This window comes from Deinococcus metallilatus, assembly GCF_004758605.1.
Taxonomy (GTDB): domain Bacteria; phylum Deinococcota; class Deinococci; order Deinococcales; family Deinococcaceae; genus Deinococcus; species Deinococcus metallilatus.
The window spans coordinates 1951502-2005886 of record NZ_CP038512.1; the positions used below are offsets into that span (position 1 = coordinate 1951502).

General features: G+C 68.8%; 57 protein-coding genes and 2 tRNA genes (2 of these 59 cut by a window edge). 32 read left to right on the plus strand and 27 right to left on the minus strand.

What is annotated here, in order from left to right; translation table 11 throughout:
- From E5F05_RS15455 to E5F05_RS15485, 7 genes are all read left to right on the plus strand, one after another.
- Positions 1-181: the 3' portion of a peptidase M23 gene (locus tag E5F05_RS15455; RefSeq protein WP_244944495.1), read on the plus strand. Its footprint begins 1244 nt before the window's first position; only the last 181 of its 1425 coding nucleotides appear in the window; the start codon falls outside the window, past its left edge; its stop codon occupies positions 179-181.
- On the plus strand, positions 178-414 hold the full coding sequence (locus E5F05_RS21705; protein ID WP_244944496.1) for a peptidoglycan DD-metalloendopeptidase family protein: 237 nt from the start codon (positions 178-180) through the stop codon (positions 412-414). Before E5F05_RS15455 ends, E5F05_RS21705 begins: the two co-directional genes overlap by 4 nt.
- Positions 415-641: 227 nt before the next feature.
- Positions 642-890 (plus strand): 30S ribosomal protein S16, encoded by a 249-nt coding sequence (gene rpsP, locus E5F05_RS15460; RefSeq protein WP_129119538.1) that lies wholly within the window; start codon positions 642-644, stop codon positions 888-890.
- Positions 891-1050: 160 nt separating this feature from the next.
- Positions 1051-1290, plus strand: coding sequence for a KH domain-containing protein (locus E5F05_RS15465; protein ID WP_164973505.1), 240 nt, complete (start codon positions 1051-1053; stop codon positions 1288-1290).
- 10 nt (positions 1291-1300) lie between these two features.
- Entirely contained in the window at positions 1301-1834 is a 534-nt protein-coding gene (gene rimM, locus E5F05_RS15470; protein WP_129119540.1) for a ribosome maturation factor RimM, read from the plus strand.
- A gap of 159 nt (positions 1835-1993) precedes the next feature.
- Positions 1994-2797: a tRNA (guanosine(37)-N1)-methyltransferase TrmD gene (gene trmD / locus E5F05_RS15480; RefSeq protein WP_129119541.1), complete on the plus strand. Its 804-nt coding sequence runs from the start codon at positions 1994-1996 to the stop codon at positions 2795-2797.
- Positions 2798-2925: 128 nt separating this feature from the next.
- Positions 2926-3525, plus strand: coding sequence for an LON peptidase substrate-binding domain-containing protein (locus E5F05_RS15485; protein ID WP_129119542.1), 600 nt, complete (start codon positions 2926-2928; stop codon positions 3523-3525).
- A gap of 63 nt (positions 3526-3588) precedes the next feature.
- On the opposite strand, the gene purU is transcribed toward E5F05_RS15485, so the two are convergent.
- On the minus strand, positions 3589-4473 hold the full coding sequence (gene purU, locus E5F05_RS15490; protein WP_129119543.1) for a formyltetrahydrofolate deformylase: 885 nt from the start codon (positions 4471-4473) through the stop codon (positions 3589-3591).
- Between the two features lie 45 nt (positions 4474-4518).
- On the opposite strand from purU, the gene E5F05_RS15495 reads away from it, so the two are divergent.
- Positions 4519-5637, plus strand: coding sequence for an aminopeptidase (locus E5F05_RS15495; RefSeq protein ID WP_164973506.1), 1119 nt, complete (start codon positions 4519-4521; stop codon positions 5635-5637).
- A gap of 78 nt (positions 5638-5715) precedes the next feature.
- On the opposite strand, the gene E5F05_RS15500 is transcribed toward E5F05_RS15495, so the two are convergent.
- The 6 genes from E5F05_RS15500 to E5F05_RS15520 form a co-directional block, all read right to left on the minus strand.
- Positions 5716-6279, minus strand: a complete 564-nt coding sequence (locus E5F05_RS15500; protein ID WP_129119544.1) for a C39 family peptidase — start codon at positions 6277-6279, stop codon at positions 5716-5718.
- 35 nt (positions 6280-6314) lie between these two features.
- Complete coding sequence (locus E5F05_RS15505) at positions 6315-6779, minus strand: hypothetical protein (RefSeq protein WP_129119545.1); 465 nt, start codon at positions 6777-6779, stop codon at positions 6315-6317.
- A gap of 29 nt (positions 6780-6808) precedes the next feature.
- On the minus strand, positions 6809-9127 hold the full coding sequence (locus E5F05_RS15510) for a DEAD/DEAH box helicase (protein ID WP_244944497.1): 2319 nt from the start codon (positions 9125-9127) through the stop codon (positions 6809-6811).
- Complete coding sequence (locus E5F05_RS21710) at positions 9085-10155, minus strand: hypothetical protein (protein ID WP_244944498.1); 1071 nt, start codon at positions 10153-10155, stop codon at positions 9085-9087. The genes E5F05_RS15510 and E5F05_RS21710 overlap by 43 nt, the downstream gene beginning before the upstream one ends.
- Before the next feature lie 37 nt (positions 10156-10192).
- A complete protein-coding gene (locus E5F05_RS15515) occupies positions 10193-11782 on the minus strand; it encodes a peptide chain release factor 3 (protein ID WP_129119547.1) in 1590 nt (529 codons plus the stop codon).
- A 154-nt stretch (positions 11783-11936) separates the two neighbouring features.
- Complete coding sequence (locus tag E5F05_RS15520) at positions 11937-12848, minus strand: histone deacetylase family protein (protein ID WP_129119548.1); 912 nt, start codon at positions 12846-12848, stop codon at positions 11937-11939.
- A gap of 305 nt (positions 12849-13153) precedes the next feature.
- Between E5F05_RS15520 and E5F05_RS15525 the strand changes: the two genes are divergently transcribed.
- The 7 genes from E5F05_RS15525 (at position 13154) to E5F05_RS15555 (ending at position 18475) form a co-directional block, all read left to right on the plus strand.
- On the plus strand, positions 13154-14170 hold the full coding sequence (locus E5F05_RS15525) for an NAD(P)H-dependent flavin oxidoreductase (RefSeq protein WP_129119549.1): 1017 nt from the start codon (positions 13154-13156) through the stop codon (positions 14168-14170).
- Positions 14158-14679: a GNAT family N-acetyltransferase gene (locus tag E5F05_RS15530; protein WP_129119550.1), complete on the plus strand. Its 522-nt coding sequence runs from the start codon at positions 14158-14160 to the stop codon at positions 14677-14679. Before E5F05_RS15525 ends, E5F05_RS15530 begins: the two co-directional genes overlap by 13 nt.
- A 59-nt stretch (positions 14680-14738) precedes the next feature.
- Entirely contained in the window at positions 14739-15107 is a 369-nt protein-coding gene (locus E5F05_RS15535; protein WP_129119551.1) for a helix-turn-helix domain-containing protein, read from the plus strand.
- Positions 15108-15254: 147 nt separating this feature from the next.
- Positions 15255-16256, plus strand: coding sequence for a S1C family serine protease (locus E5F05_RS15540; RefSeq protein ID WP_129119552.1), 1002 nt, complete (start codon positions 15255-15257; stop codon positions 16254-16256).
- 41 nt (positions 16257-16297) lie between these two features.
- Positions 16298-16891 carry a helix-turn-helix transcriptional regulator gene (locus E5F05_RS21950; protein WP_129119553.1) on the plus strand — a complete coding sequence of 198 codons (594 nt, stop codon included), beginning with the start codon at positions 16298-16300 and terminating at the stop codon, positions 16889-16891.
- Positions 16892-16956: 65 nt separating this feature from the next.
- On the plus strand, positions 16957-17733 hold the full coding sequence (locus tag E5F05_RS15550; protein ID WP_129119554.1) for a class I SAM-dependent methyltransferase: 777 nt from the start codon (positions 16957-16959) through the stop codon (positions 17731-17733).
- A 16-nt stretch (positions 17734-17749) separates the two neighbouring features.
- On the plus strand, positions 17750-18475 hold the full coding sequence (locus tag E5F05_RS15555; protein WP_129119555.1) for a metallophosphoesterase family protein: 726 nt from the start codon (positions 17750-17752) through the stop codon (positions 18473-18475).
- A 16-nt stretch (positions 18476-18491) separates the two neighbouring features.
- Here E5F05_RS15555 and E5F05_RS15560 read toward each other — a convergent pair whose 3' ends face one another.
- A complete protein-coding gene (locus E5F05_RS15560) occupies positions 18492-18953 on the minus strand; it encodes a DUF6194 family protein (protein WP_129119556.1) in 462 nt (153 codons plus the stop codon).
- A 130-nt stretch (positions 18954-19083) separates the two neighbouring features.
- On the opposite strand from E5F05_RS15560, the gene deoD reads away from it, so the two are divergent.
- Positions 19084-19791 carry a purine-nucleoside phosphorylase gene (gene deoD, locus E5F05_RS15565; protein ID WP_129119557.1) on the plus strand — a complete coding sequence of 236 codons (708 nt, stop codon included), beginning with the start codon at positions 19084-19086 and terminating at the stop codon, positions 19789-19791.
- A 106-nt stretch (positions 19792-19897) separates the two neighbouring features.
- On the opposite strand, the gene E5F05_RS15570 is transcribed toward deoD, so the two are convergent.
- Positions 19898-21163 carry an RsmB/NOP family class I SAM-dependent RNA methyltransferase gene (locus E5F05_RS15570; RefSeq protein WP_129119558.1) on the minus strand — a complete coding sequence of 422 codons (1266 nt, stop codon included), beginning with the start codon at positions 21161-21163 and terminating at the stop codon, positions 19898-19900.
- 288 nt (positions 21164-21451) lie between these two features.
- On the minus strand, positions 21452-22702 hold the full coding sequence (locus tag E5F05_RS15575; protein ID WP_129119559.1) for an MFS transporter: 1251 nt from the start codon (positions 22700-22702) through the stop codon (positions 21452-21454).
- A 321-nt stretch (positions 22703-23023) separates the two neighbouring features.
- Here E5F05_RS15575 and E5F05_RS15580 point away from each other — a divergent pair, with 321 nt between their 5' ends.
- The 3 genes from E5F05_RS15580 to E5F05_RS15590 all read left to right on the plus strand — a co-directional run bounded on the left by E5F05_RS15580 (position 23024) and on the right by E5F05_RS15590 (position 27141).
- Complete coding sequence (locus E5F05_RS15580; protein WP_129119560.1) at positions 23024-24205, plus strand: sugar ABC transporter substrate-binding protein; 1182 nt, start codon at positions 23024-23026, stop codon at positions 24203-24205.
- Between the two features lie 141 nt (positions 24206-24346).
- Positions 24347-25771 carry an ABC transporter permease subunit gene (locus E5F05_RS15585; RefSeq protein ID WP_129119561.1) on the plus strand — a complete coding sequence of 475 codons (1425 nt, stop codon included), beginning with the start codon at positions 24347-24349 and terminating at the stop codon, positions 25769-25771.
- Positions 25768-27141 (plus strand): sugar ABC transporter permease, encoded by a 1374-nt coding sequence (locus tag E5F05_RS15590; RefSeq protein WP_129119562.1) that lies wholly within the window; start codon positions 25768-25770, stop codon positions 27139-27141. Before E5F05_RS15585 ends, E5F05_RS15590 begins: the two co-directional genes overlap by 4 nt.
- A 72-nt stretch (positions 27142-27213) precedes the next feature.
- Here the strand turns inward: E5F05_RS15590 and E5F05_RS15595 are convergent, their stop codons facing one another.
- Positions 27214-27900, minus strand: coding sequence for a TetR/AcrR family transcriptional regulator (locus E5F05_RS15595; protein WP_129119563.1), 687 nt, complete (start codon positions 27898-27900; stop codon positions 27214-27216).
- A gap of 260 nt (positions 27901-28160) precedes the next feature.
- On the opposite strand from E5F05_RS15595, the gene E5F05_RS15600 reads away from it, so the two are divergent.
- Positions 28161-28724 carry a DUF2231 domain-containing protein gene (locus tag E5F05_RS15600; RefSeq protein WP_129119564.1) on the plus strand — a complete coding sequence of 188 codons (564 nt, stop codon included), beginning with the start codon at positions 28161-28163 and terminating at the stop codon, positions 28722-28724.
- 88 nt (positions 28725-28812) lie between these two features.
- On the opposite strand, the gene E5F05_RS15605 is transcribed toward E5F05_RS15600, so the two are convergent.
- Positions 28813-28887, minus strand: a tRNA-Val gene (locus tag E5F05_RS15605).
- 14 nt (positions 28888-28901) lie between these two features.
- Positions 28902-28975: transfer RNA gene (locus E5F05_RS15610), tRNA-Cys, on the minus strand.
- A 123-nt stretch (positions 28976-29098) separates the two neighbouring features.
- Between E5F05_RS15610 and E5F05_RS15615 the strand changes: the two genes are divergently transcribed.
- On the plus strand, positions 29099-29968 hold the full coding sequence (locus tag E5F05_RS15615) for a glycerophosphodiester phosphodiesterase family protein (protein WP_129119565.1): 870 nt from the start codon (positions 29099-29101) through the stop codon (positions 29966-29968).
- 49 nt (positions 29969-30017) lie between these two features.
- On the opposite strand, the gene thrS is transcribed toward E5F05_RS15615, so the two are convergent.
- The 3 genes from thrS to E5F05_RS15630 form a co-directional block, all read right to left on the minus strand.
- The gene (gene thrS / locus E5F05_RS15620) at positions 30018-31967 is read right to left on the minus strand and encodes a threonine--tRNA ligase (RefSeq protein WP_129119566.1); all 1950 of its coding nucleotides are present in this window, start codon (positions 31965-31967) and stop codon (positions 30018-30020) included.
- Positions 31968-32206: 239 nt separating this feature from the next.
- Entirely contained in the window at positions 32207-32704 is a 498-nt protein-coding gene (locus E5F05_RS15625) for a GNAT family N-acetyltransferase (protein ID WP_129119567.1), read from the minus strand.
- A gap of 100 nt (positions 32705-32804) precedes the next feature.
- Positions 32805-33227, minus strand: a complete 423-nt coding sequence (locus E5F05_RS15630; RefSeq protein ID WP_129119568.1) for a DUF805 domain-containing protein — start codon at positions 33225-33227, stop codon at positions 32805-32807.
- Between the two features lie 117 nt (positions 33228-33344).
- On the opposite strand from E5F05_RS15630, the gene E5F05_RS15635 reads away from it, so the two are divergent.
- The gene (locus E5F05_RS15635; protein ID WP_241687184.1) at positions 33345-34379 is read left to right on the plus strand and encodes a metallophosphoesterase; all 1035 of its coding nucleotides are present in this window, start codon (positions 33345-33347) and stop codon (positions 34377-34379) included.
- 44 nt (positions 34380-34423) lie between these two features.
- Here the strand turns inward: E5F05_RS15635 and E5F05_RS15640 are convergent, their stop codons facing one another.
- Both E5F05_RS15640 and infC read right to left on the minus strand, forming a co-directional pair.
- Positions 34424-34669: a glutaredoxin family protein gene (locus E5F05_RS15640; protein ID WP_129119569.1), complete on the minus strand. Its 246-nt coding sequence runs from the start codon at positions 34667-34669 to the stop codon at positions 34424-34426.
- 140 nt (positions 34670-34809) lie between these two features.
- Complete coding sequence (gene infC, locus E5F05_RS15645; protein WP_129119570.1) at positions 34810-35427, minus strand: translation initiation factor IF-3; 618 nt, start codon at positions 35425-35427, stop codon at positions 34810-34812.
- A 229-nt stretch (positions 35428-35656) separates the two neighbouring features.
- Here infC and E5F05_RS15650 point away from each other — a divergent pair, with 229 nt between their 5' ends.
- The 6 genes from E5F05_RS15650 to E5F05_RS15675 all read left to right on the plus strand — a co-directional run bounded on the left by E5F05_RS15650 (position 35657) and on the right by E5F05_RS15675 (position 39322).
- A complete protein-coding gene (locus E5F05_RS15650) occupies positions 35657-36334 on the plus strand; it encodes an NUDIX hydrolase (RefSeq protein ID WP_129119571.1) in 678 nt (225 codons plus the stop codon).
- A 99-nt stretch (positions 36335-36433) separates the two neighbouring features.
- Positions 36434-36724, plus strand: coding sequence for a YbaB/EbfC family nucleoid-associated protein (locus E5F05_RS15655; protein WP_041221221.1), 291 nt, complete (start codon positions 36434-36436; stop codon positions 36722-36724).
- 46 nt (positions 36725-36770) lie between these two features.
- Positions 36771-37433, plus strand: coding sequence for a recombination mediator RecR (recR, locus tag E5F05_RS15660; RefSeq protein ID WP_129119572.1), 663 nt, complete (start codon positions 36771-36773; stop codon positions 37431-37433).
- 76 nt (positions 37434-37509) lie between these two features.
- Positions 37510-38130 (plus strand): GNAT family N-acetyltransferase, encoded by a 621-nt coding sequence (locus E5F05_RS15665; protein WP_241687185.1) that lies wholly within the window; start codon positions 37510-37512, stop codon positions 38128-38130.
- Positions 38131-38187: 57 nt separating this feature from the next.
- Positions 38188-38664, plus strand: coding sequence for a hypothetical protein (locus E5F05_RS15670; protein WP_129119573.1), 477 nt, complete (start codon positions 38188-38190; stop codon positions 38662-38664).
- A 61-nt stretch (positions 38665-38725) separates the two neighbouring features.
- Positions 38726-39322, plus strand: a complete 597-nt coding sequence (locus E5F05_RS15675) for a TetR family transcriptional regulator C-terminal domain-containing protein (RefSeq protein WP_129119574.1) — start codon at positions 38726-38728, stop codon at positions 39320-39322.
- Here E5F05_RS15675 and E5F05_RS15680 read toward each other — a convergent pair.
- Positions 39309-40046, minus strand: a complete 738-nt coding sequence (locus tag E5F05_RS15680) for a helical backbone metal receptor (RefSeq protein ID WP_129119575.1) — start codon at positions 40044-40046, stop codon at positions 39309-39311. The two genes, E5F05_RS15675 and E5F05_RS15680, sit on opposite strands and share 14 nt — an antisense overlap.
- A 118-nt stretch (positions 40047-40164) precedes the next feature.
- Here E5F05_RS15680 and E5F05_RS15685 point away from each other — a divergent pair, with 118 nt between their 5' ends.
- The 4 genes from E5F05_RS15685 to E5F05_RS15700 are packed head-to-tail and all read left to right on the plus strand — an operon-like array spanning position 40165 to position 43979.
- The gene (locus tag E5F05_RS15685) at positions 40165-41004 is read left to right on the plus strand and encodes a c-type cytochrome (RefSeq protein WP_129119576.1); all 840 of its coding nucleotides are present in this window, start codon (positions 40165-40167) and stop codon (positions 41002-41004) included.
- Positions 41005-41062: 58 nt separating this feature from the next.
- Positions 41063-41869, plus strand: coding sequence for a group III truncated hemoglobin (locus tag E5F05_RS15690; RefSeq protein WP_129119577.1), 807 nt, complete (start codon positions 41063-41065; stop codon positions 41867-41869).
- A gap of 52 nt (positions 41870-41921) precedes the next feature.
- Entirely contained in the window at positions 41922-43532 is a 1611-nt protein-coding gene (locus E5F05_RS15695; protein ID WP_129119578.1) for a S49 family peptidase, read from the plus strand.
- Between the two features lie 30 nt (positions 43533-43562).
- Entirely contained in the window at positions 43563-43979 is a 417-nt protein-coding gene (locus E5F05_RS15700; protein ID WP_129119579.1) for an OsmC family protein, read from the plus strand.
- Between the two features lie 108 nt (positions 43980-44087).
- Here E5F05_RS15700 and E5F05_RS15705 read toward each other — a convergent pair whose 3' ends face one another.
- The 8 genes from E5F05_RS15705 to E5F05_RS15740 form a co-directional block, all read right to left on the minus strand.
- The gene (locus tag E5F05_RS15705) at positions 44088-45875 is read right to left on the minus strand and encodes a M3 family oligoendopeptidase (RefSeq protein ID WP_164973507.1); all 1788 of its coding nucleotides are present in this window, start codon (positions 45873-45875) and stop codon (positions 44088-44090) included.
- A gap of 51 nt (positions 45876-45926) precedes the next feature.
- On the minus strand, positions 45927-46580 hold the full coding sequence (locus E5F05_RS15710) for a phosphate signaling complex PhoU family protein (protein WP_129119580.1): 654 nt from the start codon (positions 46578-46580) through the stop codon (positions 45927-45929).
- Positions 46581-46692: 112 nt separating this feature from the next.
- A complete protein-coding gene (pstB, locus tag E5F05_RS15715; protein WP_129119581.1) occupies positions 46693-47451 on the minus strand; it encodes a phosphate ABC transporter ATP-binding protein PstB in 759 nt (252 codons plus the stop codon).
- Positions 47452-47563: 112 nt separating this feature from the next.
- Positions 47564-48430 carry a phosphate ABC transporter permease PstA gene (gene pstA / locus E5F05_RS15720; RefSeq protein ID WP_164973508.1) on the minus strand — a complete coding sequence of 289 codons (867 nt, stop codon included), beginning with the start codon at positions 48428-48430 and terminating at the stop codon, positions 47564-47566.
- Positions 48427-49431, minus strand: coding sequence for a phosphate ABC transporter permease subunit PstC (gene pstC, locus E5F05_RS15725; RefSeq protein WP_129119582.1), 1005 nt, complete (start codon positions 49429-49431; stop codon positions 48427-48429). Before pstC ends, pstA begins: the two co-directional genes overlap by 4 nt.
- 353 nt (positions 49432-49784) lie before the next feature.
- Positions 49785-50807, minus strand: coding sequence for a phosphate ABC transporter substrate-binding protein PstS (gene pstS / locus E5F05_RS15730; RefSeq protein WP_129119583.1), 1023 nt, complete (start codon positions 50805-50807; stop codon positions 49785-49787).
- A 108-nt stretch (positions 50808-50915) separates the two neighbouring features.
- Positions 50916-52787: an ABC transporter ATP-binding protein gene (locus E5F05_RS15735; protein WP_129119584.1), complete on the minus strand. Its 1872-nt coding sequence runs from the start codon at positions 52785-52787 to the stop codon at positions 50916-50918.
- A protein-coding gene (locus tag E5F05_RS15740) for an ABC transporter ATP-binding protein (protein WP_129119585.1) crosses the window boundary here: on the minus strand, positions 52784-54385 show its 3' portion. 324 nt of this gene lie beyond the right edge of the window; the window shows 1602 of its 1926 coding nt (coding positions 325-1926); the start codon falls outside the window, past its right edge; the stop codon is at positions 52784-52786. The genes E5F05_RS15735 and E5F05_RS15740 overlap by 4 nt, the downstream gene beginning before the upstream one ends.

Consider the following 54385-nt stretch of genomic DNA (forward strand, 5'->3'; position numbering starts at 1 on the left):
CCAGCAGGCGACGGTGCGTGTCGAGCAGGCGCTTGCCCCCCTCCCCCCGTCAGCGGCCCGGTCGGGTTCCCGCTCCCCGGCGGCAGCGTCAGCCAGCCCTACGGCCAGGGCGGCGCGCAGTGGAGCGTCCTGCAAGGCGCGGGGGACGGCCAGGCGGTCGCCGCGCTCGATGGCAACGTGATCGCCACCACCTACTACGCCAGCCTGGGCTGGGTGGTCCTGCTCGACCACGGCCCCACCGTCACCGCCTACTTCGGGCTGCAAGACGCGCGGGTGCAGGTCGGGGAGCGGGTCGCGCGCGGCACCCCGCTGGGCACCATCGGCGGCAGCCCGATCTTCGGGCCGGGCCGCATGGCCTTTCAGGTGAACAGCGTGAGCGGCGGGTCGCGCCAGCCGGTGCCGCCGCCGTTCTGAGGGGAGGCGTGTGGCCTGTGGCTTGTCGCTTGTGGAGGCTGAGGCTTCAAGCTGGCGCGTTCGCTCGTCGACAAGCCACAGGCTCCGTTCCACAAGCCCTTGCCCCTCCCCCCCTCCTCTGCTACTCTTCTTCGGTGCGCTTCCGGTTGGCTGCTGCGGGCGCATCATTCCCGTGACCTAAGCGGGGAAGCCCACCCTCAACATCCCAACCCGAGGTTTTTCAGATCATGGTCAAGATTCGCCTGTCCCGTTTCGGCTCTGCCCACAACCCCCACTACCGCATCGTGGTCACCGATTCCCGCCGTCCCCGCGACGGTGGCTACATCGAGAACCTGGGGCACTACGACCCCCGCAAGACCACCGAGAACTACCTGAAGGTCAACGCCGAGCGCGCGGCCTACTGGCTCTCCGTGGGCGCCCAGCCCACCCAGACCGCCCGCCGCCTGCTGAAGTCCCAGGGCGTCAAGGTCGCCTGAGCAAAGGCAACGAAGAGAGAGGCTCCTGCGGGGGCCTCTTTTTTTGACTTGTGGCGCGTGGCTTGTCGCTTGTAGAAAAAGAAGGTGGGCCGCATCGTCCAGCGCCTCTCACCTTCCTCTTTTCTCCACAAGCCACACGCCCTCCTCTACAATGCCCCGCATGAAGACCGACCCTGTAGACCTGACGCTGTTTCTGGCGCAGAGCGTGGTGGACCAGCCTTCGCTGGTGCGCGCTTCCCGGCGTGGACCAACCGTGATTGTGCGGGTCGGGCCGGGCGAGGAAGGCCGCCTGATCGGACGGCAGGGGCGCGTGATTCAGGCGATCCGCACGCTGGTGCGCGCGGCCAGTGACCCCCACGAGCGCGTGAACGTGGACCTCGACGCGCCGCGCAAGCCGTGAGGGGCCAGCCTTGACCGCCCCGGCCGACACGACCCGGCTGGGTCATTTCCTCGGGCCGCACGGTGTCCAGGGCGGCGTGAAGGTGTACGTGCTGGGCGACCCGCAGCAATTGCTCGCGCTGGAGCGCGTGTGGGTGGAGGGCCGGGGCTGGCTGCGGGTGCGCCGCGCCGAGGCCCTCGCGCCGGGCGTGGCCCTCCAGCTCGCGGGCATCACCAGCCGCGAGGGGGCCGAGGAACTGCGGGGCGCGAACGTGTACGCCGCCGACGCCGACCTCCCCCCGCTGGAAGCGGGCCGCTACTACTACCACGAGTTGCGCGGCCTGCCGGTCCAGGGCGCGGGCGGCGAACAGGTGGGCGAGGTCCGGGACGTCGTGGACGCGGGGCATCAGGATTTGCTGGTCGTCACGCACGCGGGCGGTGAGGGCTTCCTGCCCCTGCAAGCGCCTTACGTGGTCGTCCGCACAGGCGAAACAGGACGCCCCGCCGCCATTGCCCTGACGGAAGACGCCCCGGCGGGGCTGCTGGGCGAAGGGGTGGAGGAGTGATACCGACTTGCTCTGATTCCAGAACATCCGGGAGAGCGCCGGACGTTCTTCCATCGCCGCCAGCCGGTACTTTTTGCTGCTCGCTCCGCTCGGTTGATTCTCCCGAATCAACACAATTTGGTATGAGGCGCTGCGCGACGCAGAGGGCCGAGGCCCCCCATGCTGACCTTCTCCTTCCTCACCCTCTTTCCCGAACTGCTCGCGCCGTTCGCGTCGGAGGCCATCGTGGGGAAGGCGCGGGCGCGGGGGCTGGTGGACGTGAAGCTCGTGAACATGCGGGACTTTGCGGAGAACAAGCATCTCAAGGTGGACGACACGCCCTACGGCGGCGGCGCGGGCATGGTGATCCGGGTGGACGTGGCCGAGCGGGCACTCGCCAGCCTGCCCCCCGCCGACGAGATGATCCTGTTCACGCCCGCCGGGGAGCGGTTCACGCAGCGGACGGCGGAGGAGCTGTCCACGCGGTCGCACCTCGCCTTCCTGTGCGGGCGCTATGAGGGCTTCGACGCGCGGGTGGAAAGGCTGGCGACGCGCGAACTCAGCCTCGGGGACTTCGTGATGATGGGGGGCGAGGCGGCGGCGGCCTGCGTGCTGGAAGCGGTCGCGCGCCTGGTCCCGGGCGTTCTGGGCGACGAGGACTCGCACCGGGCGGACAGCTTTTCCAGTGGTCTGCTGGACTATCCGGAATACACCCGCCCCCCGGAGTGGCGCGGCGAGAGCGTGCCCGAAGTGCTGAAGGGCGGCAACCACGGCGCCGTCGCCCGGTGGCGGCGGGAACACGCGCTCGCGCGGACGCTGGCGCGGCGGCCCGATCTGCTCGCCAGCGCGGACCTGACGCCCCAGGACAGCGCGCACCTGCTCACGCTGGGGGTGACGCCCGAGCAACTGGCGGCGTGGGGCGCGCCTCCTCCCCCCGCGCCCAAACGTCGCCGCAAGGTCCGGGCCGACGCCGAGGGGACCTGAACCGCTAAGCCGCACGCAGGCCGAACCACACAGGCGAACAGGCACAGGGCAAAAACCACGTCCAGCCGCGTCTTCTGTATGCCTTGCTCACTTGTCGGCCGCCGAAACGGCGCACCATGACGGGAGAGATGCGTGTACCGCTGTTCCCCCTCCCGAACGTCGTGCTGTTTCCCGGACAGGTGCTTCCCCTGTACGTGTTCGAGCCGCGTTACCGGGAACTGCTGACGCGCGTGCAGACGAGCGGGGAGCCGTTCGGGATCGTGCGGATCGTGCAGCCCCGCGAGGTTTCGCCGCTGCCCTTCCACGAGCGGGTCACCCGGGTCGGCACGCTGGCGCACCTGCGGCGGTCCGAAACCCACGAGGACGGCACCAGCAGCATCCTGGTGGTGGGTGGCGAGCGGTTCAGGGTGCAGGATTTCGATCTGACGCACACGTACCTGGGGGCGGACGTGACCGTCTGGCCGCTCGCCCCCGCCCCCCTGGACCGCCCCGCCGAGGAAGCCGTCGCCCGGCGCCTCGTGTCCGATCTGATGCGCCTGCGCCCGGCCGACGCCGACGCCATCCGCGAGAGTGCCCCGCAAGACCCCCTGCTGATCGCCAGTTTCGCCGCCGCACTGCTCCCCCTCGACGCCGGGCAGCGGGAGAGGGCGCTCGAAGCCCCGACCCTCCTCGGCCGCCTGGAGACGCTCCTGGGCTTCCTGCCTGGGGATGTGCGGGTGCTGCACTGAAGGGGTCAGGAGTGAGGGGTTAGGCATCAGGAAAAGCCCTAATTCCTGACACCTGATCCCTCCCTAGAACACCACCGTCTTGTTCCCGTACACCAGCACCCGGTCTTCCACATGGGCTTTGACGGCGCGGGCGAGCACCTGGCGTTCCACGTCGCGGCCCAGGCGCATCAGGGTGTCGGGCGTCTCGCGGTGGGTCACCGGCACCACGTCCTGCGCGATGATCGGCCCGGCGTCGAGTTCTTCCGTCACGTAGTGGCTGGTCGCGCCGATCAGCTTCACGCCGCGCTGGAAGGCCGCGCGGTAGGGGTTGGCGCCGACGAAGGCGGGCAGGAAGGAGTGGTGGATGTTGATGACCGGGCGCCCGAAGTCGCGCAGGAAGTCGCCGCTGAGAATCTGCATGTAGCGGGCGAGGACGGCGAACTCTGCCCCGGCCTCCTTCAGCAGCCGCACCTGCTCAGCCTCGGCCTCGGCCTTGTTCTCCCTGGTGACGGGGACCACGTGGAAGGGAATCCCGAACATCTCCGCGTCACGGCGCAGGTCCTCGTGGTTGCTGATCACCAGGGGAATCTCCACGTTCAGTTCGCCCCGGCGCTTGCGCCACAGCAGGTCCAGAAAGCAATGGTCGTACCGGCTGACCAGAATCGCCATGCGTTTGGGTTCCGCCGTGTAGCTCAACCGCCAGTCCATCCCAAAGGGCGCGGCGACGACCGACGCGAAGGCGCGCTCGAACGGCTCGCGGGCCAGGTCCAGGCCCTCCAGATAGAACTCCATCCGCATGAAGAAGGTGCCGCCCGCCGGGTCGGTGCTGTGCTGGTCGGAGTGGATGATGTTGGCGCCGTGGTTGTGCAGGAACTGTGACACCGCCGCCACGATGCCGCCCCGGTCGGGGCAGGAGATGGTCAGGACCGCGGTATTCAGGGGGTCGAGCCGGGAGGAGGGGGCCGTCATGTCCCGGCAGGATAGCCGGTGCCCGTGGGTGCTAGGCTCGGGCGCGTGCAGACGAATCGTGAGGCGGCCTCCCCCCTGAACTACGACCCAGCGCGGCACGCGGCCCTGCTGGCCGACTACTGCCTCAGCGCGCAGCCGGGCGAGCGCCTGCTGGTCGCGGGCGGTACGGCGGCCCTGCCCCTGGTGCGCGAGGTGACGCGGGCCTTCCTGAAGCGGGGCGCACGTCCGGTGGTGCGTCTCGATTACCCCGGTCAGGACGACGACTTCGCCGCCCTCGCCGCCGACGCCGTACTGGACACCATCCACCCCGCCGACCTCGCGGACGTGGAGGCGCTGGACGGCAGCCTGCGGATTCTGACGCCGGAGCCGGGCAGCGACGGGGACGCCTCGCGCCGTGCCCGCCTGACCGCCGCCCGCGCACCTATCGCTGCCGCCCGCGCCCGGAAGAAGTGGAGCCTGACCCTCTACCCCACCCCGTATGCCGCCATGCAGGCCGGGATGACCGAGGCCGAGTTCGGCGCCTTCGTGATGCGCGCGATGTTCCTCGACCGCCCCGACCCGGTGGCCGCCTGGGGCGAGGTCCGCGAGAGGCAGGCGAGGTTGATCGAGCGCCTGAGCCGCGCCGACACCGTGCGGATCGAGGCCCCGGGCACCGACCTGACGCTGCGCGTGGGTAGGCGCACCTGGGCCAACAGCGACGGCAAGCGCAACATGCCCAGCGGCGAGGTCTTCACCGGGCCGTTGGAGGACAGCGCCGAGGGTGTCATCACCTTCACCATTCCCGCGAGCTACGGCGGGCAGATGGTACGCGGCGCCCGCCTGGTCTTCCGCGCGGGCGAGGTCGTGGAGGCCAGCGCCGAGGAAGGCGAGGATGTGTTGCGGGCGGCCCTCGCCACCGACCCCGGCGCGCGGCGGCTGGGCGAACTGGGGATCGGCACGAACGAGGGCATTCAGATACCCACCGGGAACATCCTCTTCGACGAGAAGATCGGCGGCACCGTCCACCTCGCGCTGGGCCGCTCCTATCCCGAGACGGGCGGCATGAACGCGAGCGCGATTCACTGGGACCTGATCACCGATCTGCGGCAGGGCGGACGCCTGAGCCTGGACGGGGAAGTGGTGCAGGAGGGGGGGCGGTTTGTAGGGGCAGGCTATGGGCTATGAGCAAGCCCACTGGCCTCGGCTGTCGCTTCAGCCTTCTTGCTCAAAGCTCACGGCTTATAGCTCATGGCCCGTCAATACCTATCCGATCACCTTCCGCACCGTCTCCCGCCACCCCGGCGGGTACATCACCGCGAACTGCCCCTGGTGGTCCGCCCAGACGCGCGTGAAGTCGGCGTAGCCCATCCGGACGTACCCGAGCAGCGGGTCCATCAGGTACACCTGCTGTCGGGCGTCGTCATATCCAGTCACGACGCGCCAGTGTGGGATGACCTGCGTGGCCGTGATGTGGGATTGCAGGGCGATCAGCGGCAGGCGGGCGCGGATGGCCGAGCGGACCGTCTCCAGGGAACCGCCCCGGTACAGCCGGGCCTCCATGCCGACCTGCGGCGCGAAGTCCACGATGGCCTGTGCGGTCATATACGCCCGCTCGTCGGGCCGGGTCAGGCGGCTCACGTCGGCCAGGCTGACCTTGATGCCGAAGTAGGCAAGCACCTGCGTGATGCTCGCCGGGCCGCAGGCGTTATACGTCTGGTGGACGAGCGGCATGCCGGACAGCACATACCCGGCGGGGGGCGCGGAGGCTGGGGCCGCCCGCACGCTGCCGAGCAGTGCGGCGAGGAGGAGGGGAAGCAGGAGACGCACTCAAGCAGCATGCCTCACCCCCTCTGACGGAACGTTTACCGCTGCCGCACGCCGCAACTGCCCAGCGGCACTTCCTTCCCCTGGTCCACCCGCACGAAATCGCCGGAAATGTAGGTGATCCCGGCGTCACGTGCCAGCACCCGGCAGCGGTAGATCGCCCCGGCCATGCCCGCATTCCACAGGAAGTCCGTCTCGCCCGTGCTGAGAGTCTGCACGATCATGGGCGTTCCGCCGGGGAACAGCAGACGCAGGGTCATAACCGGGTTGAGGTTGCTGCGGACCTTCACGCTGGCCTTTTCACTGCCCGCAGGAACGTCGCTGCGGTCCATGTCGTAGGTGCTGAAGCGTCCGGTCGCCACCTCGGCGCTGGTGAGCTGTCCATTGTCGTAACCCTGCGCCAGCCAGTTCTGCCCGGCGGCAAAGGGAGTCGAGCGGGACGGGCTGAGGGTACAGGCACTCAGGGTCAGCAGGAACAGGCAGGCAAGGGGGAAGCGGGCCATGCGCCCAATTTAGAGTGTGGTGGGGACGTTCAGGCGGGGAGCGGTTCCTCCTCCTCCAAAGGCGCGAACAGCACCTCCAGATCGCCCGTCGTCAGTTGCGTCGCGCTCGTGAGGCCGCCGTCCAGTACGCCTTTTGCCAGGGCCGCCTTCCGGTTCTGGAGGTCCAGAATGCGCTCCTCCACGCTGCCCGCCGCAATCAGCTTGTAGACGAAGACCGGCTTGTCCTGCCCGATGCGGTAGGCGCGGTCGGTGGCCTGGTTCTCGGCGGCGGGGTTCCACCAGGGGTCGAGGTGGATGACGGTGTCGGCGGCGGTGAGGTTCAGGCCGACGCCCCCCGCTTTCAGGCTGATCAGGAAGACGGGCACCTCGCCGTTCTGGAACCGTTGAACGGGCGTAGCGCGGTCCTTCGTCTGCCCGGTGAGCTTGGCGTAGGGGAGGTCCAACTCGCTCAGCGTGTCTTCCAGCAGCCCCAGCAGCGTGGCGAACTGCGAGAAGATCAGGATGCGGCGGCCTTCCTCCACCATCTGCGGGAGGTTCTGCGTGAGCCAGTCGAGTTTGGCGCTGCCCTTCACCTTGCGGGCGGCCTCCAGCTTGACCAGGCGCGGGTCGGTAACGGCCTGCCGTAATTTAAGCAGTGCGTCCAGAATGGCGACGGTGGAGCGGGCCAGGCCGCGCGCGTCCAGTTCCTCGCGCACCCTTTCGAGCATGGTTACGCGCACCGTCTCGTAGAGGTCCCGCTGGTCACCGTCGAGCGTCACACGGACCGGAATCTCGGTCTTGGGCGGGAGCTCCTTTGCCACGTCGCGTTTCTCGCGGCGCAGGATGAAGGGCTTCACGCGGGCGGCGAGGGCGGCCTGGCGGGCGCGGTCGCCCTGCTTCTCAATCGGGGTGCGGTACAGCTCGCGGAAGGTCTTCTCGTCGTGCAGCAGGCCCGGCGTCAGGAAGTTGAACTGTGACCACAGCTCGCCCAGATGGTTTTCGAGGGGCGTCCCGGTCAGGGCGAGGCGGTGACGGGCCTTCAAAGCCCCCGCCGCCTTCGCCGCTGCGCTCTTCGGATTCTTGATGTTCTGCGCCTCGTCCAGCACGAGGAGATGGAACTCGTGTTCGCGGAGTTGGTCAACATCGCGCGGCAGCAGCGGGTAGGTGGACAGCACGAGGTCGTATTCAGGAATGCGGGCAAAGTCGGCCTTGCGGGCGGGGCCGTGCAGGGTCAGGACTTTCAGGCCGGGCGTGAAGCGGGCCGCCTCGGCGCGCCAGTTGCTCAGGACGCTCGTTGGCGCAACGACCAGGCTGGGGCGGTCGGCGCGTCCCGCTTCCTTCTCGGTCTGGAGGTGGGCGAGGGTTTGGGCAGTTTTGCCTAAACCCATGTCGTCCGCCAGAATCCCGCCCAGGTCGTACTCGCGCAGGAATTGCAGCCACGCGAGGCCTTGCTGCTGGTAGGGGCGCAGGTTGGCGTTCAGACCGGCGGGCGGCGTGATCTCCTTCACGCCCTGAAAGGAACGCAGGCGGCGGCCCAGTTCGAGCAAGCGGTCGGCCCCCAGCCAGCGCGCGTGCAGCGCCTCGTCCAGCATCGCGAGGCGGGCGGCGTCCAGAATCGGCAGGCGCAGTGGGCCGTCCGGCAGTTCGCGCAGGTGCAGTTCCACCAGCACGCTGAGGATCGCGCGGACGCGGCCAGCGGGAAGCGGCAGGCGGCGGCCATCCGGCAACCGGGCCGTGATCAGGTCGTCGTCCTTCAGCGCGGCGAGGGCTTCGGGCGTGAAGAGTTCGGGATGTTCGGCAATCAGCGAGACGAGGATGGGAATCAGGCTGTGCCGCTGCCCGTCCACGATGACGCCCAGTTCGAGCGTGAACCAGCCGCCTTCTTCCTCGGCCTCGCCGTACCAGTCCTCGACTTCGGCAAAGCGGTAGGGGAAGCTGGGGTCCAGCTCCACGCGGAAGCCTTTGGCCTCCAGCTTCGGCATTTCCGCTGTCAGGAAGCGTTGCCAGTCGGCCTCGTTAGCGAAGGTGTAGAGGGCCTGCGCCTGGGGGTGGCGGATGTGGTCGCCGCGCGGTTGCAGGGTCTGGAGGCGCTTGAGGCCCGTCCGGGTCACCTGGCCGCTGGCCTTCTTCTCGGCGGCGGGGTCCCGGGAGGCCAGGTGCAGGACACCATCCACGTAGTTCTGCCGCTCCAGGTCGAGCGGCTTGCCGTCGTAATGGTGGGCGAGGTGGGCGACGCCCAGGCGTTCCAAGGAGGTGACCCGGCGCCAGCCCTGACGGCGGCTCACCTCCACCGGCTCCTCACGCAGGGTCAGGACCGGCCGGTACTTCAGGGGAGCACGGATCGTGCGGACCGGGCGGGGCGTGGGCACGTCCAGCCCCGGAAAACTCTCGCGCAGGGCACGCGCGAAACTGGCCGCCTGCGCGGGGGGACGGGTGGCACGCCCAGGAAGGCGTCCTCCAATGCGGGCGGGAGCGCCGAGGTCAGGCGGCCCAGGGTTCCCGCCGCCTCGTCCACGTACCAGCGGGGCGAGACGGGCAGCACGCGCACGCCTTCCGGCAGCGCCAGCGTGGGCCGCTGCACGCCGCCCGCGTCCATCTCCCAGGCGTAGGTGACTGGCTGCCCGGGGCCGGGGCGCAGCGGTTCGCTCCTCCCTGCCCAGTACAGCCGCCCGGTGTCCAGCAGGCGCGTCAGCAGCGTGTCGGTGAGGGGGTGGTTGCCCAGGAACCACGTCTCCTCGCCGCCCTGCACGCCGCTCTCGGCCCCCAGCGCGAGCAGTTGCAGCACGTCGCGGTCGGGGCGGGCATAACGGGGCAGGCTTTTGGCATCGGCGGCCCCGTGCGACCAGCGCAGGGCGTGCGGGAGCGGATACACCGCGAGGCGGGAAAGGTGACCGTTCCGCAGGCCCGTCCGCCACACCCGCAGGGTCAGCACCTCGCGGGCCGAGCGGGCGCGCACCTGCACGTCCAGCTCAAAGCGCAGCGGCGTTTCGGCGGGTTCCGGCCTGCCGCCCAGGTCCGCCGCGTAGCTCAGCCAACTTCGCAGCGGACTGGCGAGGGGCGGGAGGGGGCCAGTGTCCTCTTCCGCTTCGGATTCGGGAGAAGGTGGGACGGGTTCGGGCAACCGTTCGGCCTCCTCCGTCTCCCCTTCGGCCGCTGCCAGCGCCCGTTCCAGCGTGGGGTTCAGCAGCACGCGGGCGAGGTGGGGACAGCCCTTCTGGCCGCAGCCGCACTCGCCGCCGGTGAAGATGCCCTCGCCGCTGAGCATGAAGCTCTGGCGGTAGATGCGCCCCGCCTCCTTCACCTGCGACTGGCCCCTGTAGCCGAAGCGGGTCCGGGTGAGGCCCAGGTCGGTCACCGCCTTCACGTTCAGCCGCAGCGCCGCGCTGACAGCGGGCATGGAGAAGAAGGCCGGGGGACGCGCTTGAGGTCCATCCTTACACCCGAGTCAGGTCTTTGGGCAGTGGCAGGAACTCGATCTCGGGGTGCTGCTCGGCGGTGTACTCCAGGTCGTAGCGGCTGCGGAAGAGCATCACCGGGCGGCCCTGGTCGTCCTCCACGTGCCGGGCGAAGCGGGCCACACTGCCCGCGTCCCCGGCCAGCCAGCGCACCAGTTGGTAGCCGGTCACGTGGAGCTCCACGTCCACGCCGTACTCCTCCTGCAAGCGGGCCTGGAAGACCTCGAACTGGAGGGGGCCGACCGCGCCCAGGTAGGGATCACGCGCGCCGTCGGTGGGGTAGAAGACCTGCACCACGCCTTCCTCGGCGAGTTGCGTCAGGCCCTTCATGAACGCCTTGCGCTTGCCCACGTCCTTGAGGGCAATGGTGGCGAAGGTTTCGGGTGTGAAACGCGGGAAGCTGGGCAGCGTCACCTTGGGGTCCACGCTCACCACGTCCCCGATCTGGAACACGCCGGGATTGACCAGACCCACGATGTCGCCGGGGTACGCTTCCTCCACCTTCTCGCGGTCCTGCGCGAAGAGGGTGTGGGCCTGCGAGAGCCGCAGCTTGCGCCCGGTGCGGGTGTGGGTCACGTCCATGCCGCGCTCGAAGTGACCGCTGATCACGCGCATGAAGGCGGTGCGGTCGCGGTGTGCCCGGCTCATGTTGGCCTGGAGCTTGAACACGAAGCCCGCGAAAGGCGCGTCCGGGTCGCGTTCGCCCAGGTTCGTCAGGGCCGGGCCAGGCGGCGGCGCGAGGTCCACGAAGTGGCTCAGGAAGTGCTCGACGCCGAAATTGTTCATCGCGGAGCCGAAGAAGACCGGGGTGAGTTCGCCCGACAGGAACGCGCCCGCGTCGAACTCGGGCATCGCGCCCTGGATCAGTTCCACGTCCTCGCGCAGCTTGGCGGCGAGGTCGGAGCCGACGAGGTCCACCAGCTTGGGGTCGTCCAGCCCCGCCGTCTGCACGGGCGCGCGGTGCTTGCCGCCCGACGTGCGCTCGAAGGCGAGCACCTGCCCGGTCTGGAGGTCGTACACGCCCTTGAAGTCCGGTCCGTCGCCAATCGGCCAGGTGAGGGGCACGGCGGTGATTTTCAGCGTGTTCTCGACCTGGGCGAGCAGCTCGAAGGGGTCCTGCGCGGGGCGGTCCATCTTGTTCACGAAGGTGAGGATCGGAATCCCGCGGTTGCGGCACACCGCGAAGAGCTTTTCCGTCTGCGACTGCACGCCGCGCGCCGCGTCCAGCACCATCAGGGCAGAGTCGGCGGCGGTGAGCGTCCGGTAGGTGTCCTCGCTGAAGTCCTGGTGGCCGGGCGTGTCGAGCAGGTTGATGTGCCGCCCGGCATACTCGAAGGTCAGCGCGGAGGAGGAGATGGAAATGCCGCGCTGCTGCTCGATGCTCATCCAGTCGGACTTGGTGTGCGAGCGGCCTTCCTTGGCGGTGACGCTGCCCGCCTCCTGAATGGCGCCTCCGTACAGCAGCAGCTTTTCCGTGATGGTGGTCTTCCCGGCGTCCGGGTGGGAGATGATGGCGAAGGTCCTTCGGCGGGCGATTTCGTGGTCGAGTTGGGCAGTGGGGATGGTCATGGCCGTACTCCTGAGAAAAGGGTCCTGCGGGCAGGGGGAGGCGCCCGGCTTGGGAAAAGGCAAGGAAAAACGCGGCACCTGCGACTCGCGCTACGGGGGCGGGAGGAGGTACGTCATCCCTATATGATACCGCAGCGGACGGCGGGGCAGGGCTTCAGGCGAAGGCGGCCAGTGCGGCGTCCAGCGTCCCCAGGCGCGTCTCGATCAACCGCTGTGGGTCGCGGTTGTAGCCTCCAGCCATCACGGTGACGAGGGGCGTCCCCGCTTGCGCGGCCCAGCGAAAGACGCGGTCATCCCGCTCACGGACCCCGGCGGGCGTCAGCGCCAGGCGGCCCAGTTGGTCCCCCTCCAGCACGTCGGCCCCGGCCAGATAGAAGGCGAAATCCGGGCGGAAGGCGTGGACGGCAGGCATCACCACCTCATCGAGTGCGGCGAGGTAAGCCTCGTCCCCGGTGCCGTCGGGCAGGGCCACGTCCAGGCCGCTGCGCTCCTTCTGGAAGGGGTAGTTGTTCGCGCCGTGGACGCTGACGGTGAAGGCGCGGGCCTCGTCCGCCAGCAGCGCCGCCGTCCCGTTGCCCTGATGCACGTCGAGATCGAGCATCAGGATGCAGCGGGCGTGGCCGTGGTCGAGGAGCCAGCGCGTGCTGATGACCACGTCGTTCAGGAAGGAGAAGCCTTCCGCGCGGTCCCGGTAGGCGTGATGCGTCCCGCCGCCCAGGTTCAGACCCAGGCCGCGGGCGAGGGCGTCCCGCGTGGCGGCCAGGGTCGCGCCGCTGGAGAGCAGGCCGCGCTCCACGACGGCCTCGTTCCAGGGAAACCCCAGCGCACGTTCCTCCGCGCGCGTGACCTCGCCCTGCCGCCAGCGGGCGAGGTAGGCGGGGTCATGCACCCGCTCGGCGTGTGCCCAGTCCAGCCGGGGGGCGTCCAGCAGGGGCAATCTCGCCCCGGCTCCAGCGAGAAGCTGCTCCACGAACTCGCGCGGGAGAAACTGCCGCCGGGGCGGCGGCCCTGCCGCGTACGCCGCGCGGCGAAAGGCGGTCCAGGCGCGGGGGAAGGGGGAGGGCATGGGGTCAGGGTAGAGCGTGCAGGCGATGGGTGGGGAGCGTTCAGCTCTCAGCTTCTTCGGCTGAACGTTGACGGCTGACCGCTTAGGACTGACGCGAAACGCGGTTCTCGGCGGCAGAGGGAAATCGCGTTTTCTCGCACTGGGACGGCTGGGCCGTCCACCCCCCTCCCAACCTCCCCCGCAAGGGGGGACTCGCAGAGCTGCTTGCAGAGGGGTAAAAAACCTTGTACACACGCACTCGTCTTTTGAATTGCGTCAGTCCTAAGCTGACGGCTGACCACTGAAAGCTTCTTTAAACTGCTGCCATGAATCCCCTGATGCAGCGCCTCGGCCTGCGTGTTCCCATCATCCAGGCTCCGATGGCGGGCGGGCCGACCACACCCCAACTCGTGGCGGCGGTATCACAGGCGGGCGGGCTGGGGAGCCTGGGGGCCGCCTACCTGACCCCAACACAGATTCGGGAGGCGGGGGCGGCGGTGCGTGCGCTCACGGCACGACCATTCGCGGTGAATCTGTTCGTGCCGGAGCCCCTCCCGGCCCTGACGGAGGCGGAGGTCGCGGCGGCGGTGGCCGACCTCGCGCCGCTGCACACGGAACTGGACCTGCCCCCACCTACGCTGCCGGAGCGCGTGCGGGAGGACTTCGCCGGGCAGTTTGAGGCGGTGCTGGAGGTGCGGCCCGCCGTCTTCTCCTTCACCTTCGGGCGGCTGGGACGGGCAGAGGTGGCGGCCCTGCAAGCGGTAGAAATACTGGTCATCGGCACGGCGACCGGCGTGGAGGAGGCCCGCGCCCTGGCAACAGACAGCGTGGACGCGGTCGTCGTGCAGGGCGGCGCGGCAGGCGGGCACCGGGGAGGCTGGCTGCGGGACGAACTCGCGGACACGCTGGCCCTGACACGGGCAGTGGTGGAGGCAACAACCATTCCAGTCATCGCGGCGGGCGGCCTGATGACTGCGGCGGACGTGCACGCGGCACTGGACGCCGGAGCCAGCCTCGCCCAGTGCGGCACCGCCTTTCTGCGAGCGGCGGAGGCGGGCACGTCTGCGCCCTACCGTGCCGCCCTCGCCGCCGCGCAACCCGGTCAGACGGTCCTCACGCGGGCCTTCTCGGGGCGCACCGCACGTGGCCTCGCCAACCGGGTCACGGCAGAGGTCCGGCGGCCTCTCCCCTACCCGTACCAGAACGCGCTGACGCGAGAACTTCGCGCCGCCGCGGCCAGGGCGGGCCAGACCGGGTTCCTGAGCCTCTGGGCGGGTGAGGGCGCACACCGGGGACGGGAAGGCACGGCGGCGGAGATTCTGGGGGACCTGTGGCCGGAGTAACCCTGCGCCCCCTGCGTCCCGGCGACGAGGAAGCCGCCGTGCGCTGGGCCGCCGACCCGGAGTTCTGCCTGGTGGCGGGGTGGACGGTCGGCCTCGCGCCCCGCAAGGTCCGGGAACACTGGAGGCGCCTGAGGGCCGGGGCCGGGCCGGACTTTCTGCGGCTGGGCGTGGAACGGGACGGACGGCTGGTCGGGTACGTGGACCTGGCAGACCTCACCCCAGTTTCCGGCGAATTCGGCATCGCCATTGGCGAGCGGGCGCTATGGGGCCGGGGCGTGGGCGCGGAGGCGGGACGGCTGCTGCTGGCCCACGCCTTCGGCACGCTAGGCCTGCACACCGTCACCGCCGAGGTTCACGCGCCCAACCTCCGCTCGCGCGCGCTGATGCGGCGGCTGGGGTTCCGCGAAGTCGGGCAGGGTGGGCCGGACAGGTACCGGGGTGAGCTGGTGGAGACGGTGTGGTACGCCCTCAATAGAGGCCAATTTGCTTTAATTTCTGCTAACTGTTGACATTTAGTGATAGATAATGCAAGATAACGCCACCTGAGGAGAGGTGGCACAATCAGCCTATGGATGAAGTCCTGACGCTGGAGGAACTGGCCGCCTACCTGAAGGTAAGTGAGACGACCGCCTACGCGCTGGTGCGGGGTGGGGAGATTCCCGGGCGCAAGGTCGGGCGCGAGTGGCGCTTCCTCAAGGCGCGTGTGGTGGACTGGCTGATGAAGGCCGGAACGGAGGACGCCATGGAACAGAGCGGCACGGTGCGGCGCGACGAGCTGGGCGGCGAGTACAAGGTGGAAGGCGGGCAGGAGTACGTGGCCCTGTGGCTGCCGATGACCCGTGAGGAGAAGGCCGCGCAGCTCGAAAAGGCGGTGCGCGAAGGCGTGAACGTCAGCGAGCTGGTGGCGGACTACCTGCGGGACTGGGCGCAGGCGTAATCCAGCAGCAAGAAGGGCCGTCCTGCACCTGGGGCGGCCCTGTTCCGTTTTCCCGGCACGCCGCCGTATCCCCCCCCCATTCGGCCAGGCGGTACGCCCAACCATTCGCCCGGCGTGTTTTCGGAGCGCGCGCCGCACCATAGGGGCATGACGAACTTCAGTGACATTTCGGCAGGCATCGCGGACGCCGCGCAATCGGCGGGAAACAGTGTGGTGACGGTGGTAGGCGGCGGTCCGGTCAGCGGCACGGTGATTGCGGACGGTCAGGTGTTGACGGTCGCGCACGTCCTGCACGGTGACGAGGTGAGGGTGTGGACGGCGGACGGCCAGGAACGCCCCGGGACCGTGCTGGGCCGTGACCCGGTGACGGACCTCGCCCTGGTGCGGGTGGAGGGGCTGAATGTGACGCCCTTTACGCCGAGCGCGGGGGCGCGGCCGGGCGAACTGCTGCTCGCGGTGGGCCGCCCACCGCACGGCCTCCAGGTGACCCTGGGCCTGATGGAGCGGGAAGAGGCGCCCGAGCGTGGCCCGCTGCGCGGCTGGCTGGAGGCCGGGGCCGCGCCGTTCCGGGGCGTGTCGGGCGGCGCGCTGGTGGACGCACGCGGCGGTCTGGTCGGGGTGCTGAACGCGGGCCTGAGACGGGGCACGCTGCTGGCCGTCCCGGTCGCCCGCGCCCTGAAGGCCGCCGAGGCACTCGCCGCCCACGGCCGGATGCCGCGCGGCTACCTGGGGCTGGCGACGCAGCCCGTCCACTTCCCCGACCCGGCGCAGGCCGAGCAGGGGCAGGCCGACCAGTGGGACGAAGCCCGGCGTGGCAGACCCGGCCCGCACCGCCACGGGCCGCAAGGCTGGGGACCGGACCAGCGGGGGCCGTGGGCGCGCGGGGGCCGGGGCGGGCCCTGGGGCCGGGGACCGCGTGGCCGGGGCGGCAGGGTCGGCCTGACCGTCGTGCAGGTGGAAGACGGCAGCCCCGCCGCGCAGGCCGGGTTGCTGGTCGGGGACGTGGTGCTGGCCCTGGACGGCGAGGCCCTGCGCGACCCGCGCGAACTGCTGGAGCGCGTGCGTGAGCGGGCCGGGGAGACGCTCAGCCTGCGCGTGCTGCGCGGCGGGCAGGAGACGGACCTGACCGTGACGGTGGGAGAACGCTGAGCCGCATGGCCCCCGCGCCCGCTTCCCCGGTAGCATCGGCCATGGTGCCCGCTTCCACGCTCCCGACCGTGCAACTGGCCCTGCTCTCGCCGCTGGTCGGGGCAGGCATCCGGGCGCTGCTGGCGGGCGTGGGCGTGAGGGTCGTGGAGGAGGGCGGGGCCGTGCTGGTCGTGGACGACGCCTGGCTGGGGCGCGGCGCCGAACTCGCGGAGGCCGGGGCGGTGGTCGCGGTCGGCTCGGTCGCCTGGGCGGGGGTGCTCCCGGAGGTCGCCTCCGGCGGCTGGGCGGCCCTGCCCGCCGACGCGACGCCCGCCGAACTGCTCGCCGGAGTCCTGGGGGCGTCGGCGGGCCTCGCGGTGCTGCCGCCCACGCTGCTGCCCCCTCCCCCCCTGAGCACCGAGGAGGACGAAGAGGAGAACCTCCCCCTGGCCGCTGGCGTGACCCTGACCCCACGCGAGCGGGACGTGCTGGCCCTGCTGGCCGAGGGCCTGAGCAACAAGCGGGCCGCCCGCGAACTGGGCGTGACCGAGAGCACCGTCAAGTTCCACGTGCAGGCCGTCTACTCGAAGCTCGGCGTGCAGAGCCGCGCCGGGGCCGTAACGCGGGGCATTCAGCTTGGCCTGCTGAGCGTATAGCGCGTACCCTGCCCCATGCGCCTCAACGAAAATGGCGAGGGCGCCGGTCCTCCTACACTGCGACCATGTCTCAGGTCATCAACCCCTTTCAAGGGCAGGATGCGGCAATCCGCTACGCCGCCGGGCGGCCCTTCTTCCACCCCCTGTTCATGGAACGGCTCGCCCCTCTGCTGGCCCAGCGGGCGCTGGGGGCGGATGTGGCCTGCGGCACGGGTCTGTCAAGTATGGCCCTTGCGGATGTGATCGAGCGCGTGCTGGCCTTCGACGCCTCAGAAGCGATGCTGACCCACGCTGCGCCCCACCCGCACGTGACCTACGCACAGGCGAGAGCCGAGGCCCTGCCCATTCCCGACCACACCCTCGACGTGCTGACAGTCGCGCAGGGATTTCACTGGTTTGACCAGGAGGCCTTTCTCGCTGAGGCGCGACGCACCCTCAAGCCGGAGGGCGTGCTGTTCCTGTATGACGACTTCTTCCTGGGGAGGATGCCGGGTCGGGAGGATTTCGCAGAGTTCATGAAGGCGTATGGGGCACGCTACCCGGCGCCACCACGGCACCGTTCCGGGTACGGCTACGGGTTTAGCGAGGCGGAGGCACGACAGGCCCGCTTCTCCTTCCAAGAGGAACGCTTTATCCACCCGCTGACCTTCACCCGGCCTGCGCTGGTGGCCTACCTGCTTACCCATTCCAACACCATCGTTGCCACGGACGCGGGCCGCGAGACGCTGGGGGAGGTCGTGGCCTGGCTCGATACGGAGTTGCGGCCCTTCCTACCGGATGGAGAGGAGCGGGAACTCATCTTCGGCGGCCTGCAAATGGTGCTGAGGCCCCTGGCGGTCTGAGCGTTAGGCTGCGTCCATGCGCCTCGCGGTTTTCGGAGACATTCACGGCAACCTTCCCCCGCTCCGGGCCGCCCTCGCCGACATGCGGGCACAGGGGGCGGAGGCCTTCGTCTGTCTGGGCGACGTGGCGATGGACGGCGCCTGGCCGCGCGAGTGCGTGGCGGAGGTGGCGGCGCTGGGCTGCCCGGTGGTGCGGGGGAATGCGGACCGGGAGATGCTGGAGTCTCCCCGCCCCTTCACGCCGCGCGGTTTTCCCGACGAGCGGGAACTCTGGGAGATCGGGAACTGGAGCGCCGCGCAACTGACGGACAGCGAGCGGGAGGTGCTGCGCGGCTACGTGCCGACTGCCGCATTCCCCGACCTCCTGTGTTTTCACGGCAGCCCCGAGCGTGACAATGAGGAACTGACGGCACAGACGCCGGACGCCCGCCTGGAGGAGTTGCGGACAGTGCACGGGCGGCAGGTCGTCTGGGTCGGCGGCCACACCCACAAACCCCTGCTGCGGACCCTGGACGGCTGGACGCTCCTCAACCCCGGCAGCGTCGGCCTGCCCTTCGAGTGGCGGGGCGAGCGGTACGTGAACCCGGCCCGCGCCGAGTACCTGCTGCTGGAGCGCAGGGCGGGGGGCTGGCAACCCACCTTCCGCGCGGTGCCCTACGACGTGGAGGAGGTGCGGCGCGGCCTCCTCGCGTCGGGGATGCCGCATGCGGCGTGGGCGGCGGGGGACTGGGTGGCCGGGTAACGGCGCCTTCCGGCGACTACGCCTCGCGGCGCCCGGCCCGCGCCGCCTCCCGGTGGGCCGCCCGCGTATGGGCCTCGTCCAGCAAGGGCTGGAGAGCCTGGAAGGTTCCCTCAGTGGGGTTGAGCACGCACACCCAGGCCAGCGGCGCGTACAGGGGGTGCGGCATGATCCGGTTCAGCGCCGTGTAGTCGTGCCCGGTGTCGATAACCGACGCCCCGTTGCCCCGGGGAAGTTCCCCGAACAGCGAGCGGTAGGTTTCCGGACTCACCCCGACGTTGAGCCGAAAGACCCCAGGTCGGTCGAGCCCGGAGGCCTGATCGTACAGATCGTTGGTCACCAGGGTGGCAAAGGGCCGCCAGCGGTCGGGGCCAGCCTCCTGTCCGGGCCGGACCTGGAAAAAGAAGTTGCCTGACGACTCGACCACCTCTGTGTCGGCGTACCGGCGGGTCATGGCCTCTCTGACGGCGTCCTCATCCATGCTGGGCCTCCTGAATCAGACTTGCTGAGAACCCTGAGCAAACCTCGGGGCAGCCTCTTGAGCTGGCCTTCATTTCAGGATGCCGTTCGGGGTGGAGCGACGTGGGTGCGTCCCTGCTACCCTGAGCCGCGTGAGTGTCCACCTGAATGCCCAGCCCGGCCAGATTGCCGAAACCGTCCTGCTGCCCGGTGACCCCCTGCGCGCGCAGCACATCGCGGAAACGTTCTTTGAAAACCCGGTGCAGCACAATTCCGTGCGTGGGATGCTGGGCTTTACCGGCACGTACCGGGGCCAGCGCGTCAGCGTGCAGGGCACCGGTATGGGCATGGCCTCATCCATGATCTATGTGAACGAACTGATTCAGGACTACGGCTGCCGGAACCTGATCCGCGTGGGCACCTGCGGCAGCTATCAGCCGGACGTGCATGTCCGCGACCTGGTGCTGGCGCAGGGGGCCTGCACCGACAGCAACATCAACAACATCCGCTTCGGCCTGCGGAACTTTGCCCCCATCGCGGACTTCGATCTGCTGCTGCGCGCCTACCAGATCGCCCAGGAACGCGGTTTTGCCACCCACGTCGGCAATATCCTGTCCTCGGACACCTTCTACCAGGACGATCCCGAGCAGTACAAACTCTGGGCCCAGTACGGCGTGCTGGCCGTCGAGATGGAAGCCGCCGGGCTCTACACCCTCGCCGCCAGGTACGGCGTCCGGGCGCTGACCATCCTGACCGTCTCCGACCACCTCGTCACCCGCGAGGAAACCACCGCCGAGGAGCGGCAGAAGACCTTCAACGGCATGATCGAGGTGGCGCTGGACGCGGCGCTGGGGATGTAGGAGCGGTCAGCTTTCAGCGGTCAGCCGCCAGCAGGGAAAGCAAAAGCTCGCGCTTTCCCTGCTTTTCTCGTGTCATCCCAGGCGGCGTCGGGCGTCATGCTCCAGGCTATGCCTCCCGCCCGCCTGCCTTCCTCAACCGCGTGATGAAAAAGCCGTCCACGCCGTCCTCGGGCACAGTCAGCACGCCCTCTCCGGCAGGCGTCACGGGCAGGCCCAGGTCGGGGAGGGATTCGGGGGTGAACTCGGGGTGCGCGGCCAGAAAGTCCCGCACGACCTCCTGGCCCTCCTGCGGCGTCACGCTGCACACGCTGTAGACCAGCAGGCCGCCGGGCTCGACCAGCGCGGCGGCGTTCGGCAGCATCCGGGCCTGCAAGGTCGCCATCTCCCCCACCGCGCCGGGCGTGAGCCGCAGCTTGATTTCCGGGTGGGCCCGCAGGGTGCCGGTGCCGGTGCAGGGGGCGTCCAGCAGCACCAGCGGTGCGGGCGGCACGTCGAGGGGCAGGGTGAGGTCGTGCGTCAGGAAGTCGGCCTGGAGGCCCAGGCGCTTCAGGTTCGCGCGGGCCGCGCCGTGCTTGCGGGCCATCACGTCCACACTGGTGACCCTGGCCCCCCGCGCGGCGAGCATCGCCGCCTTCACCCCCGCGCCCCCCGCGAGGTCGAGGACCCGCTGGCCTTCCACCTCCCCCAGCGCGTCCACGACGCTGAGGCTGGCGGGGTTGATGGGCTGCGCCTGCCCCTGGCGATAGGCGGCGGTATCCCGCAGAGGGCGCGAAAGGGTCACGCGGTCCACGTCATTCGGACCGGGTTCCACCACACTGCCCTCGGCCTCCAGGCTCCGCACCCCCGCATCGGACAGGCTCAACCAGAGGGGCTGCGGCTGGAGCTGGCTCTCCAGCACCGCGTCCGCGCGTTCGCCGTAGGCCGTGCGGAAGGTTTCGATCAGCCACTCCGGCAGCGCGTACCGGGTTTCGTCCGTCTCGGCGGGCCGCTCCACCCGGCGCAGGACGGCATTCACCAGGCCGGGCGGGGCCAGCCGCGCCAGCCGCGCCACATTCACGTACTCGCTGACGACGGCGTGCGCGGGCGTTCCCAGCACCAGTTTCTCAAACGCTCCGGCCAGCAGCAGCGCCCGCGTTTTGGGGTGCGTCTCGCCGCGCAGCAGAGGCGCGAGGGCGGCTTCCAGCATCGGCGCATACCGCAGGGTGCCGTAGACGAGGTGCGTCGCCAGGCCCGCGTCCCGCGCAGGCAGCCGGGCTTCCGCGAGCGCCGCGTCCAGCGCGGGGGCCGCGAACGTCTCCCCGGCCAGCACGCGCGTCAGCACACGCACGGCCAGCACGCGGGCCGGGTTGAAGGTGGGGCGGGGGGCAGTCATGGGGGGCAGGATACGGCGGGGAGGAGCGGGCTGTGGGCGATGAGCGAGAAGGGGGTCAGCTTTTGGCGCAAGGCTGAGGCGACTTGATGCATGAAGGCATATGGGACCGCTTTTTGCTCCTCCCCCCTTGCGGGGGACTGGTACAGCTCGCACCGCGAGAGGCTGGGACTCGCAGAGCTGCTTGCAGAGGGGGGTGGCAGGCGCCAGCCTGCCCTCACGCTCTCCCCAAAAAAAGCAGAGGCTCCAGCCCCCGCCGAAGCCCCTGCTCAAAGCTCATCGCTCAGAACTTCAAACCTTCGCCCCCTCCACCGCCCGCACCTGGGGCCGGGCGATCAGGGTCCAGACCAGCAGGGCCATCAGGACACCGCCGCTGAGCAGGTAGGGGGCGCCGTGTCCGGCACTCTGGTACAGGCCGGTCCCGATGAGGGGGCCAGTCATCCGCCCCAGCGCGAGCGCACTGCTGTTCAGCCCCGCCACCGCGCCCTGCTGGTTGCGCCCGACGCTCAGGGACAACGCGGCGCTGAGGCTGGGGCCGAGAATCGCGCTGCCGATGCCGACGACGGCGAGCGCGCCGGTGATCGTCCAGTACGCCGAGGTGAGCGGCAGCAGGAACATCCCCGCGCCCATCACCAGCAGCCCGACCATGATCAGCGGGCCGGGCGCGATCTTCTTGCTGAGAGGCCGCATCGCGCCGCCCTGCACCGCCGCGGCCAGGAACCCGAAGATGGCGAGCATCCCGCCGACCGTCTTCGCCGTCTGGGCCGCCGTGAGATGCAGCGTGTCCTGCACGTAGAAGGCGATGGTCTGCTCCATGCCCACGCTGGCGAGCGTGTACAGCGCGCTCACGGCCAGGAACAGCAGGATGCCGGGGTGACGCAGCAGCGCGCGGCGGTCGCCGGGGGCGGCGGTCCGGGCATCGGCGCGGCGCGTCTCGGGAAGCGTGAAATACGCGGCGAGCGCGGTCAGCAGGCCCAGCCCGGCGCTGAAGAAAATGGGGACAGTCAGCCCGAAGCCGGAGAGCAGCGCGCCCAGCGCGGGGCCGAACACCACGCCGAGACCGAAGGCCGCGCCGATCAGGCCCATCGCGGCGGCGCGGTCCTTCTCGCTGCTGAGGTCGGCCATCATCGCCTGCGCGGTGGGGAGGGTGGCGCTGGAGAGCATCCCGCCCAGCAGGCGCGAGGCGACCAGCAGCACGAACAGGACCGTCCCCGCCAGAACACCCTGCGCGCCCAGCGACGCGAACAGGCCGAACAGCCCGAAACTCAGCGAGAAGCCGACCAGCCCCAGCAGCAGCACCGGTTTACGGCCGGTGCGTTCGCTGCGGCTGCCCCAGATCGGCGCGAACACGAACTGCGCCAGGCTGTAGGCGGTGGAAAACCAGCCGATCTGCGTCTCGCTCAGCCCGAGCTGGCGCCCCAGCGGCGCGATGATCGGAAACAGCACCGACAGGCCCAGCATGGCGATAAAGATGGTCAGGAACAGGATCAACTTGGCCCGGCCCATTGAGGACCGGGCGGGGGGAGGAGGCGTGGCCGTCATGGGGGCATTTTACCACTTCTCCTGACCGCTCGGTAAGGCGCCTCACAGTGAGTAGGCGTCAACCGGACACCTGCTTTGGATTCGGTCCAGCAAAGTTGACTTTCTTCTGACTGGTCCGTTAAAAACCGGTCCATTTCCGGGGATTGTTCCCGCAGTGGCACCCATCTATACTTTTTCGGAGCTGTTCACAGGATGTACGCTGCTGGCGTCATCCATTTCTTAGGAAAGGTCCCCCGAGCGGCAGGCGCAGCTCTGGCAGACCGGACGGCCCCGGCAATCCAACTTACTGGAAGCGGTTCAACCGCACGCGAAGGAGCAAGCATGAAGAAAGCACTGACTATTCTGTCCCTCGCCCTGCTGGGCAATGCCAGCGCCGCCACCATTACGGTCTGGACGCACTTCGGCGGCCCCGAGCAGGCGTGGCTCAAGGACCAGGCGCAGGCCTTCGAGAAGAAGACCGGGAACAAGGTGCAGCTCGTCAACGTGCCCTTCGAGCAGATTCCCGACAAGTTCATCCAGAGCGCGCCCAAGGGCCAGGGGCCGGATCTGCTGGTGACGCAGCCGCAGGACCGCATCGGCCAGTATGCGGCGGCGGGCGTGATCGAGCCGATGGACAAGTACGTGGTCAGCCGCAGCGACTTCGACAAGACCGCGCTGGGCGCAATGACCTACAAGGGCAAGCTGTTCGGCCTGCCGATGTTCGCGGAAGCCGTGGGCGTGGTCTACAACAAGAAGCTGGTGCCCAACGCGCCCGCCAACTGGCCTGAATTCCTGAAGGTGGCGCAGGCCAACACCGGCAACGGCAAGTTCGGCTACCTCGAAGACCTCAGCGAGGCTTACCAGAACTACGGCGTCATCAGCGCGTATGGCGGCTACGTCTTCAAGAACAACGGCGGCACCCTCAACGTGAAGGACGTGGGCCTGAACAACGCCGGGGCGGTCAAGGCGAGCGCCTTCCTGAACGACCTGCGCTACAAGTACAACCTCGTGCCGGAAGGCGTCACCAGCGACGCGGCCAAGAGTGCCTTTCTGGATGGCCGCCTCGCCATGTTCCTGACCGGTCCCTGGAACATGGGCGACATCAAGAAGGCGGGCCTCAGCTACGGCATCATGCCCTTCCCCACCCCTCCCGGCGCGAGCGGCAAGTGGAGCCCCTTCGTGGGCGTGCAGGGCACCATGCTGAGCGCCTACAGCAAGAACAAGGCCGCCGCCGCGCAGTTTGCCAAGCAGCTCTCCACCAGCGACGCGCAGGTCAGCTTCAACAAGGCGGGCGGGCGCATCCCGGTCAGCCTGGCGGCGCGGACCAAGCTGAAGAGTGACCCGGTGGTCGCGGGCTTCGGCAAGACCATCAGCATGGGCACCCCGATGCCCAACGTGCCCGAGATGAGCGCAGTGTGGGGTCCCTGGACCAACGCCATCGCCCAGAGCGTGCAGAAGCCGGGCGCCGACTACAAGCAGATCCTCGACAAGGCCGTTCAGGAAATCAACAGCAACATCAAGTGAGGGAGGCCCGGTGAGCGCTGAGGCGTGCCCGCGCGCCCACCCTCACCCCTGAACACCACTGGAGAGCAGCGGACAGGCGACGTTCCTTCCGCTGCTCTTCGCCGCTCGAAGTTCCCCTGAGTTCCGGAGGTTCCCCACCCCATGACCGCGACCCTGCCTTCCAAGTCGCCGCGCCGGGCGGCCCCCCCCGACGGCGCGAGCGGCGTTCTGCTGGCGGTCCTCGTGCTGCTGCTGCTGCTGGGCGGCGCGGCGCTGATCGGCTGGCTGCTCTCCGGCCTGACCGCCAGCGTGTTTCCCAAGGCCCCGCCCGCCCTGATCCTGGTGTACGCGCTGGGCGTACTGCTGCTGGCGATGCCGCTCACCGCGCGCCTCTTTCCCTGGATCACCAACTGGTACTACCTCTTCCCCGCGCTGGTCTTCCTGGCGGCCTTCACGGTGCTGCCGATCATCATGACCGTGAACTACGCCTTTACCAACTACAGCGGGCAGAACAGCGGCAACCCCGATTCCGCCGTCCGCACGGACGCGAAACTGTCCCCCGACCGCCGCACGGTCACGCTGGCCGAAATCCCCGAGGGCGGGAATCTCCAGACGTACCTGAAATGCAAGGCGGCCACCTGTGCGGGCGACACGCTGGTGCTGCTGGAAGAGGACGCGGCGAACCCGCTGCGCGCCCAGATCGCCAGCGTCCAGGGCCGCACGGTGACGCTCGCCGCCCCGGTCCCCCAGGGCTTTGACGTGGCTACCGCCACCCGATTGAACCGTTACGACTACGTGGGGCTGGCGAACTTCCGCGAGATCTTCGCCAAGGCCAGCAGTGCGCTGTGGCCGGTCTTCGTCTGGACGGTGGTCTTTGCCTTCAGCACGGTGGTCCTGAATGCCCTCGCGGGGCTGATCCTGGGCATCCTGCTGTACAACAAGCGGCTCAAGGGGCGCAACATCTACCGCACGCTGCTCTTTTTGCCCTGGGCGATTCCCGCCGTGATCAGCGTGCAGATGTGGGCGGCGCTCCTCAACCAGCAGTTCGGCATCGTGAACAAGACGCTGGGGCTGCTGGGCTTCGCCGCCGTGCCCTGGCTGATCGATCCGCTGTGGGCCAAGATCAGCGTGCTGCTGGTGAACCTCTGGCTGGGCTTTCCCTACATGATGACGGCCACCATCAGCGCGCTGGGCACCATCAACGACGATCTCTACGAGGCGGCCAGCATCGACGGCGCGAGCCGCTGGCAACAGATTCAGAACATCACGCTGCCGCTGCTGCGCCAGTCCTTCACGCCCATCCTGCTGTCGGCCTTCGCTTTCAACTTCAACAACTTCACGGTGATCTACCTGCTGACGGCGGGCGGGCCGGGCGGACCCGGCGGGCCTCCGGTCGCGGGCCACGAAAGCACGGCGGGCGCGACCGACCTCCTGATCAACTGGGGGTACAACAACGCCTTCGGCGCGGCGGGCGGCCAGAACTATGCCCTGGCGAGCGCCGTCGCGCTGATCATCTTCTTCCTGACGCTCGGCATCAGCCTGGTGAACTTCAAGGCAGCAGGCGTCTTTGAGGAGGCCCGGAAATGACGGTTGCGCCGCAACGCCCCACCGAAGCCGAGGTCTACGTCCACCGCGAACCCGGCCCGCTGCGCCGCGCCCTGCCCTGGCTGGTGCTGGCCGCGCTGCTGATCGGCCTGGGCACGCTGGGGTATTTCCTGGCGAAGAACATGGAAGGTCGCCCCAAGAGCTTCACGATCTACTTCGTGGAGGGTGGCTGGAAGAGGTTCCTGCTGTTCCTGCTGGCCGCGTGCGGGGTGCTGGCGCTGACCAGCCTGATCGGGCAGCGAATCGGCAGGTGGCGCACCGGGCGCCGGATCAGTTACCTCGCGGTGCTGGGCGACCAGCTCACCCACCTCTTCCTGATCCTGGTCGTGCTGGTCGCCGTCTATCCCCTGTTCTACGTGCTGCTGGCGGCCTTCGACCCGCGCAACAGCCTCTTCGCCTTCCCCAATTTCAGCGACCCCAACATCCTCTACCGCTCGGGCCTGCTGCCCGACATCAGCAAGCTGAGCCTGGAGAACTTCGGGCGGCTCTTTGACGGTGTGCTTGTTCCGGCCTGGCAACTCGGGGTGGCGGCGGTGGCCGGGGCGGCCCTGGTGGCACTGCTGCTCTTCGCGCTGGCGGGCCGACGCGGGCGGGACACCGAGGGCCTCGCGGGCGCCCGGACCTGGGCGCTGCGGGTGCTGGCGGTGGCCCTGGCCGTGCTGGTCCTCTTCGTGACGCCCGCGCAGTTCACCGGGCAGGACAACGAGAGCAAGTTCGTGCTGTCGGTCCGCAACACGCTGTTCGTGTCGGGCCTGACGGGGCTGCTGGCGATCCTGCTCTCCACGACCGCCGGGTACGCGATGGCGCGGCTGCGCTTTCCGGGCCGCTTCCAGACGCTGCTCTTTTTCATCTTCATCCAGATGTTCCCGGTGTTCCTGGCGCTGGTCGCCGTGTACAGCCTGATGGTGACGCTGGGCCTGACCAACACCTTCACCGGCCTGATCCTGGCCTACAGCGGCGGCGCAATCGCCTTCAACACCTGGATTTTCAAGGGCTATGTGGAGTCGCTGCCCGAGTCGCTGGAGGAAGCGGCGATGGTGGACGGCGCGACCCGCTGGCAGACCTTTCTGCGGGTGGTGCTGCCGCTCTCGGGCGGGATGCTGGCCTTTATCTTCCTGAACCAGTTCATCGGCACCTACGCCGAATTCATCCTGGCGAACGTGCTGCTGACCGGCGTGGAGAAGTGGACGGTGGGCGTGATGCTGCTCAGCTTCACCCAGGGGCAGTTCAGTACCAAGTGGGGCATCTTCGCCGCCGCCGCCATGCTGGGCGCGCTGCCGATCATCGCCCTGTTCTACGGCTTCCAGGGCTACTTCGTAGGCGGAGCGGTCGCGGGCGGCGTGAAGGAGTAACCGGCGCCCAGCCTTTCCCCGGCTCCTGACATCAAGGCCCCCGGACCAACGCCGGGGGCCTGCTTTTTGCCGTCAGGCCAGGCTTTTGCGGGACGGCGCTTCTGCCGCTGCCGGCGCCTCCGCCACCAGGCGGTCAATGACGGCGCGCAGGCTGAAGGCGAACTCCTGCTCGAAGGAAGGGAACAGGAACGCGAGGTCGGCCTCGCGGCGCAGCAGGCTGGCGGCGGGCGGTTCCTCGGTGAGCTGCTGCCAGCCCAGCGACAGGGCATACATGTGCATCAGGAGGCGGAGCGTGACCTCGGGCGCGAAGGGCAGCCGCTCCAGCACCCCCTGGACCATCCGCCGGAACTCCCGTTTGAAGTTCAGCGCCAGTTCGGGGCGCACGTTGCGTTCCAGCACGGTGCCCAGCAGGATCAGCAGGCGGCGCAGCGGCTCCTGGTCGCGGGCCGACTGGATCAGCACCTCGGCCGCGCCCTCCGGCGTGCGGGGCTGGCGCTCGTCGAGCAGCGCCGTGACCTGCTCCAGCCAGCGCCCGAGGTGTTCGGTCAGCAGCGCCAGGAACAGCTCCTCCTTGGTGTCGAAGTACAGGTACAGCGTCCCCTTGGCGAGCTGCGCCTCGCGGGCCACCTGATTCATGCTCAGTTCGGCGTATGGCGTGCTGGTCCAGAGGCGCTCGGCCGCGCGCAGGATATCGTCGCGCCGCTGACCCTTCTCCTCGGGGCTGCGGGCACGGGCGGGACGGGGGGCGGGGCTGACCACGGGTCAGATCGTACCCCCGCGCCTGCTGCAACGGCTGTGAAGCCCTTCACGCCGGGGGTATCAACGGGTGGGGCTGGAACCGCTGTCCAACGGTCAGAACGCTCCATCACACGTCGTGTGCTCATCAACCGCCTCAGGCGCAGAGCTCGCCTGAGCCTCCCGCATCTTGGCCATTCTGTCTTAAGGCGCCTGCAAGCTCCGCTCACGGAGGCGCCCACCCTACTCCCTAGGGTGAACAGAACGGGAGACAAGGAGCGGGCATGGATTCACAGATCAATGACCGGATCGAGGACGCGCTGAGCAACCACGCTGCGCTGGAGAGGCTGGCCGAGCAGGTGCAGCCCGTGCTCAAGGAGGCCGAGGCCTACCTGCCGCAAGGGGTCCTCCGGCTGCTGCACGGCGAGCCGCTGGGCCATCCCCTGCATCCCATCCTGATCCACCTGCCGCTGGGCGGCTGGGTGATCGCGGGGATGCTGGATTTCCTGCCCTTCGAGCCGACGGCGGAAACCGAACACGCCGCCGATCTGGTCCTGCTGCTGGGCACGGTCGGGGCCATCCCCACGATTGCCGCAGGCTGGACGGACTGGTCCAATACCCGGGGACAGGCCCGCCGCACCGGGTTGATTCATGGTGCCCTCAACGAAACGGCGTTCCTGCTGAACGGCGCCTCCCTGCTGGCGCGCAGACGTGGAAAACGTCGGCTGGGCAAGGCCCTTTCGGGCACGGCCCTGGGGCTGGTCCTGGTGGGCGGCTTTCTGGGAGGCCAGCTCGTCTACCGGCATGGTCTGGGCGTCGGGCACACGCTGGCCGTGCCGCAGGGATAACAAGAGGGCCATCTCATCCCGGTTCATCAACCGGTAGGCCTCCAGCGAAGTAGGCAAAGTAAAAAACCCGCTTCTAGAGCGGGTGTGTTGGTAGAACCGAGGGGATTTGAACCCCTGACCCCTACCGTGTCAAGGTAGTGCTCTACCCCTGAGCTACGGTTCTACAAGAGAAAAACTTGGAGGCGCTGACCGGACTCGAACCGGTGGTGGAGGTTTTGCAGACCTCTGCCTTACCACTTGGCTACAGCGCCGCTGTACTCGCCGTGGGGCGGCTGGGGGACTCAACCTCGACCAGCGGAGGGAATGTTAGCACGCACTTTTGAGGCTGTAAAGCGGGGGCACGCGCGGGGCCGCAGCGTAGAGTGGAGCCTGACATGAAGCGACTGCTGCTGGCTGGCCTGGGGCCGGTGCTGCTGGGGGCCTGCGCGCCCGCCGCCCACCCCGCGAATCCCTTTCTCCAGGGCCGCACCCTGAACATCGCCCATCAGGGGGGCGAGGGGCTGTGGCCCAGCAACACGATGCTGGCCTACCGGAATGCCGCCGCACTCGGTGTGGATATGCTGGATACCGACCTGCACGCCACCCGCGACGGGGTGCTGGTGCTCTCGCACGACGAGACGCTGGACCGGCTGACCGACACCCGGGGAAAGATTGCCGACATGACGCTGGCGCAGGTGCTGGCAGCGGATGCCGGGTACGCTTTCACCCCGGACGGCGGCGCCACCTTCCCTTTCCGGGGGCAGGGCGTGCAGGTCGCGCAGCTCTCGGAGGTGCTGGCCGCCTTCCCGAACATGCCGCTGACCATCGAGATCAAACAGGCGTCGCCCAGTATCGCGGCGCCGTTTTGCAAGACGCTGCGGGGCGCGGGCGCGACCGGGCGCGTCATCGTCGCCAGCTTCAGCGACACGGCCATGAACGAGTTCCGCGCGGCCTGTCCGGAAGTGATGACCAGCATGACGGAAAAGGAACTGCGCCCCCTGGTGCTGCTGAGCAAGGTGGGCCTCGCGCGCCTGGCACCACTGCCGGGCCGGGCCGCACAGGTGCCGGTGCGGTCAGGCAGTATCGAGGTGGTGACGCCCGCCTTCGTCCGCGCCATGCACGCGCGCGGCGTGGCGGTCCACGTCTGGACCATCGACGACCCCGCCGAGATGCGCCGCCTGATTCAGATGGGCGTGGACGGCATCATTACGAACCAGCCGGACCTGCTGAAAGCAGTTCTGGCGGAAGGGGCAGGACAACGCTGAAGAAAAGCGGGGCCAGCGCGTGTGACTGGCCCCTCTCCCCTTTCCCCGTTTACGCCCGCGTGCGGTAGCGTTCCTGCAACTCGGCCAGCAGGGCCGTGAAGTCCACGCCCTTGCGTTCCCTGTGGCCTTCCGGGGTGCGTTCGCGGACGCTGACCTCGCGCCGCGCCTCCTCCTGGTCACCGACGATCAGCATCACCGGAATCTTGTGGAGTTCAGCGTTGCGGACCTTGGCGTTCATGCGGTTGTTGCTGTCGTCCACCTCGGCGCGCAGGCCTGCGGCCTTGAACTCGTTCGCCAGCGTCTCGGCGTAGGCGTTGTGGCGGTCGGCAATCGGGATAATCATGACCTGGCGGGGCGCCAGCCAGAAGGGGAAGTCGCCGCCGTAATGCTCAATCAGGATGCCCACGAAGCGTTCCAGGCTGCCGAAGGGCGCGCGGTGGATCATCACCGGGCGGTGTTCCTGGCCGTCCTCGCCCGTGTAGGTGAGGTCGAAACGTTCGGGCAGGTTGTAGTCCACCTGGATGGTGCCGAGCTGCCACTCGCGGCCCAGCACGTCCTTCACCACGAAGTCGAGCTTGGGGCCGTAGAAGGCGGCGTCGCCGGGTTCGATGGTGTAGGGCAGGCCGACCTCCTCCACCGCCTCGATGATCTGGCGCTCGGCCACCTCCCACTGCGCCGGGTCGCCCACGTACTTGTCGGATTCGGGGTCACGCACGCCCACGCGGAAGCGCACGTCGTTCATGCCGAACGTCTTCAGCACCAGCACCGTCAGGTCCAGCACATCCAGGAATTCCTTCTTGAGCTGGTCGGGCCGCGCGAAGATGTGGGCGTCGTCCTGGGTGAAGCCGCGCACGCGGGTCAGGCCGTTCAGTTCGCCGCTCATCTCGTAGCGGTAGACCGTGCCGAATTCCGCGAGCCGCACCGGCAGGTCGCGGTAGGAGTGCGGCTTGCTGGCGTAGATGCGGATGTGGAAGGGGCAGTTCATCGGCTTGAGCATGTACTGCTCTTCGTCCACCGTCAGCGGCTCGAACTGACTGTCGGAGTAATAGGGGTAGTGGCCGCTGGTGCGGAAGAGGTCCAGGTTGCCGATGTTCGGCGTCACCACACCCTGATAGTCGCGCTGAAACTGCTGCTCACGCAGGAAACGGGTGAGTTCGTCGCGCAGGATCGTGCCGTTGGGCAGCCACATCGGCAGGCCCTTGCCCACCAGCGGGTCGATCAGGAAGAGTTCCAGCTCGCGCCCCAGCTTGCGGTGGTCGCGGCGTTTGGCTTCCTCCAGCTTCTCCAGGTACTCGTCGAGTTCCTTCTGGGTGGCAAAGGCCACGCCGTAGACGCGCTGGAGGATCGGGTTCTTCTCGTTGCCACGCCAGTACGCGCCGCTGGTGCTCATCAGCTTGAAGGCCGGGGGAAGCTTGCCCGTGTTCGGGAAGTGCGGCCCCCGGCAGAGGTCCACGTAGTCACCCTGGGTGTAGAACGTGACCGGCTCGTCGTCGGGAAACTCGCGGATCAGTTCGACCTTGTAGGGGTCGTAGCCGAAATACTCCAGCGCCGCCGCCTTCCCCACGTCCTGACGAACGATGTCGAGGTTCCGCCCGATGATCTCGCGCATGATCGCCTCGATTTCGGGGAGGTCCTCTTCCTTCAGCGGTTCGGGCAGGTCGAAGTCCTGATAAAAGCCATTCTCGATGCTTGGCCCCACGCCGCGCTTGACGGCCTCACGCGGATAGCCCTTGCGCTGGTAGAACTCGCCCACCGCCTGACTCAACGTGTGGCCGAGCGAGTGGCGGAAGACGGGGGCGGCGTCGGCGGGATTCTTCTTCGTGATCAGCGTGATGTTCGCGCCTTCGGGCAGCGGCGTCATCAGGTCCACCAGATCGCCGTTCGCGGTGGCGGCCAGGGCGTCCTGGGCGAGGCGGGGGCCAATCGCTTTGGCCGCGTCGAGGGCCGTTGCGCCCTGGGGCAGGTCGAGTTGTTTTCCGTCGGGCAACGTGACGTGCATGGAGACTCCTTGAATAAGCAAGAGAAAACCCGGTCTAGCCGCGAGAACCAGCAGAACGCCTGAGAGCCGCGTAGGTTCTCAGGCGCGTGGAGTTCGCGTATCCAGACCGGGACGAAGGGGCATTCGCCGCAGCATCCCGCCACCCACAACCAGTCGGCACAGCACCAGACCGGAGTGATGGGAAGGGAGGCTCATGCGCCCAAGATAGCGGGCGAGGCGGACGGGGAGCAACCCGCCCGTTACGATCCGCGCAGCGGGTGCGGCGTGCGCGTGTTCGCCTCCCCGAAGTCAATCTCAAAGAAGCGGTAACCCTCCTGCCCCGCGCCTGCCGACCGGTAGCCCATCCGTTCGTAGGCGGGCGCGGCGCTGTGGTCATTCGCGTACCAGAAGACGTAGCGCAACGGGCGGGCGCGTGCCCAGGCTTCCACCGCGCCCATCAGGGAGCGGGCCACACCCTGCCTTCTCGCTTCGGGCACGGTGTAGAGGTCGTGCAGTTTGGCCGTTCGGTGGGAATCCCCGGAGCGCAGGTGCGGGCCGTAGTCCTGCACCCAGGCGTAACCCAGCAATCGGCCTGCCGGGTCCTCAGCAACCAGCAGGCCGAAATCCTCGCGGTCACAGAAAGCGGGAAAGCGGGCCGCCAGGGCCTCCTCGTCCTCCACGAAACCCATGTCGAGCAGCATGGGGCGCAGGGCGGGGAAGTCAGCGGGGGTGGCGGGGCGGAGGGTGAGAGGAGGCATGCGGCAGTCTTCCCCACGTGTCGGTGAAGGCCAATGCGCTGGATGGCGGATGAACGGAAAAGACCCGGCGGGAACCGGGCCTCCTGGCTCACCGTCCGGCCTACCAGGCCGCCGCGCCTGAACTCTGCATTCCCTTGGGGTTCGGTCCCCATTTGTTCGGACCGGGCTGGCTGTCCAGCACCGTGAAGATAAAGAACACCAGACCGCCGACCAACGGCACGAAATTGATCAGGAACCACCAGCCGCTCCGGCCCGTGTCGTGGAGACGGCGCACGCTCACCGCCAGGGCAGGGAGGAATACGGCCAAGCTGTAGAGGAGAAACAGCAACGAGCTGACCAGGGCCAGTCCACTAGGCATGACGCTCTCAGGATCAGGAGCACCGACGGTCTGCACGATGAAGGGCAGATACAGGATGAGGCTGATGATGGTGTTGATGAGGTAGAACATCCAGTATTCCCGTCGCCGGGCACGCCCCCTAAAGTCGGCGTAGTGGTTGCGAATGACGTTCAGATACTCGTTCATAGGGCCTCCTCCGCTCCCATTCCGGCTGAAGTTGTCGGGTGCGTGAGAAGAGCTTAATGCTCCGGTGAGATACAGGAGGCGCAAATCCAGCGGGGACGCTGGGGGTAGCATTCCCCCGTGCGCTCTCCCCTTCTCCTCGCTCTCGCCGCGCTGGTGACCGCGTGTGCGCCCGCCGTCACCAGTCCCAGTTCACCCCTGCCGGAGGTGACCGCCTCGCTGCCCCTGCCCACGACCCCGGCACAGATCCGCATCCGCGTGGTGGTGATGGGTGACCAGGGGACGGGGACGGAAGTGCAGCGGCGGGTGGCGTCGGCCATGCAGGCCGTGTGCCTGCGGGACGGCTGCGACCTGGGCGTGGGCCTGGGGGACAATTTCTACCCGGCGGGACCGCATGACCCGGCCTCTCCCCTGTTCCGGGAACGCTTCGCGGAACAGTACGGCCCGCTGGGGGTGCCCTTCCTGATGGTCGCGGGGAACCATGACGAATCGTGGCTGCTGGGTGGCGACGGCGCGGATGCGCGGGGGGCCGACGCGGAGGTGGCCTACGCCCGCACGCATCCGCAGTGGGTGATGCCCGCCCGCACCTACCGCGCCCCGGCCGGTGATCTGGTGGAGTTCTTCGCGGTGGACACCTCGCCCCTCGCGGCCTACCTGCCCCCCCGGCGCGCGAACGAACGGCCGGGCGGCCCCTGGGACGCGGCGCAGCGGGCCTGGCTGGCCGGAGCCCTGGCGAGCAGCCAGGCCCGCTGGCGGCTGGTGCTGGGACACCATCCCCTCTTCAGCAACGGGAAACACGGGGACGCCGGGCACTACGACCGCCTCCCACTCCCGGGGCAGCGGGGGGACGCGGTCCGGGTGCTCTATAGCGCGGCCTGCGGCAGGGCCGACGGCATCCTGAGCGGGCATGACCACGCCCTGCTGGGCTTTGCGCCGCAACCGGAATGTCCGGGCACGCGGCAATGGGTCAGCGGCGCGGCGGGCAAGGTGGAGGCGGGCCGCAGCGGCACCCGCCCGGCGACCTTCGAGGTCGTCGACCAGCCCGGCTTCCTGTGGCTGGAGATCACCCGGGAGACGCTGACCGTCCGCGCCTTCACGGTTGGCGAAGACGGCCAGCCGCGCGAGGTGCATACCGACACGGTCCGCAAGCCCTAAAAAAGAGCGGCCCCGGGGGGAGGCCGCTGCCTTGCGGGTCGCCTTTACAGCCCGGCTTCGGCCAGGAAGGCGTCGAGTTTCTGGGGCCGGAAGCCGCTGAGGCTGCGGGCCACGTCGCCGCTGACCAGGGTGGGCACGCTGCGCTTCCCGCCGTTCACGCTCATCACGTACTCGGCGGCCTGCTCGTCCTGCTCGATGTTGACTTCCTCGAAGGGGATGCCCTTGCTGGTCAGCGCGCGCTTGGCGGCGTGGCAGTCGGGGCACCAGTTGGTCGTGTACATCTTGATCATGGCCCAACTTTACAAAACAAAGTGCGGGCGGCGGTAGGGCGTTTCGCACTGTTCCGGCAGAACCAGGCACGGCGGGCAGAACCAGTGACGCCAGAAAAAACGGCCCGCCACGCAGGCAGGCCGCTGGGGCAGGCAGGTCTTCAGGCGTTCGCGGGCGCTTCGGACCGGGGGGCCTCGGCGGGCCGGGTCGCCGGGGTTTCGGACTGGGGAGCGTCGCTGCGGCTGCCCTCGCGCTTGGGTGCGGCCTTGGGCGCCATGATCATGTTCATGTCCATGCCCATCATGCTGGGCATCCCCTCGGGCGTGCCGACATCGGCCAGAGTATCGGCGACACGGTGCAGGATGCGCTCGCCCAGTTCCGGGTGGGTGCGCTCGCGGCCACGGAACATGATGGTGACCTTGACCTTGTGGCCTTCTTCGAGGAAGCGGCGCACGTGTCCGGTCTTGGTGTTGAAGTCGTGGTCGTCGATCTTGACGCGGAACTTGATCGCCTTGACTTCCTGGGCGCGGGCACGCTTGCGGTTTTCCTTCTCGTTCTGCTGCTGCTCGTAGCGGAACCGGCCATAGTCGAGCAGGCGGCAGACGGGCGGGACGGCCTGGGGACTCACCATCACGAGGTCCAAGCTCTTTTCGCGCGCCATGCTCAAAGCGTCGCGCGTGTCGATGATTCCGATCTGCTCGCCCTCCGCGCCGATCAGGCGAATCTGACGCACACGAATCTGCTCGTTGACCTTATGTTCTTTCGCTATGTCTATCACCTCCGCGCGCCCCCCATCCAGACGTGCTCGGCACACTGGCGGCGAGGCGGCTTGTACGCCCATTCGGGCATGACAACGTATTTTACCACGTCGCCTGCCCCCGCCGGGGGACTTGTTTCTCACGCGGCTTTGGGGATGGCCCATCCGGCAACGTCCGCCGCACCCCAGAGGGCGGCGAATGCCTGCCCATTGCTTGACCTCTCTCCCTCCCCCGCCTAGAGTTTGTGTCATGGGGACACTCTCCCTGCCGCCCCAGGCCACCCAGGTCGGCCTGGCCGTGGACGTGGCGGCCTTTGCCATGCACGCGGGCGAACTGCGGGTGCTGCTGGTGCAGCGCGGTGAGCTGCCCCACGCCCGCGACTGGGCGCTGCCGGGCGGCTTCGTGCAGGTCGGGGAGGCGCTGCACGAGGCGGCGCTGCGCGAACTGCGGACCGAGACGACGGTGGAGCTGGAACCCCGGCACCTGGAGCAGTTCTATACCTTCGGTGAACTGAACCGCGATCCGCGCGGGCGCATCGTGTCGGTCGCGCACCTCGCGGTGCTGCCGCACGGGACTGTTCATGTGACGGGCGGCGGCCACACCCTGGGCGCGGCGTGGTTTCCGGCGCACCGGCCGCCCGGTCTGGCCTTCGACCACGCGGCCATCCTCGACCGGGCGATCAAGCGGCTGCAAGTGCGGCTGGAATATGCCAATCTCGCGCTGGAGTTTTTGCCCGACACCTTCACGCTGCCTGAGCTTCAGGGCGTCCACGAGGCGATCCTGAACCGGCCCCTCGACAAGCGCAACTTCCGCAAGCGGCTGCTGGCGCAGGGGGTGCTGGTACCCAGCGGCGAGCGGCGCTGCGGCGTCGGCAGGCCCGCGCAACTGTACCGGCGGGCGAAAGGGGCGAAGGCGGCGGCGCTGTAGGGGAGCAGTCAGCGATCAGCAGCAGAGGCGCGGGCGACCTGTCCGGCCCCGTTCTGCCCCCCACGTTCTCCCGCCACCTCCCCCGCTAGAATCACCCACATGGACATGAAAAAGCTCATGAAGCAGATGCAGCAGGCGCAGGTGGCCGCCGCGAAGATTCAGGAGAACCTCGCCGCGCAGACGGTGGAGGGGACGGCCAGCGGACTGGTGACGGTCACCATGAACGGGCACGGCAAGGTGACGGGCCTGAAGATCAAGCCGGAAGCGGTGGACCCCGACGACGTGGAGGCGCTCGAAGACCTGCTGCTGGTGGCCTTGCAGGACGCAAACGCGAAGGCCGAAGCCTTGCAGCAGGAGGCGACGCGCGGGCTGGGGCTGCCGGGATTTTGATGAAGAGCCGTCAGCAGTCAGCGTTCAGCCGTCAGCGAGGTGAAGCATGAAATATCCGCCTTCACTCGTGGGGCTGATCCGGGAGCTGTCGCGCCTTCCCGGCATCGGGCCGAAGAGCGCGCAGCGGCTGGCCTTTTACCTGTTCGAGCAGCCGCGGGAGGACATCGAGCGGCTGGCGGGGGCGATTCTGGAGGCCAAGCGCGACCTGCACACCTGCCCGGTCTGCTTCAACATCACCGATGCGGAGCGTTGCGACGTGTGCAGCGACCCCACGCGCGACCAGGACGTGATCTGCGTGGTCGAGGAACCGGGCGACGTGATCGCCATCGAGCGCAGCGGCGAATACCGGGGGCTGTACCACGTGCTGCACGGCGTCCTGAGTCCGATGAACGGGGTCGGCCCGGAGCGGCTGCACATCAAGCCGCTGCTGCCGCGCGTGCAGGACGGGATGGAAGTGATCCTGGCGACCGGCACGACGGTGGAGGGGGACGCCACCGCGCTGTACCTCCAGCGCCTGCTGGAACCGCTGGGTGCGGTCGTGAGCCGCATCGCCTACGGCCTGCCGGTGGGCGGCGCCCTGGAATACGCCGATGAGGTGACGCTGGGCCGCGCGATGAGCGGACGCCGACGGGTGAACGAGGCGCCTACCCCCCCCCGGCCCCGCCGCGACGACGAGGACGGCACCGCCCCGGTCCCTTCCCCACGTTAGGTGGGCGAGCCTCGCCCTGCCGGACAGTTCCAGGCAGGGCGTTTGCTTTTTCTGAGCCCTGGGCTACGGTAGGCGCGTGACCCAGTCGCCTGATCCCCTCCCCCCCGCCCCGCCGTCCGAGTGGTTGAGGCCCGTCCCCCTGGCCGGGCGGCATATCACGCTGGTGCCGCTGACCGAGGAACACGCGGCGGACCTGCACGCCGGGGCGGACGAGGCCACGTATGCGCTGCTGGCACGCGGCGGCCCGGAAGAGCGCAGCGTGGCGGGCTGGGCTGAGTACATCACGCGGCTGAACGCCCTGCCTGGCCGCGTGAACTGGGCGGTCCTGCTGGGGGACCGGGCGGTCGGCCGCATCAGCTACAGCGAGGTGAAGGTCAGCGACCGCTGGGTCGAGATCGGCACGATGCTGGTGCCCGCCGCCCAGGGGACGACCGCGAACCCCGAGGCAAAGCTGCTGCTGCTGGGCCGCGCCTTCGAGGTATTGGGCGCGAACCGGGTCCACTTCAAGGTGGATGCCCGCAATGCCCGCAGCCTGCGCGCGATGCACAAGCTCGGCGCGGTGCAGGAAGGCACGCTGCGGCAGTATCAGGTGCGGCCCGACGGCTTCGCCCGCGACAGCGTGATGTTCAGCATCCTCAGCGGCGAGTGGCCTGCCGTGAAGGCTGGCTTGCAGGCCAGGGTGTCTTCCCTGTCCTGACCCCGCGATGAGAAGCGGGCCGGGGCTTGTCACAGATCGGCGGGTACACTGACCGAAATGCGCGCCGACTTCTGCCTGCCCCGTCCGCCGCTGGCCGTCCTCGCCCTGGCGGCCCTGCTCGCCGCGCCCGCGCAGGCCCTGGTCGTGCCGCTGGGTGGGTGGACGCCTGTGAACGGCAATGCCAACGTCTGGACCGATTCGGCGGGCGCGTGTCTCCTGCGCGAGGAACGGTACGGACAGGCCTTTCCCGCCCTCGGGTCCCAGGAGGAAGCCCAGGCGTTCGCCCTGCGCCTCCAGGCCAGCCTGGGCAAGAGCGGGGTCCGCGAGATCGTCACGCAGCCGGTCGAGCGCGCCGGAACGTGGGCCGTCCTGGCCGCCTACACCCATGAGGAGGGCGGCGTGGCCTACCGCATCAGCCAACTGTTCCTCAGCGACGCGGGCCTGCTGCGGACCGTCACCGGCAGCAGCGCCCTGCACGAGGCCAGCGCCTGCGTGAACGACATGCGCGACTTTATCCGGTACCTGGCCAACTGAGGGGCAGCGGCCCAGGCGGCCCTCTCCCGCTGGCGAGCGGCGACCTGTTACCCTGCCCCTCATGGCCCGGACAGTCAACCCCATTCAGGACCGGGCGCGGCGCGCGGCGCTGGAGAAGGCCGCGTACCTCGCCATCTACGAGCGGGGCTATGCGGGCGTGACGCTGGCGGACATCGCGGGGTACGCGGGGGTCAGCAAGGGGACGCTGGCCTACCACTTCGGGAGCCGGGCGGGGCTGCTCGCGGCCGTCATGCGGCGCTTCACGCGGACGATCACGGTCGCCACGCGCCGCGCGCTGAGGCAGGCGGCCACGCCCGATGCGAAACTCCGCGCCTACGTCGAGAACCAGTTCTACGGTGTGGAGAACACCCGGCGCTTCTACACCGTCTCCCTGGACTTTCTGGCCGCCGCGACCCGTGACCCGGCACTGATGGCCGTCCAGCGCGACTTCCAGCGTGAGACGCTAACGCTCGACCTGGAACTGGCGCGGCTGGCAGGGGAAGCGGGCGCCGAGGAACGGGCGCGGCTGCTGCGGGCGCTGGTCGAGGGCCTGAGCGTGCGCTTCCTGGCCGACCCCGCGCCGGACCTGGGGGCCTACCGCGCGGAATGTTTGCGAGGATTGCGGGCGGTTCTGGGGTGGGAAGCTACACCAGCCTGAGGTCCGCCAGCGCCGCCGCGATCTGCCGTGCCCCCTCGATCAGGCGGGGGCCGGGGCGGCCCAGGCCGCTCTCGGGCACACAGACGACGGGCACGCCCAGGCCGCGCGCCTCGATCACCTCGGGGCGGAGCTTGCGCGCGCCGCACCACGAACACACGATCAGGTCGGGGCGGGCCGCGCGCACCTCCTCCAGCGTGAGGGGGGTGCTGCGCCCGGGCCGCTCGCCCAGGGCGTTCACCGCGCCCAGCGTCGCCAGCAGGTCGGTGACCCAGGATTCGCGGGTCGCCGCGATGATCGGCCGGGGCCACCACTCGACCAGCACGCGCGGCGGGCGCGGATAGACGCGGGCCAGGCCGCGCAGTTCCGCGTCGAGGTCAGCGGCCAGCGCCTCCGCCCGTTCGGACAGCCCGGTGGCCGCGCCGATCTCGCGGATATCCCGCAACGTGTCGGGGACGCTGACGGGGTCGAGCACCAGGGTTCTCAGGCCCGCCGCGCGCACCCCCTCCACCACGCGCTCCATGCCGGGCACGCTCAGGCTCGCCAGCACCAGGTCGGGCCGCGCCACCCGCACCGCCTGCACGTCGATGTTCAGGTCCGGCCCGACCCGCACGGCCCCGTCCAGCCCCGGCGCGTCGCTGTGGTTGTCCACCGCTACCACCCAGGGCGCGGCTCCCAGCGCCGCGAGAATGTCGGAGTTGCTGGACGTGAGGGAGGCGAGACGCATGGGGCCAGGATAGCGGTCAGGGCCCCGCCGGAGCTTCCGCTCTTGCCGCTGAGAGCTGACCGCTGAAAGCTGCCCAGCACGGCCAAACGCCCCCTGACCGTATGGTAGGGTGGGGGGTATGAAGAACACGTTCGCCGTCACCATCACGCTGCTGCTGGCGCTCGCGCTGGGCGGCTCCTATGCCGGGTATCACCTCGCGACCACCCCGCATGAGGCGAGCAACGCCGCAGAGGGAACCCAGGGCGCCGGGGGAACCCAGGGTGGGGAGGCTGCGGGCGCCACCTCGCCCCAAACGGCCGCCAATGGGCAACAGGGGCCGAACAGCCCCACTGCGGACATGAGCGGCGACCGGGGCACCCCGGCGGACGCCGGGCAGGGCGGAACAGCACAGGTTGGCAGCAACACCAGCGGCAACGCTGCGGGGCCAGCGGGAAGCAACGCCAACACCGTCAACGCGAATACTGGCGCCCTGGGCGGCGAGATGACGGCCAATGGCACGCCGGGCAAGCGGTCAGAAGAGACGGCGCAGCCCGCCACGGGGAACAACAACGAGGTCAAACCCGCCTCCCCCACCGCCCAGGGGGCCCAGGGCACGGAGCTGGGGCAGACGGGAACGACGAACACCGAAAAGGCGGCGGCGGGCAACCCGGCCGTCAGCAACAGCCAGGCGGCGGCTGTGGCGAGCGCCACGGCGGGCGACACCGCCCAGGGCCAGAAGAAGTTCACCGCCACCTGCGCGGGCTGCCACGGCGCGAACGCGGAGGGCGGGATCGGCCCGGCCCTGAACACCGCCACGGGGCCCGGGTCGTGGATGATCACGCAGTTCGAGGCCGCCGTCCGCCAGGGCCACGCCCCCGACCGCGAACTCGGCCCGGTCATGCCCCGCTTCACGACCGCGCAGGTCAGCGATGAGGACCTGACCGATATCTACGCCTACCTGAAGTCTCTGGTGAAGTAGAAACAAACGCCTCCTCCCCGTCAGCCTGCCCTTTCCCGGCAGGCTCTATTCTTGCCGGGTGACACGCGGCCCGCTGCTGACGACCTCTCCCCTCTCCGGCTTTGGGGTGGAGGTGGTGGAGGCGTCCCCGGAAGCCCTGCCCAGTGCTGCGGGCCTGCTGGTGCCCCACGACGGGGAGCCGGTCGCGGACGTGCGGAACAGGCCTGACCGCTGGGCGTTGCTGACGCTGCTGTCGGGCGCGGTGCGGCGGGGCGTGCCGGTGCTGGCCTGGGGCACGGGCGCGGCGCTGGCGGGCCGGGTGCTGGGCGCGCGGGTCAGACCGGGTGAGGGGGAAGGCGCGGCGGAATGGGCGGAGGCGCCGCGTGGGGCAACGGTCGAACGCTGGCGGGGGGAAATGCCGCTGCTGTGGCGGGTGGGGAATGTGACGGTCTGGGCGGATGTGCCCCTGCCCGAGGAGTTACGAACCGGGTTTTTGACCGGCCTCGCTCAGGCCGGACCGCGTGCACCGGGATCGCCGCTGGAGGCGGTGGGCGGCGAGGTCGCCCTGCGGGTCATGCTGACCGCCTTCTACACCCGGGCGCGTGAAGACGAGCTGCTCGGGCCGGTCTTCGCCGCGCACGTCGAGGACTGGGACGCTCACCTTGACCGCGTCACGGCCTTCTGGGTGACCATGCTGGGCGGCGGGGCAACCTGGCGCGGGAACCTGAACGCTGTTCACGCGGGCCTGGGGATTCGCGGAACACATCTGACGCGCTGGCTGGCGCTGTTCCGGGAGGCGGCCGGGCAGTCCCTCGGTCCGGAAGCGGCGGCCGTGCTGACCACGCGGGCCGAAGCGATGGGGGCGCGGCTGGCTCAACGAGGCTGAGCCAACGAGAAGGGGGGAACGCTCCTCACGTCCGGCGCGTACCGTAGGGGGTATGGCTCCCTTCCACCTTCCGTTCCTCGGCAAAGACCATGACAAGCTCCCCGACGGCGTGACCCATCCCACCTGGGTCGTCCTCGACGTGACCGGCCCCTACCCCGAGCGGCACCCCAGCAACCCGATCCAGGCCCTCCTGAACCGTGAGGACACGCTGGAGGGGCTGGAGGCCCGCGTGGAGAAACTGCGGGATGCGGACTGGCTGCACGGCGTCCTGGTGCGTATCTCCGAGTTCACGGCCCCGCCCGCGACCGCCCACGCCATCCGCCAGATTCTCGCCCGGCTCGCCCAGGACAAGCGGGTGGTCGCCTTCCTGCCGCAGCTCACCATGACGGCCCTGCTGGCGGCGAGCGGCGCGCAGGAGATCGTCGCGCCCGAGTCGGCGGATGTGCTGGTGCCCGGCTTCGCGGTCCAGCCGACCTTCCTGGGCGCCTTCCTGAAGAAGCACGGCATCGAGTTCGAGAACCTGCGGATTCGGGAGTACAAGGCGGCCCTGACCCGCTTCTCGCAGGATCATATGGACGAGGCCAACCGCGAGCAGCTCACCGCGTACCTGAACGGGCTGGAAAAGGCCTGGGCACTCGACCTCGCGGCGGCGCGCGGCGTGAGCGAGGACACCGCCCGCGCCTGGCTGACGGGCGACCTGACCAGCGCGCACGCGGCCCAGGCAGCGGGCCTGATCACCAAAGTCGCCTACGAGGACGAACTGGTCGGCCCCGGCACACGCCCCCTCGCGGCGGTGATCGACCTGCTGATGCCCAGGCGGGGCAACGCGAAGGCGGGCCGGGTGGCGGTCGTCTCGCTGGTCGGCACCATCGTGCCCGGCAAGAGCCGCAACAGCCCCCTCCCCCTCCCGCTGCTGGGTGGCCCGATGGCCGGGTCCGATACGGTGGTCGCGGCCCTCAAGCACGCCAAGAAGGACCACAAGACCAAGGCCATCGTGCTGTACGTGAACAGCGGCGGCGGCTCGGCCCTCGCGTCGGACCTGATCTGGCGCGAGGTCGCCACCTCCGAAAAGCCGGTCGTCGCCGTGATGGGCGAGTACGCGGCGAGCGGGGGGTATTACGTCCTGACCCACGCGCGGCATGTCGTCGCCAGCCCGTACACCCTCACCGGCAGCATCGGCGTGGTGAGCGGCAAGCCGGTGATGCAGGAATTCAACGCCCGGCACGGGCTGAATCCCGAACCCGTGGGCAACGAGCGCGCCCTGATGTACAGCGCCGCCCGCCCCTTCACCGAGGACGAACGCGCCCACGTCGAACGCGGCATCTCGGAGGTCTACGACCGTTTCGTCACCCGTGTGGCCGAAGGGCGCAAGATGACCCCCGAGCGCGTGAACGAGATCGGCCGGGGCCGCATCTGGAGCGGCCTGGACGCCCTCGACCTGGGGCTGGTGGACGAACTGGGTGACCTGCACGTGGGCATCGAACGCGCCTGCGAACTCGCGGGCCTCCCCTACGACGCCCCCACCTGGAACGCCGCGCCCGCCCGGACCGGCCCCCTCCCCGAATTCGTGCAGCAGGCCGCCCGCGCCGCCCAGATGACCGTGTGGCCGTTCGGGCGCGAGCGGGTGCTGACGTGGCTGGATCAGGAGGTGAAGGTGCGGTAACGTCCGCCACAGCCACCTCCGAGGTGTGGAATGAACATCAGCGCTCGTGTGGAAAACAGTGCAGGCCGCCATCAGGTCACGCCGCGGACTGGCGGTAATATTCAGGGCATCAGCGTTCCTCCCAAGCCGGTGGGGTTCGGCTCCAGTGTCAACGGTGGAGAGCTGCTCTTCCTGGCCCTGGCGACCTGCTACTGCAACGATGTCTACCGCGAGGCGGCAAAACGCGGCCTGAACGTCGAACGAGTCGAAGGCGAGGTCGAAGGCGAGTTCGGCGCCGAGGGCGAACCGGCCAGGAACGTGACTTACCGCGTCAGAGTCGCGGCGCAGGGGAGCGAAGCCGAGGTTCAGGAATTGCTCCGCCACACGGACCGTATGGCCGAGATTCAGAACACGCTCAGGGCCGGAACCGCTGTCACTCTGGGCAACATTGAAGTCGTGGGCGTTTAGGGCATAGACAAAGCGCGGGGAGAGGGAAGGCTTGACGGCCCCCTCTCCCCACCTCACATCACCCCTAGACCGTCTCCAAGCCGCCCTCCACGTTCTGCATTCCAGCCCTCAGCCCCCGGTCGCCTCCACATACGCCGCGATCTGCCCCCGGATCACGTCCAGGCTCCCCTCCCAGAAGTCCGGCGCGTGCAGGTCGATGCCGAAGCGGGCGGCGAGGGTGCGGGCATCCGCGAGGCCTGTAGCGGACAGGAGGTCGTCGTACCGGGCCTGGAAGTCGGCTTCCCGGCCTTCGGCCTTCGCCTGCTGGTACTGGGCGTAGAGGCCGAGGCCGAACAGCAGGCCGAAGGTATAGGGGTAGTTGTAGAAGCTGAGGCTGTAGTAGTGCGGCTTGACGGCCCACATGTAGGGGTGGGTGGTGGCGAGGGCGTCCCCATACGTCTCGCGCTGCGCCCAGGTCATCAGGTCGCAGAACTCCTGCGGCGTGAGGTCGCGCCCCTCGCGCTTCTCGAAGACGGCCCGCTCGAACAGGAAGCGCGAGTGGATGTCCACCACGACCTGCGCGTGCCCCAGCAATTGCGTTTCGAGGACGTACAGCCGCTCCTCGCCGGTCGCCTGCTCCAGCGCGGCGTTCTGGATGATCGTCTCGCAGAAGATGCTGGCCGTCTCCGCGAGGGTCATGGGCGTCTCGCGTTGCAGGGGCGTGCGCGGCGCCTTGAGGAGGTTGTGGTAGCCGTGCCCCAGCTCGTGCGCGAGGGTGGACACGCTGTCGAGGCTGGGGTTGTGGTTCATCAGGACGCGGCTCTGGTCGCCCTTCCAGCCCATGCAGAAAGCTCCGCCCCGCTTGCCATTACGCGGCCCGGCGTCGATCCAGCTCTCGCGGAAGGCGCGGGCGGCAAAGTCGCCCAGCTTGTCGGAGTAACTGCGGAACTGCTCCTCCACGAAGCGCGTCCCGGCCTCGTAGGTCCATTCCGTCTCGCTGCGCCCCAGCGGCGCGAAGAGGTCCCACCAGTCCAGCTTCTCCTTGCCCAGCGCGCGGGCCTTCGCCGCGAAGTAGCGGCGGAAGTCGGGCAGACTGCGTTCGACCGCCCCCTGCATCGCCTCCAGCGTCTCGCGGTCGATCCCGTGCGTGAGGAGGCTGGGGGCCACCGCGTCGGGGAAGCCCCGGCGGGCGGCCAGCGTGCCTTCCTCGCCCTTCACGCCGTTCAGCGCGGCGGCCAGCGCGACCTCGGCGTCCTGCCAGACTTTCAGTTCGGCTTCAAAAGCCTCGCGGCGCACGCTCTCGTCGGGGTCGGTGGCGAGGGCGCGCAGGGCAGTCACCGGGAGCTTCTGGCCCCGGTACTCGCCCGTGAGCTGGCTGGAGACGTTGCCGTGCAGCTTGGCCCAGCCGCCCGCCCCACTGGGTCGCAACCGGGCGGCGAGGTCTTCCTCCTCGGGGGTCATCTGGTGCTTGGCCCGCTGCACGCTGCGGCGGATCAGGTGTTCGTGGTCGCGGGCCACGCCAGAGGCGGCCAGGAGCGCCTCCACATCCTGCTCGCCCAGCCAGGCGGTCAGGCGCGAGCGCAGCGGCCCCAGCGGCAGCGTCAGCGTGGTGAGTTCGCCCATCTTCTGCTGGGCCAGGGCATTGCGGCTGTCGGTCGAGACGAAGGAGGAGATGAAGCCGCGCAGCGAGGTCAGGCGTCCCAGGAGGCCATTCAGGCCATCCAGCACACGCGCCAACGTTGCGGGCGTGGCCGCGCTGCCGCCCTTGCGGACCCCGACCTCGTCGAAGCTCGCCTCCAGAGCCGCCACCTCCTCCCGCAACGCGGCGAGGTCGGCGGTCAGACGGGGGTCGTCCAGTCCGGCGTACAGGTCGTCAGTCCGCCAGCGGGGCAGTTCTCGGGCCTGGGTTGTGGTCATGGGGGTGAGTCTAGCCGCCGTGCATTAGGAAGCTTCCCTACGCCAGATGGCCTACCGCTGGCCACCTGCAGGCAGCCCCATCACCAGTGCCTCCAGCCGCTCCGCCACGTTCACCAGATGGTCGCCCAGACGTTCCAGGCTGCGGGCCATACGGTGCGCGGCGAGGGCGACTTCCGTGTCGTCGGGGCGCTCGTGCAGCCTCGTCAGGCTGGCGCGCAGCATCTGCTCGTAAAGGGCGTCCACCTGTTCCTCGTCGAGGCGCATCACCTCGCGGGCGGCCTGCACGTCACGCTCGGCAAAGGCATAGGCCAGGCGTTCGAGCATCCCCACCAGCAGATTTACCAGCGGCAGCACGTCCTGGAGGGTGGCGCTGCGCGTGCGCGGGGCGAGCAGTTCCAGATCGCGCGCCACCCCAAAGGCGTAATCACCCACCCGTTCCAGATTGGTCAGGCTGCGGAAGATCATCAGGTGAAAGGCCAGCTCGTCGGGCGTGAGCGGTCCCGCGAAGGCGGCGAGGCAGGCGTCCTCGATCTCGCGTTCCAGGACGTCCGTCTCGCGTTCCAGGGCCCCCACGCGGGCCGCCAGCCCGGCGTATTCCGCGCGCCCCGAAGCGTCCCGCACGGCGTCGAGTTCCTCCAGCGTCAGGCTGAGCATCCGCAGGAACCGCGCCGTCAGGTGCCGCATACTGGCCTGGCCGTCGGTCATTGCGCCCCCTTCTTCATGCTTCATGCCGCGCCGTATCCTAGCGGCTGGTCAGGCAGCAGCGGAACACGTCCTCGCAGGAGTTCACCGGGCGAGGGGGCGCGCGGCTGCCCTCTTACCCGAAGCGTCCCGTCACGTAGGCTTCGGTCCGCTCGTCGCGCGGGCTGGTGAAGATCTGATCGGTCACGCCGTGTTCCACCAGTTCGCCGTTCAGGAAGAAGGAGGTCGTGTCGCTCACCCGCGCCGCCTGGTGCATGTTGTGCGTCACGATGATGATGGTCGTGACCTTTTTCAGCTCGGCCATCAGGTCCTCGATTCGGGCGGTGCTGGCGGGGTCCAGCGCACTGGTCGGCTCGTCCATCAGCAGGATTTCCGGTTCGACGGCCAGGGCGCGGGCGATACACAGGCGCTGCTGCTGCCCCCCGGAGAGGCCGGTCGCGGGCGACTTCAGGCGGTCTTTCACCTCGTCCCAGAGGGCCGCGCCGCGCAGGGAACGTTCCGCCACGTCCATCAATTGCTTCCGGTCGCGCACACCCGCCAGCTTCAGGCCGCTCACCACGTTGTCGAAGACGCTCATGGTGGGAAAGGGGTTGGGCTTCTGGAAGACCATGCCGACGCGGCGGCGCATGGTCACCGGGTCCACACCGGGGCCGTACACGTCCTCGCCGTCGAGCGTGATCCTGCCGGTCACGCGCGCCCCCGGCGTCAGGTCGTGCATCCGGTTGATCGCCCGCAGAAAGGTGGTCTTGCCGCAGCCGCTCGGCCCGATCAGGGCATTCACGCTGCCGCGCCGCACGTCCAGATTCACGCCGCGCACGGCCTGCTTCTCGCCGTAAAAGATGTTCACGTCACTTGCGCTGAGGAGGGGGGTCATTTGGGGTCAGGCTCCTTTGGGGGGAGAGGGGGCGAGTAGCGGTCAGCCATCAGCTTTCAGCAAGAGCCGCACTGTCCTGCTGACCGCTGACGGCTGAGAGCTGAAAGGCCACTCACTTCCGGCGGCTCACCCGCCGCGCCAGCAGGCTCGTCACAAAAATCAGCGTAATCAGCAGCAGCGCCCCGGCTTTCGCCAGCCGCTGGTTCTCGTCGTAGGCGCTGGTGGCGCCCCGGTAGATTTCCAGCGGCAGGGCGCTCATGGGTTTGGTCGGGTCGAAGTTCACGCCGCTGTTGCCGAAGGCGGTGAACAGCAGCGGCGCGGCTTCCCCGGCGACGCGGGCCAGGGCCAGCATTACGCCGGTCACAATGCCCCCGGCGGCGGCAGGCAGCACAATCCGCAGGATGACCACCCAGCGCGGTAATCCCAGGCTCAACCCCGCCTCGCGCACGCTGAGCGGCACCAGCTTCAGCACCTCCTCGGTGGTGCGGACGACAATCGGAATCATCAGGAACCCGAGGGCCAGCGCCCCGGCCAGGCCGGAAAAGCCGAACTTCAGCACGATCAGGCCGTAGGCGACCAGCCCCATCACGATGGCAGGAATCCCGGCCAGCACGTCGCTGAGCATCCGAACGGTCGGCATCAGCGGATGGCGCGGATACTCGGCCAGGAAGATGCCGCCCGCCACGCCGACCAGCACGCCGATCACGCTCGCCATCGCCAGCATTTCCAGGCTGCCGGTGATGGCGTTCAGCAGGCCGCCCCCCGCCTCGCCTTCTGGCGCGGGCGTCCGCGTGAAGAAGTCCAGATTCAGCGCGCCCAGCCCCTCGCGCAGCAGGTACACGAAGATCAGGATCAGCGGCGCGACGACCAGGAGGGTGGCGAGCAGGATCAGCGCGCCCATCAGCAGGTTCTTCAGGCGCCGGGCGGGGCTGAGGCGGGCGCGGGGACGGGTGGAGGGAACGGCAGCGGCGCGCATCATTGAATCCCCTTCGGCGTCAGGCGCGCGATGATCCACCGGGCGGCGAAGTTCACGGCCACGCTCAGGACAAAGAGGCTCAGGCCCAGAGCGACCACGCTCGAACGGTGCAGCGCCTCCTGCGCGTCCCCGAACTGGTTGGCGATCACCGAGGCCAGCGTGCTGGCGTTGCCCCACAGGCTCCTGATCATCTCCTGGCTGTCCCCGATCACCATCGCCACCGCCAGCGTCTCCCCCAGCGCGCGGCCCAGTGCCAGAATCACGCCGCCCAGAATCCCGGCGCGGGCATAGGGCAGGACCGCGCGGGAGATCACCTCCCATTTCGTGGCCCCCAGCGCGTACATCGCCTCGCGCTGATCCTGCGGCACCAGGCGGATCACGTCCCGCGCGACCGAGGCCGTGTACGGCAGGATCATCACCGTCAGGATGATGACGGCGAGCGCCAGTCCCCGCCCCCCCGCCCCCGTCGGCACGAAGAAGCACTGGAGGCTGGTCTGTCCCTCTGCCCAGAGATTGTTGCAGCGGGTGATGGTCGGCAGGTTCGTGGGGTCCAGAAAGTAGGCCGTCTGCCAGCGCCCCAGCACCGGCGCGATCACAAAGAGCGCCCACAGGCCATAGACCACGCTGGGCACGGCGGCCAGCAACTCGATCAGGTATCCGACCGGATTCGCCAGCCACTTCGGCGCGTACTCGGCCACGAACAGCGCACTGGCGACCGCCAGCGGCACGCTGATCACGAGCGCGGCGAGGCTGGTCACCAGGGTCCCGGCGATCATGCTGGCCGCGCCGAAGGTGCCTCCCACCGGGTTCCAGGTGCGCCCGGTGAAGAAGTGCCAACCGAAGGTTCGCAGCGCGGGCCACGCTTCGCGGCCCAGTTGGTACACGCTCAGCACGAACACCAGCACGATCACCGAGGCGAGCCCCAGGATCAGGATTTGAAAGACGCGGTCGCTCCCGCTGGAGAGAGCGGCGCGGGCGGGCGGACGGCGGGCAGGTTCACTCATAGGTTCATGACCTCACGGAGGCGACTGCCGACAGTTCACAGGGAAAGCGTCAGGGGGAGGTCAGGTGGGAGGGGTTAGGAATGAGGCGTTAGGGATAAGCCGTCGGCTCAGGACTGACGCGCTGGGGCAGAAGAAAGCGGGTGAGGCGACGTTTTGCCCCTCCCCCCTTGCGGGGGACTGGTACAGCTCGCACCGCGAGAGGCTGGGTGGGGGGTGGCAAGCCCCAGCTTGCCCGCAAGGCTTGCCAGAACTGCTTTCCCTTAACTCCCCGGCTCTTCCTCGCAAGCTCACCACCCCTCCCAACGAACAGGGCGGCCCTCACCCCGGAGAGCCGCCCGCATGGAAGTGCAGGTTTAAATCTTCTTCCCGCCGTAGGTCATCGAGTTGATGATGCCCCTCGCTTTGTTGGCGACGTTCGCGGGCAGCTTCGCGTAGTCCAGCGCCTCGTTGTACCCCTGGCCGGTGGTGACCATCCAGGTCAGCAGGTTCTTGAGGGCCTTCGCCTGCGCTTCGGTGCGGCTGCCGTACTTCTGGTCCTGATAGAAGATCACGTAGGTGAAGCTGGCGATGGGGTAAGCGTCGGCGTTCGCGCTGTTGGTGAGGCTCACGCGGGTGTCGGCGGGAATCACGACCCCCTGCGCGGCGGCAGCGGCGGGGCCGTTGTCGGCCAGCACGAACTTCCCGGCGTGGTTCTGCACGCTGCCGTAGGTCAGCTTGTTCTGCCTGGCGTACACCAGTTCCACGTACCCGAGGGCGCCGGGCGTGCTTTTCACGATGCCCGCCACGCCATCATTCCCCTTCGCCCCCGTGCCGACTGGCCACTGGAGGCTGTTGCCCACGCCCACCTTGTTCTTCCACTCGGAGGACACCTTGCTCAGATAGTCCGAGAAGACGTAGGTGGTCCCCGACCCGTCACTGCGCCGCGCGACCGTGATGCGCAGGGGCGGAATGGTCACGCCGGGGTTTAGGGCCGCAATCGCCTTGTCGTTCCAGGTCGTGATCTTGCCCAGGTAGATGTCGGCCAGCACCTTGCCGGTGAACTTGAGGGGCGCCGAGACGCCGGGGAGGTTATAGGCGGGCACGACCGCACCGATGGCGGTGGGGATATGCAGCAATTTACCGGGTGCGGCCTGCATCGCCTCGTCGCTCATGGGGTTGTCGCTGCCCGCGAAGTCCACGGTGCGCTCGACGATCTGCTTCTGCCCCGCGCCGCTGCCGACGCTCTGATAATTCACGTCCACGCCGCTCGCCTTCTTGTACTCGGCAAACATCTTGCTGTAGAGGGGGTAGGGAAAGCTCGCGCCCGCCCCGGTCAGGTTGGTCTGTGCGGCGGCGGTGCCAGTGATCATCAGGCCCAGCAGGAAGAGCTTCTTCATGCCTGACAGGGTGGAGGCGATCTGTCAGGGCGGCGTCACTGGGATGTCAGGGGAAGGTCAGGGGCGGCGAAGTTTCCGCCACCGCCCCTGAAGCCCCCCGCCCTCAGCTCAGTCCGCCGCTTCCGCCTGCGCGTACTGGAGCCGGTGCAGACGCGCGTAGTACCCGCCCTTCTCCAGCAGTTCGCGGTGGCTGCCCTGTTCCACGATCCGGCCCCGGCGCATCACCACGATGCGGTCGCAGTGTTCGATGGTGCTGAGACGGTGCGCGATGATGATGCTGGTGCGGCCCTGCATCACCTTTTCCAGCGCGTGCTGGATGCGGAGTTCCGTCTCGGTGTCCACGTTGGCGGTCGCCTCGTCCAGCACCAGCAGGATGTCTGGGTTCTGGATCAGGGCGCGGGCGAAGGCCAGCAGTTGCTTCTGGCCGGTGCTGAGGGTGGCGCCGCGCTCGCGCACCTCGGTCTGGTAGCCCTCGGGCAGCGACAGGATGAAGTCGTGAACGCCCACGTACCGGCACGCCTCCACCACCCGCTCGTGGGGAATGTCGGGGTTGTTCAGCGTGAGGTTGCTCTCGATGGTCCCGGCAAAGAGGAACACGTCCTGCAAGACGACGCCGACGTGCTTTCTGAGGTCGTGCTGCTGAAGGTCACGCACGTCGGTCCCGTCCACCTTCACCGCCCCGCGCTGCACGTCGTAGAAGCGGCTAACCAGGGCCGTCACACTGGTCTTGCCCGCGCCGGTCGCGCCGACCAGGGCCACGCTCTCGCCGGGCTGGATATGCAGGTCGATGCCGCGCAGAATCCAGCGGTCGTCGCTGTCGGGCGTCTGGGCCGTCACCGTCTGGTCGTAGGCGAACCACACGCGCTCGAAATCCACCCGGCCCTGGAAGTTCTCCAGCTTCTTCGCGCCGGGCTTGTCAGTGATCTCCTCTTCGGTGTCCAGCACGCCGAAGATGCGCTCGCTGCTCGCCATCGCCGCCTGAAGGTTGTTGAACACGTCCGCGAGGTCCTGAATGGGCTGGAAAAGCTGCTGCGTCCACTGCACGAAGGCGAAGAGCGTGCCGACGGTAACGGCTCCGGCCAGTCCGGCTCCCACCACGTCCGTGCCCAGAATCTGCCGGGCAGTGAAGTACAGCACCAGCGCCACGGCCACCTGCCCCAGAACGGAGACGGTCGGCTGGAACAGCGAGAACCACCGGACCGAGTTCGCGTTGGCGACCAGCAGCGCGCGGTTGGCGTGGTCGAAGTCCAGCGCGGTGCGGGCCTCGCGCCCGAACAGCTGCACCGTCAGCATCCCGGTGATGTTCTCGTTCAGGCGGCTGTTCACGATGGCCTGCTGCAAGCGGGTGGCGCGGAAGGCGTCGCGCAGCCTTGCCCGGAAGAAATTGGTCGCCAGGAACAGCACCGGCAGCACCGCGAAGCTGATCAGCGCCAGATGCCAGTTCAGCCGCAGCATGAAGGTCGCGTACACCAGGATCAGCAGGCTGCTGGTGATCAGGGTGATCAGGCCGCCGGTGATGAACTGGTTGATCGCGTCCACGTCACTGGTCACGCGGGTGATCAGGCGGCCCACCGGGTTCTGGTCGAAGTAGGCCAGGTGCAGCCGCTGGAGCTTGCTGAACACGTCCGTCCGGATGTCGCGCAGCACGTTCTGCCCGAGATACCCGATGGCGAGCGTGGAAGCGTAGTTCAGGACGAACTGAAGCACCCGGAGTCCCATGTACCCCAGTGCGGTCAGCGTCAGCCCCCGGTACAGGGCGGCGGCGTCCAGCGTCGAGTTCCGCTCGAACGGTGAGAGGAAGGCGTCAATCGCGTGCTTCTGGACCAGCGTGGGCAGCGGCGACAGCACCGCCAGCAACAGCGCCAGCACGACGGAGGCGGCCGCCAGCCACACGTAGGGCTTCAGGTAACCGAAAATGCGCCGCGTCAAGTGGGCATCGAAGCTCTTCTTCGCGGCGTCGAGGGGATCGGGACGGGTCACTTCACGGCCTCCTGCGGCAGAGCACGTTCGAGATCATCGGCGGCAGCTTCCGCGTCGCGGACCCCCTCATCCTCGGCATCGAGGTCAGAGGCGAGGCGCTGGAGGCGTTCGAGTTCGGCGTAGTGGCCGCCCGCCGCGAGCAGCTCGTCGTGGGTACCCTGCTCGATCACGCGGCCCTCGTCCAGCACGACGATCTGGTCGGCGTGGCGCAAGGTGCTGACGCGGTGCGCGATCAGGATCACCGTCCGGCCCTGAGCCACCTCGCGCAGCCCGTCCAGAATGCGGCGCTCCGTCTCGGTGTCCACCGCCGAGAGGCTGTCGTCCAGAATCAGGATGCGCGGCTCGCGGACGATGGCGCGGGCGATGGCCGTCCGCTGCCGCTGCCCCCCCGACAGGGTCACGCCGCGCTCGCCCAGCACCGTGTCGTAGCCCTGCGGAAAGTTCTCCACGTCACCCGCCAGTCCGGCCAGCCGCGCGGCCCCCCGCACGCGCTCCATATCGGGCTGCGGCGGCAGGTCGGGCGGCGCGGGCGTACTCACCACGCTCACCCCGGTCGGGATGGCGGGGAGGTCCTGTCCCTCCAGCCCGAAGGCGATGTTGTTGGCAATCGTGTCGCTGAACAGGAAGGGTTCCTGCGGCACGACCGAGATGTTCTCGCGCAGGACGCGCAGGGGAATCTGCCGCACGTCCTGACCGTCGATGCGCACGACCCCGCTGGTAGGGTCCATGCTGCGGGTGATCAGTTGCGCGAGAACGGTCTTGCCGCTGCCGGTCGGCCCGGTCACGCCCAGAAAGGTTCCGGCGGGCACGTGCAGATTCACGTGGTCCAGCACCGTGCGGTCGCCGTAGCGCAGGGTCACGTCCTGGAAATCCACCTCGCCGCGCAGCGTGCGGATGGAAGGGTCGGTGCGGCCCGGCTCGTCGTGGACCTGCGGGCGGGCGTCCAGCAGTTCCCGCAACCGTCGCCACGAGGCCAGGCCGCGCTGGGTGACGCCGGTGATCCAGCCGATCATCATCATCGGCCAGGCCAGGCGGTCGAGCGTCCCCACGAACTGCACGAATTTCCCCACCGTGAAGCCGCCGCCCCCCTGCGGAAACAGGATCAGCCGCCCGCCCACCAGCAGGATCACGCCGAAGGTCAGGCCGATCAGCAGGGTGGTAAAGGCACGCAGCGGCCCGTCCACCTTCGTCAGCGCGATGTTGCGGCGCAGCAGTTCCAGGTTCATCGCGCGGTAGTCCGCGATCTCGCGGTCCTCGATGGCGTACCCCTTCACCACCCGCGCGCCGCTGAAATTCTCCTGCGCCTTGGCGGCGATCAGGCTGTTCTGCTCCTGCACCCGGGTATGCCGCTGGTTGATCAACCGGGCCAGGTAGTACAGCAGGCCCACGATCACCGGCAGCACCGCGATCACGATGAGGGTGAGCTGCCAGCTCAGGCCGAACAACACGGCGAAGCTGGTCGCGAAGCCGGACACGATGTTCACGATCTGCCAGGCCCCGAAGCCCAGCATCTCGCGCACGGCGCTCAGGTCGCCGGTCAGGCGGTTCATGATGTCGCCGGTCCGCGAGCGGTCATAAAAGGTCTTGTCGAGCGTCTG

Excerpts from the sequence above, each read along its gene's own strand:
- rpsP (WP_129119538.1), top strand. The coding sequence starts at position 642 with ATGGTCAAGATTCGCCTGTCCCGTTTCGGCTCTGCCCACAACCCCCAC.
- E5F05_RS15465 (WP_164973505.1), top strand. The coding sequence starts at position 1,051 with ATGAAGACCGACCCTGTAGACCTGACGCTGTTTCTGGCGCAGAGCGTG.
- trmD (WP_129119541.1), top strand. The coding sequence starts at position 1,994 with ATGCTGACCTTCTCCTTCCTCACCCTCTTTCCCGAACTGCTCGCGCCG.
- E5F05_RS15485 (WP_129119542.1), top strand. The coding sequence starts at position 2,926 with ATGCGTGTACCGCTGTTCCCCCTCCCGAACGTCGTGCTGTTTCCCGGA.
- purU (WP_129119543.1), bottom strand. The coding sequence starts at position 4,473 with ATGACGGCCCCCTCCTCCCGGCTCGACCCCCTGAATACCGCGGTCCTG.
- E5F05_RS15505 (WP_129119545.1), bottom strand. The coding sequence starts at position 6,779 with ATGGCCCGCTTCCCCCTTGCCTGCCTGTTCCTGCTGACCCTGAGTGCC.
- E5F05_RS21710 (WP_244944498.1), bottom strand. The coding sequence starts at position 10,155 with ATGCCCGCTGTCAGCGCGGCGCTGCGGCTGAACGTGAAGGCGGTGACC.
- E5F05_RS15515 (WP_129119547.1), bottom strand. The coding sequence starts at position 11,782 with ATGACCATCCCCACTGCCCAACTCGACCACGAAATCGCCCGCCGAAGG.
- E5F05_RS15520 (WP_129119548.1), bottom strand. The coding sequence starts at position 12,848 with ATGCCCTCCCCCTTCCCCCGCGCCTGGACCGCCTTTCGCCGCGCGGCG.
- E5F05_RS15525 (WP_129119549.1), top strand. The coding sequence starts at position 13,154 with ATGAATCCCCTGATGCAGCGCCTCGGCCTGCGTGTTCCCATCATCCAG.
- E5F05_RS15535 (WP_129119551.1), top strand. The coding sequence starts at position 14,739 with ATGGATGAAGTCCTGACGCTGGAGGAACTGGCCGCCTACCTGAAGGTA.
- E5F05_RS15540 (WP_129119552.1), top strand. The coding sequence starts at position 15,255 with ATGACGAACTTCAGTGACATTTCGGCAGGCATCGCGGACGCCGCGCAA.
- E5F05_RS21950 (WP_129119553.1), top strand. The coding sequence starts at position 16,298 with ATGGTGCCCGCTTCCACGCTCCCGACCGTGCAACTGGCCCTGCTCTCG.
- E5F05_RS15550 (WP_129119554.1), top strand. The coding sequence starts at position 16,957 with ATGTCTCAGGTCATCAACCCCTTTCAAGGGCAGGATGCGGCAATCCGC.
- E5F05_RS15555 (WP_129119555.1), top strand. The coding sequence starts at position 17,750 with ATGCGCCTCGCGGTTTTCGGAGACATTCACGGCAACCTTCCCCCGCTC.
- E5F05_RS15560 (WP_129119556.1), bottom strand. The coding sequence starts at position 18,953 with ATGGATGAGGACGCCGTCAGAGAGGCCATGACCCGCCGGTACGCCGAC.
- E5F05_RS15570 (WP_129119558.1), bottom strand. The coding sequence starts at position 21,163 with ATGACTGCCCCCCGCCCCACCTTCAACCCGGCCCGCGTGCTGGCCGTG.
- E5F05_RS15575 (WP_129119559.1), bottom strand. The coding sequence starts at position 22,702 with ATGACGGCCACGCCTCCTCCCCCCGCCCGGTCCTCAATGGGCCGGGCC.
- E5F05_RS15580 (WP_129119560.1), top strand. The coding sequence starts at position 23,024 with ATGAAGAAAGCACTGACTATTCTGTCCCTCGCCCTGCTGGGCAATGCC.
- E5F05_RS15585 (WP_129119561.1), top strand. The coding sequence starts at position 24,347 with ATGACCGCGACCCTGCCTTCCAAGTCGCCGCGCCGGGCGGCCCCCCCC.
- E5F05_RS15590 (WP_129119562.1), top strand. The coding sequence starts at position 25,768 with ATGACGGTTGCGCCGCAACGCCCCACCGAAGCCGAGGTCTACGTCCAC.
- E5F05_RS15600 (WP_129119564.1), top strand. The coding sequence starts at position 28,161 with ATGGATTCACAGATCAATGACCGGATCGAGGACGCGCTGAGCAACCAC.
- E5F05_RS15615 (WP_129119565.1), top strand. The coding sequence starts at position 29,099 with ATGAAGCGACTGCTGCTGGCTGGCCTGGGGCCGGTGCTGCTGGGGGCC.
- thrS (WP_129119566.1), bottom strand. The coding sequence starts at position 31,967 with ATGCACGTCACGTTGCCCGACGGAAAACAACTCGACCTGCCCCAGGGC.
- E5F05_RS15625 (WP_129119567.1), bottom strand. The coding sequence starts at position 32,704 with ATGCCTCCTCTCACCCTCCGCCCCGCCACCCCCGCTGACTTCCCCGCC.
- E5F05_RS15630 (WP_129119568.1), bottom strand. The coding sequence starts at position 33,227 with ATGAACGAGTATCTGAACGTCATTCGCAACCACTACGCCGACTTTAGG.
- E5F05_RS15640 (WP_129119569.1), bottom strand. The coding sequence starts at position 34,669 with ATGATCAAGATGTACACGACCAACTGGTGCCCCGACTGCCACGCCGCC.
- E5F05_RS15650 (WP_129119571.1), top strand. The coding sequence starts at position 35,657 with ATGGGGACACTCTCCCTGCCGCCCCAGGCCACCCAGGTCGGCCTGGCC.
- E5F05_RS15655 (WP_041221221.1), top strand. The coding sequence starts at position 36,434 with ATGGACATGAAAAAGCTCATGAAGCAGATGCAGCAGGCGCAGGTGGCC.
- recR (WP_129119572.1), top strand. The coding sequence starts at position 36,771 with ATGAAATATCCGCCTTCACTCGTGGGGCTGATCCGGGAGCTGTCGCGC.
- E5F05_RS15670 (WP_129119573.1), top strand. The coding sequence starts at position 38,188 with ATGCGCGCCGACTTCTGCCTGCCCCGTCCGCCGCTGGCCGTCCTCGCC.
- E5F05_RS15675 (WP_129119574.1), top strand. The coding sequence starts at position 38,726 with ATGGCCCGGACAGTCAACCCCATTCAGGACCGGGCGCGGCGCGCGGCG.
- E5F05_RS15680 (WP_129119575.1), bottom strand. The coding sequence starts at position 40,046 with ATGCGTCTCGCCTCCCTCACGTCCAGCAACTCCGACATTCTCGCGGCG.
- E5F05_RS15685 (WP_129119576.1), top strand. The coding sequence starts at position 40,165 with ATGAAGAACACGTTCGCCGTCACCATCACGCTGCTGCTGGCGCTCGCG.
- E5F05_RS15695 (WP_129119578.1), top strand. The coding sequence starts at position 41,922 with ATGGCTCCCTTCCACCTTCCGTTCCTCGGCAAAGACCATGACAAGCTC.
- E5F05_RS15700 (WP_129119579.1), top strand. The coding sequence starts at position 43,563 with ATGAACATCAGCGCTCGTGTGGAAAACAGTGCAGGCCGCCATCAGGTC.
- E5F05_RS15705 (WP_164973507.1), bottom strand. The coding sequence starts at position 45,875 with ATGACCACAACCCAGGCCCGAGAACTGCCCCGCTGGCGGACTGACGAC.
- E5F05_RS15710 (WP_129119580.1), bottom strand. The coding sequence starts at position 46,580 with ATGACCGACGGCCAGGCCAGTATGCGGCACCTGACGGCGCGGTTCCTG.
- pstB (WP_129119581.1), bottom strand. The coding sequence starts at position 47,451 with ATGACCCCCCTCCTCAGCGCAAGTGACGTGAACATCTTTTACGGCGAG.
- pstA (WP_164973508.1), bottom strand. The coding sequence starts at position 48,430 with ATGATGCGCGCCGCTGCCGTTCCCTCCACCCGTCCCCGCGCCCGCCTC.
- pstC (WP_129119582.1), bottom strand. The coding sequence starts at position 49,431 with ATGAGTGAACCTGCCCGCCGTCCGCCCGCCCGCGCCGCTCTCTCCAGC.
- pstS (WP_129119583.1), bottom strand. The coding sequence starts at position 50,807 with ATGAAGAAGCTCTTCCTGCTGGGCCTGATGATCACTGGCACCGCCGCC.